General features: G+C 61.6%; 53 protein-coding genes (1 of these 53 cut by a window edge). 21 read left to right on the top strand and 32 right to left on the bottom strand.

What is annotated here, in order from left to right; all coding sequences use genetic code 11:
- Positions 1–276, bottom strand: partial view of a Ppx/GppA family phosphatase gene (locus J5M57_RS00265; RefSeq protein WP_207849745.1) — the 5' end (the start) only. The gene continues 660 nt to the left of window position 1, outside the view; the window shows 276 of its 936 coding nt (coding positions 1–276); it begins with the start codon at positions 274–276; the stop codon falls past the left edge of the window.
- A 295-nt stretch (positions 277–571) separates the two neighbouring features.
- Here J5M57_RS00265 and J5M57_RS00260 point away from each other — a divergent pair, with 295 nt between their 5' ends.
- Both J5M57_RS00260 and map read left to right on the top strand, forming a co-directional pair.
- Positions 572–799 (top strand): ParD-like family protein, encoded by a 228-nt coding sequence (locus J5M57_RS00260; RefSeq protein WP_003225727.1) that lies wholly within the window; start codon positions 572–574, stop codon positions 797–799.
- Entirely contained in the window at positions 796–1587 is a 792-nt protein-coding gene (map, locus tag J5M57_RS00255) for a type I methionyl aminopeptidase (protein ID WP_207849744.1), read from the top strand. The genes J5M57_RS00260 and map overlap by 4 nt, the downstream gene beginning before the upstream one ends.
- Positions 1588–1707: 120 nt before the next feature.
- Here map and J5M57_RS00250 read toward each other — a convergent pair whose 3' ends face one another.
- The 5 genes from J5M57_RS00250 to ribBA form a co-directional block, all read right to left on the bottom strand.
- Complete coding sequence (locus J5M57_RS00250; protein ID WP_207849743.1) at positions 1708–2862, bottom strand: ABC transporter ATP-binding protein; 1155 nt, start codon at positions 2860–2862, stop codon at positions 1708–1710.
- 17 nt (positions 2863–2879) lie between these two features.
- On the bottom strand, positions 2880–3689 hold the full coding sequence (locus J5M57_RS00245) for an ABC transporter permease (RefSeq protein ID WP_207849742.1): 810 nt from the start codon (positions 3687–3689) through the stop codon (positions 2880–2882).
- A gap of 6 nt (positions 3690–3695) precedes the next feature.
- The gene (locus J5M57_RS00240; RefSeq protein WP_064587883.1) at positions 3696–4640 is read right to left on the bottom strand and encodes an ABC transporter permease; all 945 of its coding nucleotides are present in this window, start codon (positions 4638–4640) and stop codon (positions 3696–3698) included.
- Positions 4637–5662: an ABC transporter substrate-binding protein gene (locus tag J5M57_RS00235; protein ID WP_003225720.1), complete on the bottom strand. Its 1026-nt coding sequence runs from the start codon at positions 5660–5662 to the stop codon at positions 4637–4639. Before J5M57_RS00235 ends, J5M57_RS00240 begins: the two co-directional genes overlap by 4 nt.
- A gap of 329 nt (positions 5663–5991) precedes the next feature.
- Complete coding sequence (ribBA, locus tag J5M57_RS00230; RefSeq protein WP_207849741.1) at positions 5992–7101, bottom strand: bifunctional 3,4-dihydroxy-2-butanone-4-phosphate synthase/GTP cyclohydrolase II; 1110 nt, start codon at positions 7099–7101, stop codon at positions 5992–5994.
- 69 nt (positions 7102–7170) lie between these two features.
- On the opposite strand from ribBA, the gene J5M57_RS00225 reads away from it, so the two are divergent.
- Positions 7171–7467, top strand: coding sequence for a DUF1330 domain-containing protein (locus tag J5M57_RS00225; protein WP_207849740.1), 297 nt, complete (start codon positions 7171–7173; stop codon positions 7465–7467).
- Between the two features lie 123 nt (positions 7468–7590).
- Here J5M57_RS00225 and J5M57_RS00220 read toward each other — a convergent pair whose 3' ends face one another.
- The 7 genes from J5M57_RS00220 to J5M57_RS00190 form a co-directional block, all read right to left on the bottom strand.
- Positions 7591–8154: an NUDIX hydrolase gene (locus J5M57_RS00220; RefSeq protein WP_207849739.1), complete on the bottom strand. Its 564-nt coding sequence runs from the start codon at positions 8152–8154 to the stop codon at positions 7591–7593.
- A gap of 1 nt (position 8155) precedes the next feature.
- Positions 8156–8908 carry a GntR family transcriptional regulator gene (locus tag J5M57_RS00215; RefSeq protein WP_007968636.1) on the bottom strand — a complete coding sequence of 251 codons (753 nt, stop codon included), beginning with the start codon at positions 8906–8908 and terminating at the stop codon, positions 8156–8158.
- Between the two features lie 58 nt (positions 8909–8966).
- Positions 8967–9356, bottom strand: coding sequence for a carboxymuconolactone decarboxylase family protein (locus J5M57_RS00210; protein ID WP_007968634.1), 390 nt, complete (start codon positions 9354–9356; stop codon positions 8967–8969).
- A gap of 131 nt (positions 9357–9487) precedes the next feature.
- On the bottom strand, positions 9488–9973 hold the full coding sequence (locus tag J5M57_RS00205; protein WP_064587879.1) for a flavin reductase family protein: 486 nt from the start codon (positions 9971–9973) through the stop codon (positions 9488–9490).
- Positions 9974–9985: 12 nt separating this feature from the next.
- Positions 9986–11467 (bottom strand): aldehyde dehydrogenase, encoded by a 1482-nt coding sequence (locus J5M57_RS00200; RefSeq protein ID WP_083368864.1) that lies wholly within the window; start codon positions 11465–11467, stop codon positions 9986–9988.
- On the bottom strand, positions 11464–12297 hold the full coding sequence (locus J5M57_RS00195) for an alpha/beta fold hydrolase (RefSeq protein WP_207849738.1): 834 nt from the start codon (positions 12295–12297) through the stop codon (positions 11464–11466). The genes J5M57_RS00200 and J5M57_RS00195 overlap by 4 nt, the downstream gene beginning before the upstream one ends.
- 31 nt (positions 12298–12328) lie before the next feature.
- Positions 12329–12919 carry an amino acid synthesis family protein gene (locus J5M57_RS00190; protein WP_025111640.1) on the bottom strand — a complete coding sequence of 197 codons (591 nt, stop codon included), beginning with the start codon at positions 12917–12919 and terminating at the stop codon, positions 12329–12331.
- A gap of 438 nt (positions 12920–13357) precedes the next feature.
- Between J5M57_RS00190 and J5M57_RS00185 the strand changes: the two genes are divergently transcribed.
- Both J5M57_RS00185 and J5M57_RS00180 read left to right on the top strand, forming a co-directional pair.
- Positions 13358–14401, top strand: coding sequence for a YCF48-related protein (locus J5M57_RS00185; protein WP_207849737.1), 1044 nt, complete (start codon positions 13358–13360; stop codon positions 14399–14401).
- A complete protein-coding gene (locus tag J5M57_RS00180; RefSeq protein WP_064587875.1) occupies positions 14398–16782 on the top strand; it encodes an RND family transporter in 2385 nt (794 codons plus the stop codon). Before J5M57_RS00185 ends, J5M57_RS00180 begins: the two co-directional genes overlap by 4 nt.
- A 182-nt stretch (positions 16783–16964) precedes the next feature.
- On the opposite strand, the gene J5M57_RS00175 is transcribed toward J5M57_RS00180, so the two are convergent.
- Positions 16965–17684 carry a FadR/GntR family transcriptional regulator gene (locus J5M57_RS00175; protein WP_064587874.1) on the bottom strand — a complete coding sequence of 240 codons (720 nt, stop codon included), beginning with the start codon at positions 17682–17684 and terminating at the stop codon, positions 16965–16967.
- Positions 17685–17936: 252 nt separating this feature from the next.
- Entirely contained in the window at positions 17937–19673 is a 1737-nt protein-coding gene (locus tag J5M57_RS00170) for an IlvD/Edd family dehydratase (RefSeq protein ID WP_064587873.1), read from the bottom strand.
- Between the two features lie 194 nt (positions 19674–19867).
- Here J5M57_RS00170 and J5M57_RS00165 point away from each other — a divergent pair, with 194 nt between their 5' ends.
- The 8 genes from J5M57_RS00165 to J5M57_RS00130 all read left to right on the top strand — a co-directional run bounded on the left by J5M57_RS00165 (position 19868) and on the right by J5M57_RS00130 (position 26633).
- On the top strand, positions 19868–21190 hold the full coding sequence (locus tag J5M57_RS00165; RefSeq protein WP_207849736.1) for an MFS transporter: 1323 nt from the start codon (positions 19868–19870) through the stop codon (positions 21188–21190).
- Between the two features lie 145 nt (positions 21191–21335).
- Positions 21336–22328 (top strand): AraD1 family protein, encoded by a 993-nt coding sequence (gene araD1 / locus J5M57_RS00160; protein WP_207849735.1) that lies wholly within the window; start codon positions 21336–21338, stop codon positions 22326–22328.
- Positions 22329–22337: 9 nt separating this feature from the next.
- Entirely contained in the window at positions 22338–23918 is a 1581-nt protein-coding gene (locus J5M57_RS00155) for an aldehyde dehydrogenase (NADP(+)) (RefSeq protein ID WP_207849734.1), read from the top strand.
- A 168-nt stretch (positions 23919–24086) separates the two neighbouring features.
- On the top strand, positions 24087–24395 hold the full coding sequence (locus J5M57_RS00150) for a DUF5629 family protein (RefSeq protein WP_207849733.1): 309 nt from the start codon (positions 24087–24089) through the stop codon (positions 24393–24395).
- Positions 24382–25557 carry a lactonase family protein gene (locus J5M57_RS00145; protein ID WP_207849732.1) on the top strand — a complete coding sequence of 392 codons (1176 nt, stop codon included), beginning with the start codon at positions 24382–24384 and terminating at the stop codon, positions 25555–25557. The genes J5M57_RS00150 and J5M57_RS00145 overlap by 14 nt, the downstream gene beginning before the upstream one ends.
- A 157-nt stretch (positions 25558–25714) precedes the next feature.
- A complete protein-coding gene (locus J5M57_RS00140) occupies positions 25715–25894 on the top strand; it encodes a hypothetical protein (protein ID WP_007917967.1) in 180 nt (59 codons plus the stop codon).
- A 272-nt stretch (positions 25895–26166) separates the two neighbouring features.
- Entirely contained in the window at positions 26167–26379 is a 213-nt protein-coding gene (locus J5M57_RS00135) for a hypothetical protein (RefSeq protein WP_207849731.1), read from the top strand.
- Entirely contained in the window at positions 26376–26633 is a 258-nt protein-coding gene (locus J5M57_RS00130) for a hypothetical protein (RefSeq protein ID WP_083368875.1), read from the top strand. The genes J5M57_RS00135 and J5M57_RS00130 overlap by 4 nt, the downstream gene beginning before the upstream one ends.
- 169 nt (positions 26634–26802) lie before the next feature.
- Here J5M57_RS00130 and J5M57_RS00125 read toward each other — a convergent pair whose 3' ends face one another.
- The 3 genes from J5M57_RS00125 to J5M57_RS00115 are packed head-to-tail and all read right to left on the bottom strand — an operon-like array spanning position 26803 to position 32266.
- The gene (locus tag J5M57_RS00125) at positions 26803–27387 is read right to left on the bottom strand and encodes a glutathione S-transferase (RefSeq protein ID WP_064587865.1); all 585 of its coding nucleotides are present in this window, start codon (positions 27385–27387) and stop codon (positions 26803–26805) included.
- Entirely contained in the window at positions 27384–31025 is a 3642-nt protein-coding gene (locus J5M57_RS00120; RefSeq protein WP_207849730.1) for an AAA family ATPase, read from the bottom strand. The genes J5M57_RS00125 and J5M57_RS00120 overlap by 4 nt, the downstream gene beginning before the upstream one ends.
- Positions 31022–32266, bottom strand: coding sequence for an exonuclease SbcCD subunit D C-terminal domain-containing protein (locus J5M57_RS00115; RefSeq protein WP_207849729.1), 1245 nt, complete (start codon positions 32264–32266; stop codon positions 31022–31024). The genes J5M57_RS00120 and J5M57_RS00115 overlap by 4 nt, the downstream gene beginning before the upstream one ends.
- Positions 32267–33033: 767 nt before the next feature.
- Between J5M57_RS00115 and J5M57_RS00110 the strand changes: the two genes are divergently transcribed.
- Positions 33034–33336: a hypothetical protein gene (locus J5M57_RS00110; RefSeq protein ID WP_064587862.1), complete on the top strand. Its 303-nt coding sequence runs from the start codon at positions 33034–33036 to the stop codon at positions 33334–33336.
- A gap of 112 nt (positions 33337–33448) precedes the next feature.
- On the opposite strand, the gene J5M57_RS00105 is transcribed toward J5M57_RS00110, so the two are convergent.
- From J5M57_RS00105 to J5M57_RS00075, 7 genes are all read right to left on the bottom strand, one after another.
- The gene (locus J5M57_RS00105; RefSeq protein WP_207849728.1) at positions 33449–35086 is read right to left on the bottom strand and encodes a BatD family protein; all 1638 of its coding nucleotides are present in this window, start codon (positions 35084–35086) and stop codon (positions 33449–33451) included.
- Positions 35083–36819, bottom strand: coding sequence for a tetratricopeptide repeat protein (locus tag J5M57_RS00100; RefSeq protein WP_207849727.1), 1737 nt, complete (start codon positions 36817–36819; stop codon positions 35083–35085). Before J5M57_RS00100 ends, J5M57_RS00105 begins: the two co-directional genes overlap by 4 nt.
- The gene (locus J5M57_RS00095) at positions 36816–37895 is read right to left on the bottom strand and encodes a VWA domain-containing protein (protein ID WP_207849726.1); all 1080 of its coding nucleotides are present in this window, start codon (positions 37893–37895) and stop codon (positions 36816–36818) included. Before J5M57_RS00095 ends, J5M57_RS00100 begins: the two co-directional genes overlap by 4 nt.
- Positions 37888–38385 (bottom strand): DUF4381 domain-containing protein, encoded by a 498-nt coding sequence (locus tag J5M57_RS00090; RefSeq protein WP_207849725.1) that lies wholly within the window; start codon positions 38383–38385, stop codon positions 37888–37890. Before J5M57_RS00090 ends, J5M57_RS00095 begins: the two co-directional genes overlap by 8 nt.
- Positions 38382–39326, bottom strand: coding sequence for a DUF58 domain-containing protein (locus tag J5M57_RS00085; protein WP_207849724.1), 945 nt, complete (start codon positions 39324–39326; stop codon positions 38382–38384). The genes J5M57_RS00090 and J5M57_RS00085 overlap by 4 nt, the downstream gene beginning before the upstream one ends.
- Positions 39327–39331: 5 nt before the next feature.
- Entirely contained in the window at positions 39332–40291 is a 960-nt protein-coding gene (locus tag J5M57_RS00080) for a MoxR family ATPase (protein WP_003218556.1), read from the bottom strand.
- Positions 40292–40560: 269 nt separating this feature from the next.
- On the bottom strand, positions 40561–40914 hold the full coding sequence (locus J5M57_RS00075; RefSeq protein ID WP_169841473.1) for a hypothetical protein: 354 nt from the start codon (positions 40912–40914) through the stop codon (positions 40561–40563).
- 325 nt (positions 40915–41239) lie between these two features.
- Between J5M57_RS00075 and J5M57_RS00070 the strand changes: the two genes are divergently transcribed.
- Both J5M57_RS00070 and J5M57_RS00065 read left to right on the top strand, forming a co-directional pair.
- Positions 41240–42631 carry a hypothetical protein gene (locus tag J5M57_RS00070; RefSeq protein ID WP_207849723.1) on the top strand — a complete coding sequence of 464 codons (1392 nt, stop codon included), beginning with the start codon at positions 41240–41242 and terminating at the stop codon, positions 42629–42631.
- A 479-nt stretch (positions 42632–43110) separates the two neighbouring features.
- Complete coding sequence (locus tag J5M57_RS00065; RefSeq protein ID WP_083368882.1) at positions 43111–48006, top strand: NAD-glutamate dehydrogenase; 4896 nt, start codon at positions 43111–43113, stop codon at positions 48004–48006.
- Between the two features lie 165 nt (positions 48007–48171).
- Here J5M57_RS00065 and J5M57_RS00060 read toward each other — a convergent pair whose 3' ends face one another.
- From J5M57_RS00060 to J5M57_RS00045, 4 genes are all read right to left on the bottom strand, one after another.
- Positions 48172–48885 (bottom strand): ATPase, encoded by a 714-nt coding sequence (locus tag J5M57_RS00060; protein ID WP_207849722.1) that lies wholly within the window; start codon positions 48883–48885, stop codon positions 48172–48174.
- 241 nt (positions 48886–49126) lie between these two features.
- A complete protein-coding gene (locus J5M57_RS00055) occupies positions 49127–49528 on the bottom strand; it encodes a cupin domain-containing protein (protein WP_064587853.1) in 402 nt (133 codons plus the stop codon).
- Positions 49529–49783: 255 nt separating this feature from the next.
- On the bottom strand, positions 49784–50077 hold the full coding sequence (locus J5M57_RS00050) for a putative quinol monooxygenase (protein ID WP_064587852.1): 294 nt from the start codon (positions 50075–50077) through the stop codon (positions 49784–49786).
- A gap of 123 nt (positions 50078–50200) precedes the next feature.
- Complete coding sequence (locus J5M57_RS00045) at positions 50201–51634, bottom strand: PLP-dependent aminotransferase family protein (RefSeq protein WP_064587851.1); 1434 nt, start codon at positions 51632–51634, stop codon at positions 50201–50203.
- 310 nt (positions 51635–51944) lie between these two features.
- Here J5M57_RS00045 and J5M57_RS00040 point away from each other — a divergent pair, with 310 nt between their 5' ends.
- Positions 51945–52385, top strand: a complete 441-nt coding sequence (locus tag J5M57_RS00040; protein WP_207850152.1) for a carboxymuconolactone decarboxylase family protein — start codon at positions 51945–51947, stop codon at positions 52383–52385.
- Between the two features lie 293 nt (positions 52386–52678).
- On the opposite strand, the gene J5M57_RS00035 is transcribed toward J5M57_RS00040, so the two are convergent.
- A complete protein-coding gene (locus tag J5M57_RS00035; RefSeq protein WP_207850153.1) occupies positions 52679–52993 on the bottom strand; it encodes a hypothetical protein in 315 nt (104 codons plus the stop codon).
- A gap of 207 nt (positions 52994–53200) precedes the next feature.
- On the opposite strand from J5M57_RS00035, the gene J5M57_RS00030 reads away from it, so the two are divergent.
- From J5M57_RS00030 to J5M57_RS00020, 3 genes are read left to right on the top strand one after another with little or no spacing between them, the layout of a single operon-like run.
- Complete coding sequence (locus tag J5M57_RS00030; protein ID WP_243435306.1) at positions 53201–53866, top strand: secretin and TonB N-terminal domain-containing protein; 666 nt, start codon at positions 53201–53203, stop codon at positions 53864–53866.
- Complete coding sequence (locus J5M57_RS00025; protein WP_064587847.1) at positions 53863–54414, top strand: RNA polymerase sigma factor; 552 nt, start codon at positions 53863–53865, stop codon at positions 54412–54414. Before J5M57_RS00030 ends, J5M57_RS00025 begins: the two co-directional genes overlap by 4 nt.
- Before the next feature lie 44 nt (positions 54415–54458).
- Entirely contained in the window at positions 54459–55397 is a 939-nt protein-coding gene (locus tag J5M57_RS00020; RefSeq protein WP_207850155.1) for a DUF4880 domain-containing protein, read from the top strand.
- Between the two features lie 173 nt (positions 55398–55570).
- Here J5M57_RS00020 and J5M57_RS00015 read toward each other — a convergent pair whose 3' ends face one another.
- Together J5M57_RS00015 and gspH are read right to left on the bottom strand one after the other, a co-directional pair.
- Positions 55571–56179, bottom strand: coding sequence for a prepilin-type N-terminal cleavage/methylation domain-containing protein (locus tag J5M57_RS00015; RefSeq protein WP_207850156.1), 609 nt, complete (start codon positions 56177–56179; stop codon positions 55571–55573).
- On the bottom strand, positions 56176–56628 hold the full coding sequence (gene gspH, locus J5M57_RS00010; RefSeq protein ID WP_207850157.1) for a type II secretion system minor pseudopilin GspH: 453 nt from the start codon (positions 56626–56628) through the stop codon (positions 56176–56178). The genes J5M57_RS00015 and gspH overlap by 4 nt, the downstream gene beginning before the upstream one ends.
- 133 nt (positions 56629–56761) lie before the next feature.
- Here gspH and J5M57_RS00005 point away from each other — a divergent pair.
- On the top strand, positions 56762–57079 hold a 318-nt coding region (locus J5M57_RS00005), incomplete at its 3' end, for a general secretion pathway protein GspC (RefSeq protein WP_207871942.1).

The raw sequence follows: 57079 nt of genomic DNA, 5'->3' as shown, positions 1-57079 counted from the left end.
CTCGCGCACGGCGCTGGTCGCCACCGCACGAACCCGACCGGCTTCAAACCCGCGCAGTTTTTTACCAAAGCGTGCCAGCGCCTGCCAGCCGCGATCCAGGGCCATCGTATCCAGCGCGCCACCGTCCAAGCCCTCGGCCAGCCGCACCGGTTCACGCAGGGTTTTGACCTCCTGAATCATGAAGCCCCTTCGGCTGCGAACCGACTGGCCGATCATCATGCGAAACGCATTCGAACCCAGATCGATGGCGGCAAACAGCGAGGCGTCTTCTTTCATGGCAATCCTTAACGCATCCGTCGAAGGCTCAAGACGGTTTGCGAGGATTCTGCCGCTGACTTGATGACACCCTGATGACGGGGCAGGGGCGGTTCAATGAATGTGCAGCTGTCATGACACTGTCATTATCCGGCGACTATGCTGAGCCCAATACATCGCGTGTTCTTAAAGTTTTTGCTGCCTCTTTTGGCAGCTTTTTTTTGCCTGCGATTTGGCAATTCGTGCGCAAGGTTTGCAATCGTGGGCGTCGCTTGGCTAATATACGGTCCATATACATTTCGTATCGGATTCGCATATGGGCATCGTAAAGATTTCAGAGGACATGCACGAGAACCTGCGCATCTCCAGCAATGCACTCAGCCGCTCGATCAACGCGCAGGCCGAGCACTGGATGCGCATCGGCATGCTCGCTGAACTGCACCCCAACCTCGACCACAGCGCCATTTGCCGCTTGCTGATCCGCGCCGAACAGAACGGCGGGCTGGATCTGCATCAACTGACTCAGGAAGCCGTCAGCGCATGAGAAACCAGATCAAGATCAACACCCCCGCCGAGATCGCCCAGTCGCGCGCTGCCGGCAAACTCGCCGCTGAAGTGCTGGCGATGCTGGTGCCGCACGTCAAGGCCGGCGTGACCACCGATGAGCTGGATCGGTTGTGCAACGACTACATCGTCAACGTGCAGAAAGCTATTCCGGCCAACGTCGGTTACCACGGCTTCCCGAAAACCGTCTGCGCCTCGGTCAACGACGTGGTGTGCCACGGCATTCCCTCGGGCACACCACTGAAAGACGGCGACATCCTCAACCTCGACATCGCGGTGATCAAGGACGGCTGGTTCGGCGATACCAGCCGCATGTACGTGGTCGGTGAGGCAACGCCTGAGGCGCAGCATCTGATCAAGACCACTTACGAGGCGATGTGCGCGGGTATTCGGATGGTAAAGCCGGGCGCGACCTTGGGCGATATCGGCCATGCGATCCAGAGCCTGGCGGAGAAGGAAGGCTTCAGCGTGGTGCGCGAGTACTGCGGGCATGGCATCGGCAAGGTCTACCACGATGAACCGCAGATTTTGCATTACGGTTTTCCGAATCAGGGCATGAAGCTCAAGGCGGGGATGATCTTCACCGTTGAACCGATGCTCAATGCCGGCAAGCGCCATGTGAAGAACATGCCTGACGGCTGGACTGTGCTGACCAAGGATGGCTCGTTGTCGGCGCAGTGGGAGCACATGGTGGCGGTGACAGAGACGGGGTTTGAGATTCTGACGGCGTGGCCGGATGAAATTGAAGGGTTCACCCCGATCGTCTGAGCACCGCTCCCACAATTGAAATGCAATCTCATGTAGGAGCTGCCGAAGGCTGCGATCTTTTGATCTTAAAAAACAAAGTCAAAAGATCGCAGCCTTCGGCAACTCCTACATTGGGCGTTTTTAATGAGAACCGGCCGCTTTGTTGAGGTCGCTGTCGGTCCACTCGGTATACACGCAAGCATCCGCCGTAGCCCAGCGCACCCGCACCGAATCCCCGGCCTTGAGCGGCATGCCCGCCGCCGACAGCGCCTTCACCGTCATCGACGTCCCACCCGAGGTGACCACGCTGCAAGTCTGGCTCTCACCGAGAAACAGCACTTCCACGACCTGCGCCGAAACCTCATTCCAACCCGCCGCCAACGGCTCATCGGTCGCCTGCTGCGCGCTGAGCGCCAAGGCTTTTTCCGGGCGCACCATCAGCAGCACATCCTGATCGGTGTGCAACCCGGCGGTCAGTCGAATCGACAGCGACTGCCCCTCGAAACTCGCCGCCGCGTTGCTCTGGGCCTTGATTTTGAGGAAGTTCGAGTTGCCGAGGAACGACGCGACAAACGCATTCGGCGGGTTCTGGTACAGGTCATATCCGCTGCCCAGGCCGACAATCTTGCCGTGACTGAAAATCGCGATGCGTTGTGACAAACGCATGGCTTCTTCCTGGTCGTGGGTCACGTAGACGATGGTAATGCCCAGGCGCCGATGCAGCTGGCGCAGTTCATCCTGCAAGTCTTCACGCAGTTTTTTATCCAGCGCACCCAGCGGTTCGTCCATCAGCAGAATGCGCGGCTCGTAGACCAGCGCCCGGGCAATGGCGACCCGTTGCTGTTGGCCACCAGAGAGTTGCGAAGGGCGGCGATGGGCGAACGGTTCGAGCTGCACCAGTTTCAGCATCGCGTCGACACGCTTGTCACGTTCGGCGGCGGCGAGTTTGCGGATCGCCAGCGGGAAGGCGATGTTGTCGCGCACCGACAGATGCGGGAACAGCGAGTAGCGCTGGAACACCATGCCGATGTCGCGCTTGTGCGGCGGCACGTTGACCAGTGACTGGCCGTTAACCAGGATCTCGCCGCTGCTCGGCGTTTCGAACCCGGCGAGCATCGACAGCGTGGTGCTTTTGCCCGAGCCGCTGGAGCCGAGGAAGGTCAGGAACTCGCCGTCCTTGATGTCCAGCGAGATGTTGTCGACGGCGGCAAAGTCGCCGTAATGCTTGTTCAGGTTGCGCAGGCTGACCAGGGGTTTGTCGTTCTGCTGGGATGCGTCTTTGATCACGGCACTCATGTCGTACTCCTGGGCGCTCAGGCGCTGATTTCGTTGCGCCGGCGCAGTGCGGCGGCGATCACCATGACCAACACCGACAGGCCGATCAGCAGCGTCGAAGCGACGGCGATCACCGGGGTCAGGTCCTGGCGCAGGGTGGTCCACATTTTTACGGGAAGGGTTTGCAGGGTCGGGCTGGCCATCATCACGCTGAGCACCACTTCGTCCCACGAAACCAGAAAGGCGAAGAGGGCGCCGGCGACCATGCCCGGACGGATCGCCGGGAAGGTCACCTTGAACACCGCTTGCAGGCGCGAGGCACCGCAGATCACTGCCGCGTCTTCAATCGACTGATCGAACAGCTTCAGCGAGTTGATGATCGAGATGATGGTGAACGGCAATGCGACGATCACATGGCTGACCACGAACGCAAACATCGTCCCGGTGTAGCCAAGCCTGAGAAACAGCGCGTACACCGCCACGGCGATGATCACCAGCGGCACGATCATCGGCAGGGTGAACAGGCCGTAGAGCATTTCCCGCCCGGGAAAACGTCCGCGCACCAGCGCGAACGCGGTCGGCAGGCCCAGGGCCACGGCGCAGATCGTGGTCAGCACGGCAACCTTGAGGCTGGCCGCAGCAGCGTTCATCCAGTCGGGATTGGAGAAAAACTGGCCGTACCATTTCAGCGTCCAGCCCGGCGGCGGGAACACCAGCCATTGCGACGAACCGAACGACAGCAGGACGATGAACACGATCGGCAACAGCAGGAACAGACCGATCAGCCCGGTGGTGGCGTAGAGGCCGAAGCGCATCCGCCGGCTCATGGCATTGGGAGTCAGGAGCATCTCGGCTTACCTCGCGTTACTGGCGCCAACCGGGGAGTCCGGTTGAAGCTTCAGGTAGAAGTAGAACAGCACCAGGGTGATGGCGATCAGCAACGCGGCGCCGGCACTGGCCAGGCCCCAGTTGAGGAACGATTGCACCTGCTGAATGATGAACTCCGGCAGCATCATGTTCTGCGCCCCACCGAGCAGCGCCGGGGTAACGTAGTAACCGAGCGACATCACGAACACCATCAACCCGCCGGATGCCAGACCCGGCCGGCACAGCGGCAGGAACACCCGGAAGAAGTTGGTCCACGGGCTGGCGCCGCAAATCGAGCCGGCCTGCAGGATCATCGGGTCGATGGCCTGCATGGTCGCCTGCAACGGCAGGACGATGAACGGGATCATGATGTAGCTCATGCCAATCACCACGCCGGTCAGGTTGTGCACCATTTCCAGCGGCTGATCGATGATGCCCAGCGCCATCAAGGCCTTGTTGATCACCCCCGAGGCTTGCAGCAGCACCAGCCACGAATAGGTACGGGCGAGCAGGCTGGTCCACATCGACAGCAGCACGATGTTGAGAATCCAGCGACCCCAGCCGCGCGGGACCAAGGTAATCGCCCACGCCAGCGGAAAGCCCAGCAGCAGGCTGAACACCGTCACCAGCCCGGCCACCGAGAAGGTGTTGAGCAGCACTCGCGCATACGCCGAGTTGGCGAACAGTTGTTCATAGTTGCCAAGGCCAGGCACAGGTTCCAGCACGCCGCGCAACAGCAGGCCAATCAACGGCGCCAGAAAGAACAGGCCGAGGAACAGCAGCGCCGGCAGCAGGTTGCCGGCGCCACGCCAACGTTGTTTGAAGGACGGGGCTTGCGCCATTGCACTGGCCTTGCCGAGAGCCGGGCCGGCAGCGCTCGCGGCGCTCCCGGTGGCAGTGGAGGGACGGGACGCAGTGGCCGCCATTTTCATTTGACCAGCCATTCGTTCCACCGTGTCGCGATGGCTTGACCGTTCTTGGCCCAGTACGCGAAATCAAGAGTGATCTGATCCTTAGCGTAGGCAGTCGGCAGGTTCGGGGCCAGCACCGAGTCCAGGCGCGCCACGCTGTCGACGTTGACCGGGGCGTAGGCGGTCAGGTTGGAGAAGTCGGCCTGGCCTTTGGCACTGCTGGCGTTGGCCAGAAACTTCATCGCCGCGTCCTTGTTTTTCGAACCTTTCGGGATCACCAGAATGTCGGCCATGACCAGGTTCTGCTTCCAGCTCACGCCCACCGGCGCGCCGTCTTCCTGCAGGGCGTGAATGCGGCCGTTCCAGAACTGGCCCATGCTCGCTTCACCAGAGGCCAGCAGTTGCTGCGACTGCGCACCGCCGCCCCACCAGACGATGTCTTTCTTGATGGTGTCGAGTTTCTTGAAGGCGCGATCGAGGTCCAGCGGATAGAGCTTGTCGGCAGGCACGCCGTCGGCCAGCAGCGCCAGTTCGAGCACGCCGGGGCTTGGCCATTTGTACAGGGCGCGTTTGCCGGGGTAGGTCTTGGTGTCGAACAGTGCCGTCCAGTCTTGCGGCTTGGCAGCGCCGAGCTTGCCCTCGTTGTAGCCGAGGACGAAGGAGAAGAAGAATGAGCCGACGCCGTAGTCGCTGACGAAGCGTGGGTCGATCTTGTCGCGCTGGATGACTTTGAAATCGAGGGGTTCGAGCAGGCCTTCAGCCGCGGCGCGCAAGGCGAAGTCGGCTTCGACATCGACCACGTCCCACTGCACGTTGCCGCTTTCGACCATGGCCTTGAGTTTGCCGTAGTCGGTCGGGCCGTCCTGCACCACGGTGATGCCGCTGGCCTTGCTGAACGGATCGGCCCAGGCCTGTTTCTGTGCATCCTGGGTGCTACCGCCCCAGCTGACGAAGTTCACGCTTTCGGCGGCCATTGCAGCCTGGCCGGTCACGCTCAGCAGTCCCGCAAAAAGGATTGCGGTTGCAGCTTTGTTCAACACCATTTTTACGCCCTCATTGTTGTGTTTTTGAGCGGGCTTGCGTTGTTGCCCGCCTGTCGGGAGCAGTAGCTGGACGGTTTTTCAGGTCGTCCGGTCTATGGAATATCATATTATGGTATTCCAAACTTTGTGCAAGCACTTTGCCTTACCGGTTATCTGGCGAATCTGTTTTTTGACCGCTAAAGGATGTTCGATAAATGAGAAATTGTGGCGAGGGAGCTTGCTCCCGCCGGGTTGCGAAGCGGCCCTCGTTTCTCTAAAAAGCTTGGGCCTGCTGCGCAGTCCAGCGGGAGCAAGCTCCCTCGCCACGGGGGATCTTCGATAACTGAGCGTTATTCGGTGAAGGGAATGCTCTCGACCACTTCCAGGTCATACCCGGTCAACCCCGCATACTTCAGCGGCGGCCCAAGATGCCGCAGCTTGCCCACCCCCAGGTTCTGCAGAATCTGCGCCCCGGTGCCCACCTCCGAATAGATCCGCGATTGCGAGCGACTGAACTGCCGCGGCGGCTGGGTCAGTTGCGGCACGCGTTCCAGCAACGCCTGCGATGACTCGTGATTAGCCAGCACCACCACCACCCCATGACCCTCAGCCGCGACCCGCTGCAGTGCTGCCCACAGCGTCCAGTTGCTCGGCCCGCTGTACTCGGCGCCGACCAGATCGCGCAGCGGATCGATCACATGCACGCGCACCAGCGTCGGTGCTTCGCGGCGCAGATCGCCCATGACCATCGCCATGTGCACACCGCCCTCGATGCGGTCCTCAAAGGTGATCAAGCGGAACGTGCCGTGCACCGTCGGCAGTTCACGTTCGCCAATGCGTTCGATGGTGTGCTCGGTGCTCAGGCGATAGTGGATCAGGTCGGCGATGGTGCCGATCTTGATCCCGTGCTTGCGCGCGAACACTTCAAGATCCGGACGGCGGGCCATGGTGCCGTCGTCGTTCATCACCTCGACGATCACCGAGGCCGGGGTGAAGCCGGCGAGGCGTGCCAGGTCGCAACCGGCTTCGGTGTGGCCGGCGCGGGTCAGCACGCCGCCTTCCTTGGCGCGCAGCGGGAAGATATGGCCGGGCTGCACCAGGTCTTCGGCGCGGGCGTCTTTGGCCACGGCGGCCGCGACCGTACGCGCGCGGTCAGCGGCAGAGATGCCGGTGGTCACGCCGACGGCCGCTTCGATCGACACGGTGAACGCGGTGCTGAACACGCTGCCATTGCTCGGCACCATCTGTTCCAGGCCCAGGAGTTGGCAGTGTTCATCGGTCAGCGTCAGGCAGATCAGCCCACGCGCCTCACGGGCCATGAAGCTGATCGCCTCGGGCGTGCAGCAGTCGGCGGCCAGCAGCAGGTCGCCTTCGTTTTCCCGATCTTCGTCATCGACCAGCAGGACCATTTTGCCGAGGCGATAATCTTCGATGATTTCTTCGATGCTGTTGAAGGCCATGCTGGACTCTCAGGGTTTATTGGAAATAATATTGGTATACCATAATACAAAATCAACAAAGAGGTCACTATGAAGGCGTACTGGATTGCCCACGTGGATGTCGCGGATGCCGAGCACTACAGCCAATACACCCAGCGCGCGCCGAAGGCGTTCGCCGAGTTCGGCGCAAAGTTTCTGGCCAGAGGCGGGCGCAGCGAGGCGCTGGAGGGCAGGGCTACACCTCAGCGTAGCGTGGTGATCGAGTTCGAGAGCTACGAGCAGGCGCTGGCGTGCTACCACTCGGCGGCGTATCAGGAGGCGAAACGGTATCGTGAGGAATGGGCGAGGGCGGAAATCATCATCGTCGAGGGCATCGCCCCGCTCTAAGGCTCACCGCAAAACACTTGTAGGAGTGAGCCTGCTCGCGATAGCGGTCTGCCAGTTGATAACGATGTTGACTGACACACTGCTATCGCGAGCAGGCTCACTCCTACAAAAAGCGAAACGTTGTCAGCGGATAAAGTGGATCTTCCCGCTGTCATCATTGCCCATGTAAATCCCATACACCCCGGCCTGACGCTCCTCGATATAACGCTCGAGGATCTGCCGGATCGCCGGGTAGTAGATCTGCTCCCACGGGATGTCTTCAGGGGCGAAGAACTTGTAGTCCAGGGTCTCGGGGCCATATTGCCCGGTGATCTCCAGCGCGATGGCGCGGAAGATGATGTACACCTCGCTGATCTGCGGCACGCTGAAAATCGAGTACGGCGAGACGATTTCCGCACGCACGCCGCTTTCTTCCCAGACTTCGCGCAGCGCCGCCTGCTCGGTGGTCTCGCCGCTTTCCATGAAGCCGGCCGGCAGCGTCCAGGTGCCCGGGCGCGGTGGGATCGCCCGTTGGCACAAGAGGTATTTGCCGTCCTGCTCGATGATGCAGCCGGCGATGATCTTCGGATTGACGTAGTGGATGTAGCCGCAGCTGCGGCACATCAGGCGCTCGTGCGTATCGCCCGGCGGCACCTGCTGACCGAGGTCAGGGCCGCCGCATTTCGGGCAAAAGCTCGGGCTGAACATGTCAGTGACCTATGCGCGGTTCTTTCAGCGCGATGGGCAGGGTGATGTTCGGCGTGGCGCCGGTCTCTTCCTGTTTGCGCTTGAGGTAATCGAGGGCCACGGCGGCTGCGGCGCGCACGTGGTCGACACAAGCCTGATGCGCCGCCAGCGGATCACCGCTCTTGATCGCCTCGACCATTTTTTCCATTTCGTGGTTACTCGCGCCGCGACGGTTTTCCTGGGACACCGAGGTCGCGCGCAGATAGCTGATGCGCGCCTGCAGCTGGCGCAGTTGCGTGGCCGCCACATGGTTGCCCGAGCCTTCAAGCAACACGTCGTAGAAGCCCTGCACCGAGTCGATCACCTGTTGCAGTTCGCCGTCCTTGAGGGCCTTGCGGTTCTCGTCGAGGGCTTTTTCCAGGGCCTTGATGTCCTTGGCCTTGGCGCGCAGGGTGAACAACTGGACGATCAGGCCTTCGAGCACGCAACGCAGCTCATAGATGTCGACCGCGTCGGCGAGGGTGATGATCGCCACGCGTGGGCCCTTGGCGTCGGCGAACTCGACCAGGCCTTCGGATTCGAGGTGACGCAAGGCTTCGCGCACCGACGTACGGCTGACACCCAGGCGATCGCACAGATCGCGCTCGACCAGACGATCCCCTGGCATGAGCTGGAAATTCATGATCGCGCTACGCAGTTTATCCAGCACGATTTCGCGCAGGGTAACGGGGTTGCGATTGACCTTGAAGCTGTCGTCGAGTGGCTGGCGTTTCATGGGGTCCGCTCTTTACTGTGGCTGTCCATGCCAGACGGGCATCAAAACAGCCGAGGGGTTAACTGGAGGCCTCGGCGTCGGCTTCGGCGAAGGCTTCACGGGCGAGCCGGAAACTGTCCACGGCTGCCGGGACGCCGCAATAAATACCGACCTGAAGCAGAATTTCGCGTATTTGCTCACGACTCAGGCCGTTACGCAAGGCGCCGCGCACATGCAGCTTGAGTTCATGCGGACGGTTGAGCGCCGAGATCATTGCCAGGTTGATCATGCTGCGCTCCTTGAGCGACAAACCCTCACGCCCCCAGACATGGCCCCAGCAGTATTCAGTGACCATTTCCTGCAGCGGACGGGTGAAGTCGTCGGCGTTCTCTATGGAACGTTGCACGTAGGCTTCGCCCAGCACCTGGGTGCGGATTTTCAGGCCTTTTTCGTACTTTTCGTTACTCATGAATCCTCCAGTCACCACCGATCTCTTGTGTAGGAGCTGCCGAAGGCTGCGATCTTTTGATCTTGCTCTTGAGAATCAAAGACAAAAGATCGCAGCCTGCGGCAGCTCCTACAGGGGATTGTGTGTATCCATCAGGTCAATGTCGGCAACGGCCCCAACTTGCCCTTGTGATAAATCATCGGCGTCACTGGCTGTTCGGGCAGGATCAGGTGCTTCACCGCGCCAACAATGATCGCGTGATCACCGCCGTCGTATTCCCGCCACAACTCGCACTCGATGATCGCCGTGGCCTTGGCGAGGATCGGGTTGCCGAGTTCGCTCAAATGCCACTCGATGTCTTTGGCCTTGTCCTTGCCTTTACCGGCGAAGGCGTAGGCCTCAGCCGTCTGGTCGGCGGACAGCAAGTGGATCGCGAACTTCTTGCTGTCGCGCAGCACCGGGTAGGTGTCGGAGGCGTAGTTGGGGCAGAACAGCACCAGTGCCGGGTCAATCGACAGCGCGCTGAAAGCGCTGGCGGTGATGCCGACGATGCCGCCGTCCGGGTCGAGGGTGGTGACCACCGTGACGCCAGACGGAAACGAGCTCATCACATCTTTGTAAATGCCGGGTTCGATCATGTCGCAGGACTCCTAGCGCATCACAAACGGATCAGGCATGGGGGCCTGAGAGAGATTGATCCACACCGTTTTCAGTTCGGTGTAGGCCAGCACCGAATCGATGCCGCTTTCGCGTCCATAGCCACTGTTCTTGAAGCCGCCGATCGGCGCCATCGCCGACACCGCGCGGTAGGTGTTGACCCAGATGATCCCCGAGCGCACATCGCGCGCCAGGCGATGGGCGCGGCCCAGATCGCGGGTCCAGATGCCGGCGGCGAGGCCGAACTGCGAGTCGTTGGCAATCGCCAGCGCCTCAGCTTCATCTTTGAAGCGAATCACCGAAGCCACCGGGCCGAAGACTTCTTCCTGCATGATCTTCATCGAGTTGCGGTCGCACTCGAATAGCGTCGGCTCGTAGAACCAGCCGTCGCCAAGATCTGCCGGGCGCTTGCCGCCGGTACGCAAACGCGCACCTTCTGCGATGGCATCAGCCACAAGACCTTCGACCACTGCCAGTTGCTGCGCGGTGGCCATCGGGCCCATTTCGCTGTGGTCTTCCTGCGGGTTGCCGATGCGGATGCGCTGGGCGCGCTCGACCAGTCGATTGACGAACTCGTCGTAGATTTCGTCCTGCACCAACAGGCGCGAACCCGACACGCAACTCTGACCGGAAGCCGCGTAGATCCCGGCAATCGCGCCGTTGATCGCGCTGTCCAGATCGGCGTCGGCGAAGATGATGTTCGGCGACTTGCCGCCCAATTCCAGCGACAGCTTGGCGAAGTTCTCGGCACTGCTGCGCACCACATGCCGGGCCGTGGCCGCGCCGCCGGTGAAGGCGATCTTGCGGATCAGCGGATGGCGGGTGAGGGCGGCGCCGGTGCTCGGGCCATAACCGGTGACGACGTTGACCACGCCCGGCGGAATCCCGGCTTCGAGGGCCAGACGTGCCAGCTCAAGAATGGTCGCCGAAGCGTGCTCGGACGGCTTGATCACAATGGTGTTGCCAGCGGCGAGGGCCGGCGCCAGTTTGATCGCGGTCAGATAAAGCGGGCTGTTCCAAGGAATGATCGCGGCGACCACACCCATCGCTTCGTGCACGGTGTAGGCAAACAGGTCGGGCTTGTCCAGCGGCAGGGTGCCGCCTTCGAGCTTGTCGGCCAGGCCTGCGGTGTAGTGGAAGAACTCCGGCAGATAACCGACCTGACCCCGGGTTTCACGGATCAGCTTGCCGTTATCGCGGCTTTCCAGCTGCGCCAGTTGTTCCTTGTTTTCCGCGATTAGGTCACCCAGACGGCGCAGCAGTTTGCCGCGTGCGGTGGCGGTCAGGCCGCGCCAGGCCGGGCTGTCGAAAGCGGTCTGCGCCGCTTGCACCGCGCGTTCGACGTCGGCTTCATCGGCGTCAGGCAGTTCGGCCCAGGCCTGCGCGCAAGCCGGGTTGAGGCTTTCGAAGGTCTTGCCGGAGAGGGCGTCGACCCATTCTCCGCCGATGCACATCTGGAAGCGTGCGAGTGTCATGCAACGATCCCCTTTATATGGTTTTGTCGGGAGTGTGCGTATTCGAGGAATTCCAGCAGCGTCTGGTTGACCAGACGCGGCGACTCTACCGGCATCATATGCCGTTGCTCGGGCAGCACCGCAACCTTCGCCCCCGGGATGCGCCGGGCCAGTTGCTCGGCCATTTCCGGGGTTGAACCGGGGTCGAGTTCGCCGGTAGCGATCAGCGTCGGCGCCTGAATGCTGCCGAGGTCGTCGGCGCGGTACATGTCCTGGGTGGCAAACAATTCGTAAGTGGTCAGGTAACCCTGCGGGTCATTGCCGGCCAGGGTCTGGCGAATCGCAGCGATCTGCGCCGGGTTGGCCGCCTGATATTCACGGCTGAACCAGCGTGACAGCGCCGCTTCGGCGTTGGCATCCGGGCCGTGTTCGGCCGCCTGCGTGGTGCGGGCGATGACGCCGGCACGCTGTTCTTCGCTGCGGTTGAATACGCTGTTGAGCACCACCAGACTTTGCAGGCGCTCGGGGTAGTGCAGGGCAAACGCCCGCGCCACCAGCCCGCCCATGGAGAAGCCGATCACCGCGGCCTGGGGCAGGTTCAGGTGGTCGAGCAGCTCCAGCAACTGATCGGCGTACCCGAGCAGCGCGGTGCCGCTGGCCGGTCGCGGGCTGGCGCCGTGGCCGAGCATGTCGTAGGCGATCACCCGATACTGGCCGGCGAGGCCAACGATCTGGCCACCCCACATTTCTTTGTTCAGGCCCACGCCGTGGATCAAGACCACGGGCTGGCCTTGGCCGGTCGCCAGGTAACTGGTGCCAGCCGGGGTGAGTTCAGCGGTGAGCCGAATCATGGAGCGCTCCTGCAATGCCTTTTTATTGTGATTACTGGGCTTTTTCGGCGGCCAGTTCTTCCAGATCGATGTAACGGTTGCCGATGCGCGGGTGCAGGCGACCACCGTCGGCGCAACCGAGCACCACGACGATTTCGTCGGCACGCGGCGCGTCTTCGATCTGCATTTCCAAGGTGATGTAGTGCGAACGCTGCCCTTCGTCGTCCTTGTGCATCATCGGAATCTGGATCGACGTGCCCGGACCACCGCGCTTGTTGGTGAAGCTCAGGTAGCTCTTGGCCTTGACCGCTTCGCGGTAGTGATTGCCGAAGCGCAGGGTGTGGATCACCGCCGAGGCGTGTTCGATCTCGCCGTCGGCACCGACCACTGCAGCCTTGCCGTAGGCCTCGATCTTCTCGGCGCCGCCGATGATGCCCACCAGACGCTCGACCATCATCGCGCCGAGGTCGGAGCAGTTGGCGCGGATCTGCGGTTTCAGATCCTCAACGAAGCCGTTGCCCACCCAAGGGTTCTTCATCACCACGGCCAGACCGACCATGGTCACTGGCTTGTCAGTGGCCTTGCCGCCTTCAATGAAGGTTTCTTCGACATAGCTGACGATCTTGCGAATTTCGAAACTCATGAGCTGCTCCGTAGGGGGATTGAGAGTGTCTGTGCGTCTGATGGTATACCATAATACCGATCGTGCAAGTCCCCCCGATAACTTTTGCCGCATCACTCCGGCGAATGGTCATGTATTCAAATCCGACAACCACCACCAACCCCTGTAGGAGTGAGCCTGCTCGCGATAGCGGTGTGTCAGTCGGGAATTTCTAACCTGATCCACCGCTATCGCGAGCAGGCTCACTCCTACAGGTGAAATCACCTGCCGATTTGGTTAACAAAAGATAACGTGGCGCCGATTGTCAGACGTTTCCAAAGCCCGATAGGATGAGCCAGCTTCCCAAGGCGCTCTGGACTGCGGGTTTCACGGCTATGCTTGTGACCCATCAGTCACCACGAGCACCCTTGCGGCGCCCTAAGGCCGAATGGCCTAACAATAATAAATAGGGGAAGGTCTATGAGTCGTTGCCGCCCGCCGGCGTTACGCAACACCGCGTTGCTGGCCACAGCACTCACTTTGCTGGGCTGTGTTGCCTTGTCGGCACCCGCGCTGGCCGCCGAAGCGCCAGCCGCCGGGGTGTATTCCACCGAATCGGCCAAAGCCGCAAAAAGCCTGATACTCGATGTCGTCCACGCCGGCACCCGGTTGGTGGCGGTCGGTGATCGCGGGCACATTCTCTATTCCGACGACCAGGGCAAGACCTGGACCCAGGCCAAGGTGCCGACCCGGCAACTGCTGACGGCGGTGTACTTTGTCGATGACAAGCACGGCTGGGCCGTGGGCCACGACGCACAGATCCTCGCCAGCGAAGACGGCGGCCTGACCTGGAGCAAACAATTCGAAGACCTCAAGCGCGAAGCGCCGCTGCTCGACGTCTGGTTCCAGGACGTCAATCACGGCATCGCCGTGGGTGCTTACGGGGCTCTGCTGGAAACCACCGATGGCGGCAAGAGCTGGCAGGACGTCAGCGACAGCCTCGACAACCAGGACCAGTTCCACCTCAACGCCATCGCGGCGGTCAAGGACGCCGGGCTGTTCATCGTCGGCGAACAGGGCAGCATGTTCCGCTCTCCCGACTGGGGCCTGACCTGGGAAAAACTCCAGGGCCCGTATCAAGGCTCGCTGTTCGGCGTGATCGGCACCGCCCAGGCGCAAACCCTGTTGGCCTACGGCCTGCGCGGCAACCTCTATCGCTCCACCGACTTCGGCAGCACCTGGCAACAGGTCGAACTCAAAGCGGCGCGCGGTGCGCTGGAGTTCGGTCTGTCCGGCGCCACGCTGCTCGCGGACGGCTCGATCGTGATCGTCGGCAACGGCGGCTCGGTGATCAGCAGCAGCGACAACGGCGAAACCTTCAGCGTCTTCAACCGCCCGGACCGCATTTCGCTGTCCTCGGTGACGGCGGCGGGCGACGGCAATCTGATTCTGACCGGGCAGGGTGGCGTTCACACCACGCAGCCCAACGGCGCCGAAATCAATAACAAGAAGGCGGGGCTATGACTTCCTTGATCACTCCTCAGCAGGAAAAAGCGACGCTTCTCGAACGTCTGATTTTCAACAACCGCCCGGCCGTGATCCTGATCTGCCTGGTGGTGAGTATTTTTCTGTTCTGGCAGGCGACGCTGATCCGGCCGTCCACCAGTTTCGAAAAAATGATCCCGCTCAAGCATCCGTTCATCGAGAAGATGATGGAGCACCGCAACGATCTGGCGAACCTGGGCAACACTGTACGGATTTCGGTGGAAGCCAAAGACGGCGACATCTTCTCCAAGGAATACATGGAGACCCTGCGCCAGATCAACGACGAGGTGTTCTACATCTCCGGCGTCGACCGCTCGGGCCTGAAATCGCTGTGGAGTCCAAGCGTGCGCTGGACCGAAGTGACCGAAGAAGGCTTTGCTGGCGGTGAAGTGATTCCGCAGAGCTACGACGGCTCGCCAGACAGCCTCGACATGCTGCGCAATAACGTCCTCAAGTCGGGGCAGGTCGGGCGGCTGGTGTCCAACGACTTCAAGTCGAGCATCGTCGACATTCCGCTGCTGGAGTCCTACCCGGACCCGCAGGACCAGGGCAAGCTGCTGGCGCTGGACTATCGCCAGTTCTCCCATGAACTGGAAGACAAGATCCGCAACAAGTTCGAAGCGCAGAACCCCAACGTCAAGATCCATATCGTCGGCTTCGCCAAGAAGGTCGGTGACCTGATCGACGGTCTGGTGATGGTGGTGATGTTCTTCGGCATCGCGTTCGTCATCACCCTGATCCTGTTGCTGTGGTTCACCAACTGCCTGCGCAGCACCATTGCGGTGTTGAGCACCACGCTGGTGGCAGTGGTCTGGCAACTGGGGCTGATGCACTTCTTCGGTTTCGGGCTGGATCCGTATTCGATGCTGGTGCCGTTCTTGATCTTCGCCATCGGCATTTCCCACGGCGTGCAGAAGATCAACGGCATCGCCCTGCAGTCGAGTGAGGCGGACAACGCCCTGACCGCCGCGCGGCGCACGTTCCGGCAACTGTTCCTGCCGGGGATGATCGCGATTCTCGCGGATGCGGTGGGTTTCATCACCCTGCTGATCATCGACATCGGAGTGATCCGCGAGCTGGCGATCGGCGCGTCCATCGGCGTGGCGGTGATCGTGTTCACCAACCTGATTCTGCTGCCGGTGGCGATTTCCTATGTCGGCATCAGCAAGCGTGCGATTGCCAAGAGCAAGAAGGACGCGAATCGCGAACACCCGTTCTGGCGCCTGCTGTCGAACTTCGCCAGCCCGAAAGTCGCGCCGATTTCCATTGCCCTGGCGCTGGTCGCTTTCGGCGGCGGCCTCTGGTACAGCCAGAACCTGAAGATCGGTGACCTCGACCAGGGCGCGCCAGAGCTGCGTCCGGACTCGCGCTACAACAAGGACAACAACTTCATCATCAACAACTATTCCACCAGTTCCGATGTGCTGGTGGTGATGGTCAAGACCGCCACCGAAGGCTGCTCGCGCTACGAAGCGATGGCGCCCATCGATGAGCTGATGTGGAAGATGCAGAACACCGAGGGCGTGCAGTCGGCGATCTCGCTGGTGACCGTGTCCAAGCAGATGATCAAGGGCATGAACGAGGGCAACCTGAAATGGGAAACCCTTTCGCGTAACCCGGACGTGCTGAACAACTCGATCGCCCGCGCCGACGGCCTGTACAACAACAGCTGCTCGCTGGCGCCGGTGTTGATCTTCCTTAATGACCACAAGGCCGAAACCCTCGACCGTGCCGTGCACGCGGTGCAGGAATTCGCCAAGGCCAACAACAAGGACGGTCTGGAATTCATCCTCGCTGCCGGCAACGCCGGGATTGAGGCGGCCACCAACGAGGTGATCAAACAGGCCGAACTGACCATTCTGATCCTGGTGTACATCTGCGTGGCGGTGATGTGCATGATCACCTTCCGCTCGTGGGCGGCGACCCTGTGCATCGTCCTGCCGCTGGTGCTGACTTCGGTGCTGGGCAACGCACTGATGGCGTTCATGGGCATCGGCGTCAAGGTCGCGACCCTGCCGGTGGTGGCGCTGGGCGTGGGGATTGGCGTGGACTACGGCATCTACATCTACAGCCGCCTGGAAAGTTTCCTGCGGGCCGGGCTGCCGTTGCAGGAAGCCTATTACCAGACCCTGAAATCCACCGGTAAAGCGGTGCTGTTCACCGGTCTGTGCCTGGCCATCGGCGTGTGCACCTGGATCTTCTCGGCGATCAAGTTCCAGGCCGACATGGGCCTGATGCTGACCTTCATGCTGCTGTGGAACATGTTCGGTGCGCTGTGGCTGCTGCCGGCCCTGGCGAAGTTCCTGATCAAACCGGAGAAAATGGCAGGGCAGAAGGGCAATTCGCTGTTCTCCCACTGATCCGGAGGCCTGAAACGACAAAGCCGCAACCTCAGGGTTGCGGCTTTTTTTATCCCGTGAAAATCACACCATTCATTGTAGGAGTGAGCCTGCTCGCGATAGCGGTGTGTCAGTCAATGATTCTCTACCTGATAGACCGCTATCGCGAGCAGGCTCACTCCTACAAGGGGAATTGTGGTGTGTCAGGAGCGTTCGGCACCAAGCACAGCACTCAACGCGCTGCGCGCATCATCCAGCTGCACCAACGTCGCATGCCGAGCGCCGAGCGCATCACGATTCTCGATTGCGGTGAGAATCGCCTTGTGCCGTGGCAGCGCCAGCTCATGCAGGTTCGGCCGCTGATTCGAATGCTTCAACGCCTCGGCAATCGCCACCGAGAGCATGTTGCAAAGGTTCGCCAGCAAATCATTGTGCGTCGCGTCGGCGATGCGGCTGTGGAAGTCCAGGTCCGGTTGCAGCAAGGCTTCCGGCGTCGGTGCCGCTTCCATGCGCTGGTAAGCTTCGCCAATGGCGGCGATGTCGGCCTCGGTCGCGTGCTGGGCGGCGAGGGCGGCAGCGGCCGGTTCGATGATGCTGCGCACGCTGGTCAGCACATTGAAAAATTCATTCTGCGGGCTGCTTTGCATCAGCCAGTGCAACACGTCCGGATCAAGCATGTGCCATTCACGGCGCGCCTTGACCACCGTGCCGACCCGCGGTCTGGAATACACCAGCCCCTTGGCCACCAGCACCCGCGTGGCTTCGCGCAACACCGGCCGGCTGACCGCGTATTCCTCGCACAACAGCGCTTCGGCGGGCAGCTTGTCGTCGGGCAAAAAGCGTCCGGAGACGATCTGCATGCCCAGTTCCTGGACAATGCGCGAGTGCATGCTTTTGCGGTCGGAAGGTTTGCGGTAATCCATGGGGAACGGCGCGATCCTGAGCGATGGAGATGCCGCGCATCATAGCAGGCACGGCACGCCTTCATCAGACCTGAAATCTGCGAATACCCTGTGGCGAGGGAGCTTGCTCCCGCTGGGCTGCGGAGCGGCCCCCAAACCGGTGAATGCGCTTGTCCAGTGATACCGCTCATGCTGATTTGCGACTGCTGCGCAGCCGAGCGGGAGCAAGCTCCCTCGCCACAGTGGTTGATTCAGGCCTGAAAGATGTTGGTGTTAATGGGAATGGCGCGGGACTTCCGCACCTCGGCAACCGACCAGGAAGTCAAAGTCACAACCCTGATCCGCTTGCAGCACATGGTCGATGTACAGCTGACGATAACCACCCACCAGCAACTGCTGCGGCGGTTGCAGATCGGCCATGCGCGCCGCCAGTTCCGCATCCGGAATATCCAGGTGCAAGCGCCCGCTGGCGCAGTCGAGTTCGATCCAGTCACCTTCCTGCACCACCGCCAACGGCCCGCCAGCCGCGGCTTCGGGGGCCACGTGCAAAACCACGGTGCCATACGCAGTGCCACTCATTCGCGCGTCAGAAATGCGCACCATGTCGGTCACACCCTGGGCCAACAGCTTGGCCGGCAGCCCCATGTTGCCCACCTCGGCCATGCCTGGATAACCCTTCGGCCCGCAGTTCTTCATCACCAGAATCGAATCTTTATCGACATCCAGCTCCGGATCGTTGATCCGCGCCTTGTACATGTCGAAGTTCTCGAACACCACCGCACGGCCACGATGCTGCATCAGTTCCGGGGTCGCGGCGGACGGCTTGAGCACCGCACCGAGTGGCGCCAGGTTGCCGCGCAATACGCAGATGCCACCGTCGGCGCGGATTGGGTTGTCGAGGGTGCGGATGACCTCATCTTCGCCATAAATCGGCGCGTCCTGGGTGTTCTCGCGCAGGGTTTTGCCGTTGACGGTCAGCGCATTCGGATTAGGGATCAGATTGGCCTCACCGAGGCGGCGCAGCACCGCCGGCAGACCGCCGGCGTAGTAAAACTCTTCCATCAGGAAACGCCCGGACGGTTGCAGGTCGACGATGGTCGGCATGCCGCGCCCGATGCGCGTCCAGTCGTCCAGATCCAGTTCGACGCCGATGCGTCCGGCGATGGCTTTCAGGTGAATCACCGCGTTGGTGGAACCACCAATGGCGGCGTTGACCCGAATGGCGTTTTCAAAGGCTTCCTTGGTCAGGATCTTCGACAGGCGCAAGTCTTCGCGCACCATCTCCACCGCGCGCATGCCGGACATGTGCGCCAACACATAACGCCGTGCATCCACCGCCGGAATCGCCGCGTTGTGCGGCAAAGAGGTGCCCAGCGCTTCGGCCATGCAGGCCATGGTCGACGCCGTGCCCATGGTGTTGCAGGTGCCCGCCGAACGCGACATGCCGCCTTCGGCCGCAAGGAAGTCGTCAATGGTGATGGTGCCGGCCTTGACCTGTTCGCTGAGCTGCCAGACTACGGTGCCGGAGCCGATGTCCTTGCCCTTGTGCTTGCCGTTGAGCATTGGCCCGCCGGTTACGACGATGGCCGGCACGTCGCAACTGGCCGCGCCCATCAGCAACGCCGGGGTGGTTTTGTCGCAACCAGTCAGCAGCACCACGCCGTCAATCGGGTTACCGCGAATCGCCTCTTCGACGTCCATGCTCGCCAGGTTGCGGGTGAGCATGGCGGTGGGGCGCAGGTTCGATTCGCCGTTGGAGAACACCGGGAATTCCACCGGGAACCCGCCAGCCTCGATCACCCCGCGTTTGACGTGCTCCGCGATTTGGCGGAAGTGCGCGTTGCACGGGGTCAGTTCCGACCAGGTGTTGCAGATGCCGATGATCGGCTTGCCGTGAAACTGGTGGTCGGCGATGCCCTGATTCTTCATCCAGCTGCGGTACATGAAGCCGTTCTTGTCGGCAGTGCCAAACCATTGGGCCGAGCGCAGGGTGGGTTTCTTCTCAGACATGATCGATTCTCTTATTGTAAGACTATTGTTTGCGAGTTACGGCTAAACATAAGCTCAAAATCGACGGTTTGGAAGTGTTGTTGGGTAATTAGTATTACTATATAGTCGTTTTCGACGGAGGGATTGGCCCTGGCGGTGTTCCGCGAGAGGCGTCCCCCGAGGTTCTATAAAAACAACAATCGGAGACCGACCCCATGAGCCAGGAATTGCGGCTAATCCGCCGCATCACGCTGAAACTGATTCCCTTCCTGATCCTGCTGTACCTGATCGCCTATGTGGATCGCTCCGCCGTCGGCTTCGCCAAACTGCACATGGGCGCCGACATCGGCATCGGTGATGCGGCTTATGGCCTGGGCGCCGGGCTGTTTTTCATTGGCTACTTCCTGCTGGAAATCCCCAGCAACCTGATGCTCGAACGCTTCGGTGCACGGCGCTGGTTCGCGCGGATCATGATCACCTGGGGCGCGATCACCATCGGCATGGCATTCGTCCAGGGCCCGCACAGTTTCTACGTCATGCGCTTTCTGCTCGGCGCGGCGGAGGCGGGGTTCTTTCCCGGCGTACTGTACTACATCACCCAATGGTTCCCGGTGCGCCATCGCGGCAAGATCCTCGGCCTGTTCATCCTCTCCCAACCGATCGCAATGATGATCACCGGCCCGGTGTCCGGCGGCCTGCTGGGCATGGACGGCATCCTCGGCCTGCACGGCTGGCAGTGGCTGTTCATCGTCATCGGCACCCCGGCGATCCTCCTGACCTGGCCGGTGCTGCGCTGGCTCCCGGACGGCCCGCTGCAGGTGCAATGGATGGATCAGGCGGAGAAAGACTGGCTGACCGGCGAACTGAAAAAAGACCTGCAGGCGTACGGTCAGACCCGACACGGCAACCCGCTGCATGCGCTCAAAGACAAACGCGTGTTGCTGCTGGCGCTGTTTTATCTGCCGGTGACCCTGAGCATCTATGGTCTCGGTTTGTGGCTGCCGACGCTGATCAAACAGTTCCGCGGCAGCGATCTGGTCACCGGTTTCGTCTCGTCGGTGCCGTACATCTTCGGGATCATCGGTTTGCTGATCGTGCCGCGCAGTTCCGACCGCCTGAACGATCGCTACGGCCATCTGGCGGTGCTGTATGTGCTGGGCGCGATCGGCCTGTTCCTGAGTGCCTGGCTGTCGCTGCCGGTGGCGCAACTGGCGGCGCTGTGCCTGGTGGCGTTTGCGCTGTTTTCCTGCACCGCAGTGTTCTGGACCTTACCGGGGCGGTTCTTCGCCGGTGCCAGTGCGGCGGCGGGGATTGCGCTGATCAACTCGGTGGGCAATCTGGGTGGCTACATCGGGCCGTTCGTGATTGGTGCGCTGAAGGAGTACACCGGGAATCTGGGGTCGGGGTTGTACTTCCTGTCCGGGGTGATGGTGTTTGGCCTGATTCTCACGGGAATCGTCTACCGCGTGCTGGAGCGCAAACACGTGCTTCCGGTTGAGCAATTTGCCGCCAGCGCCCGTGGCGCTACCCGGACCTGACTGACCAACACTGGCCCTTGTAGGAGTGAGCCTGCTCGCGATAGCGGTGTATCAGCTACCAACAATGTTGAATGTGCCGACGCTATCGCGAGCAGGCTCACTCCTACAGGGATCTGCGGTGTTCCGAATAACACAGGAGAAAATCATGCATCTGGTTCAATTCGAATTGATTAACGGCGAACGCCGCGTCGGCGTGGTCGACAACGGTCTGATCCGCGAAGTGCAGGACGCTCGCAGCGTGCGCGACCTGGCGCTGGCCGCCATCGAAGCCGGCGGCACGCTGGCGCAGCACGTACAAAGCCTCGGCTTCGGCATCAGCCATGACTACGCCGAGCTGCTGAGCACCCGGCGCATCCTGCCGCCACTGGACCATCCCGATCCTGCGCACCTGCTGGTCAGCGGCACCGGCCTCACGCACCTGGGCAGCGCCTCGGCCCGGGACAAGATGCACCAGCAGGCCGGTGACGAAGCGGCGATGACCGACACCATGCGCATTTTCAAATGGGGCGTGGAGGGTGGCAAACCGGCGGCGGGGCAGGCCGGTGTGCAACCCGAATGGTTCTACAAAGGCGACGGCAGCATCGTCGTGCGTCCGGGCGAAGCGTTCCCGCTGCCGCCGTTCGCCGAGGACGCTGGCGAGGAGCCGGAAATGGCCGGCCTCTACGTCATCGGCCATGACGGCAAACCGTATCGCCTTGGTTTCGCAGTGGGCAACGAGTTCTCCGATCACGTCATGGAGCGCAAGAATTACCTTTATCTGGCCCACTCGAAACTGCGCAGTTGCAGCTATGGCCCGGAGCTGCGCACCGGTGAATTGCCGCAACATCTGGCCGGCAGCAGCCGCATCCTGCGCGACGGCCAAGTGCTGTGGCAGAACGAATTCCTCAGCGGCGAGGCGAACATGTGCCACAGCCTCGCCAACCTCGAATATCACCACTTCAAATACCGCCAGTTCCTGCGCCCGGGCGATGTGCACATTCACTTCTTCGGCACCGCGACCCTGTCGTTCGCCGATGGCATTCGCACCCAGCCGGGCGACGTGTTCGAGATCAGCCAGGCCGAATTCGGCGCACCGCTGATCAACGGCATCGCCCCGGCAGCAGCGGCTTTTCAACCGGACAGCATCGGCACCCTTTAAGGAGCTCCCATGACTCAGATTCTCGGCCACAACTACATCGGCGGTCAGCGCAGTGCGGCGGGCGACGTGAAACTGCACAGCGTCGACGCCACCACCGGCGAACAGCTGCCTTACGCTTTCATCCAGGCCACGCAGCAGGAAGTCGAGGCCGCCGCCCAGGCGGCTGCCGCTGCGTACCCGGCGTATCGCAGCCTCAGCGCCGAACGCCGCGCGCAGTTTCTCGATGCGATTGCCGATGAACTGGATGCGCTGGGTGACGATTTCGTCGCCGTGGTCTGCCGCGAAACCGCGCTGCCGGCGGGGCGCATTCAGGGTGAGCGCGGGCGCACCAGCGGGCAGATGCGTTTGTTCGCCAAAGTCTTGCGCCGTGGTGATTTCTACGGCGCGCGGATCGACCTAGCGCTGCTGGATCGTCAGCCATTGCCGCGACCGGATCTGCGCCAATATCGCATCGGTCTCGGCCCGGTGGCGGTGTTCGGTGCAAGCAACTTTCCGCTGGCGTTTTCCACGGCGGGCGGTGATACGGCTTCGGCGCTGGCCGCCGGGTGCCCGGTGGTGTTCAAGGCGCACAGCGGTCACATGGCTACAGCAGAACTGGTCGCCGATGCACTGATTCGCGCCGCCGAAAAAACCGCGATGCCGGCTGGCGTGTTCAACATGATCTACGGCGGTGGCGTCGGCGAATGGCTGGTCAAGCATCCGGCGATTCAGGCGGTCGGCTTCACCGGTTCGCTCAGGGGCGGACGGGCGCTGTGCGACATGGCCGCAGCGCGGCCGCAACCGATTCCGGTGTTCGCCGAGATGTCGAGCATCAACCCGGTGATCGTCCTGCCACAGGCGCTGGCCGCGCGTTCGGAATCGATCGCCCGCGACCTGACTGCGTCGGTGGTGCAGGGCTGCGGTCAGTTTTGCACCAATCCCGGTCTGGTCATTGGTATTCGCTCGGCGCAATTCAGCGCCTTCGTGCAGCAAGTCGCCGGGTTGATCGGCGATCAACCGGCGCAGACCATGCTCAACGCCGGCACCCTCGGCAGCTACGGCAAAGGCGTGCAGAAGCTGTTGGCGCATCCCGGCATCGAACATCTGGCGGGTAACCCTCAGCAAGGCAATCAGGCCCAACCGCAACTGTTCAAGGCGGATGTCAGCCTGTTGATCGGTGGTGATGAAGTGCTGCAGGAAGAGGTATTCGGCCCGACCACGGTGATTGTCGAGGTGGCGGACAAGGCCGAGCTCAGCGCGGCGTTGCAGGGCCTGCATGGGCAACTGACGGCGACGATTATCGGCGAGCAGGCGGACTTCGAACGCTTCCCGGAACTGACGCCGTTGCTCGAGCAGAAGGTCGGACGGATTCTGCTCAATGGTTACCCGACCGGTGTCGAAGTGTGCGATTCGATGGTGCACGGTGGGCCGTATCCGGCGACGTCCGATGCGCGCGGAACGTCGGTGGGGACCCTGGCGATCGATCGTTTCCTGCGCCCGGTGTGCTTCCAGAACTACCCGGACAGCTTGCTGCCGGAGCCGCTGAAGAATGGCAATCCATTGCGCATCCAGCGTCTGGTCGACGGCAAGCCCTCGCGCGACGCGCTCTAAGCCCACCCCGATCCCCTGTAGGAGTGAGCCTGCTCGCGATAGCGGTTTCACATTCAACATCTTGGTTGGATGACACACCGCCATCGCGAGCAGGCTCACTCCTACAAGGGCCGGGCACGACAATGAGCTATCATTGGCCCTTTCCCCCCCTAAGAAAGACTGTTTGCCATGACTGCCCAAACCCTTCTCAACGCCCTCGAACATTGCGGCATGGTCGAAATCGATGGCCTGCATGCCTTCGAATTCGCCCTCGACGAAGACGACAACCTGCACATCGAATGCATCGACGGCCGAGCAGCCAAGCATTGGGAATTCACCCCGGCTGAGGTTGCGGCGGCGACGTTTGATGAAGACCTGCAGAGCTGGCTGATCATTGGTTATGCCAGCGACACCAAAACTACCGGCGAACACCGCTTGGTCTGCCTCGATGCCTTCGGCGGCAGCGACGACGAGGACGAAACCGATGAACATGCGTAAATTCTGGCCGCTGCTGATGGCCGGCAGCGTCGGTGCGATGGGCCTTTCCACGGCCTCTGCCGATAGCTTCCAGTTGTTGGTGGGCTCCTACACTGCGGGTACCAGCCAGGGCATCTATCGAATGAATTTCGACAGCGCCACCGGGCAGATCGACGCCAAGCCGCTGCAAGTGGTGAAAAGCGAAAATCCGTCGTGGCTGACCCTGTCCAAAGACCAACATCGGCTGTTCGTGGTCAACGAAAACGGCCCCGGCCAGAAGGACCCGGTCGGTCGCGTCAGCAGCTATTCGATTGATCCCAAGACCCACGCCCTGACCCTGATCAATCAGGTGCAGAGCCTGGGCAACGAGCCGACCCATTCGAGCCTGAGCGGCGATGCCAGCCATCTGTTCGTCAGCAACTATTCGGTGGTGGAAGATCCGGGCGGCACCCTCGCGGTGTTGCCGGTTGGTGCTGACGGCAAGCTCAAACCGGTGGTGCAGATGAGTGCGCATCCGGCGAGCCGGGTCAATCCCGAGCGTCAGGCATCCAACCACGTGCATTCGACGGTGTCTTCGCCGGACGGTCGCTACGTGTTCTCCAACGACCTCGGGGCGGACAAGGTCTTCATCTACCAGTTCGACCCGAAGGCCAACCCGGACCTGCCGCTGACCCCGGCGAAAACCGCTTCGGTATCGTTGCCGGCCGGCAGCGGTCCGCGTCATCTGTTGTTCAGTGCTGACGGCAAGCATGCCTGGCTGACCATGGAAATGAGCGCGCAGGTTGCGGTGTTCGACTACCACGATGGCGTGCTGACCCAGACGCAAATGGTCGATCTGGCGGCGGGTCAGCCAACATCGGACAAAGCCGCCGCCGCGCTGCATGCGTCGGCCGATGGCAAGTTCCTCTACGTCAGCAACCGTGGCACTGCCAATCAGATGCTGGTGTTCAGCATCGATCCGGCGACCGGCCAGCTCAAAGAGCTGCAAAAGCGTTCGGTAGAGGGCGATCACCCGCGTGAGTTCAGCCTCGATCCGAGTGGCAAATTCATGCTGATCGCCAACCAGAAGAGCAATGAAATTGTCGTCGTCGAGCGCGATGCCAAGACCGGTCTGCTCGGCAAAACCGTGCAAAAACTGCCGATGGACGCCCCCAGCGACCTGAAGTTTCTAGTGCGACAATAAGCCACAGGCCCCGGTTTACGGGGCCTGTCTCTTTGTATTAATCGCGCTGATATCCGGTAATGCTACAAAGCATTTCAAGCGATCAACCCTCGAGCGTTAAGTTTGCTTCACGGCCCAACCGGGCAAAGCAAGCCAACCGAACACGAGGGTTTCCGCCATGAACTTCAATCTCTTCTCCGTCATCGCCGCTTCCGCCATCTCCGCCACCGTAGTTCTGCCAGCCAGCGCCAACGTTGAAATCAACAGCAAAAAATCCCACACCCAGAGCTACACCCAGAAATACCTGCAACAGAGCGCCAACTTCTACGCCGCGCTGGATCACAAAGCCCAACACTGAAATACCCGACTTGCGCGACTCCCTGTAGGAGCTGCCGAAGGCTGCGATCTTTTGATCTTGTTTTGAAAAGCAAAATCAAAAGATCGCAGCCTTCGGCAGCTCCTACACGTAGGCGTGATCGAAAAATCTCTGCTCGATAGGTTTTCTCCAGCGCTGAGATAGACCGGCTAAATAATCAACCAAGCTGATGTTCACTATGGAAAACCCTGAGTGGTTGCTTCGGCTTTTTTGATCGATCCTGACGGCACTGAAACATGCCCACGGAGAACATCATGGCCAGTTCCATCATTACCTCAGCCAAGCGCGGCGCCTACCTGGCCATCGGTCTTTACCTGGCCCTGGTGTTGTTCGTCAGCATCGCCGCGCAGACTCAACACCACTTCGACGCGCCGATCCAGGTCGCACACCCCGGTATCCAGTTCGAACACCGCGCAGACAGCGTGCTGGTCGATCGGGCGGAACTCGCAGGGGTAGGCGGAGCATGAAAGGCTACAGACTCTGGGTCATCGCCGGTCTGGCACTGATGACCAATGGCGCTGCGTTACTCGGCTTCGGTCAGGGTTCGGTCGGCGCACTGGCACGGGCCATAGAGGCCAATCACACCATCGCGCACAACATCGAACGCGCAAATACCCTGGGGCTGATGGCCGGCAACCCACCGGTAAAAGTCTCGGCCGATTTTCTCGGCCCCTTCGAAGTGGATTGCATGGCACTCGGCATGTGCAACGCACTCGCCTAGACAACACGAACCTGTGGCGAGGGAGCTTGCTCCCGCTGGGTTGCGAAGCAGCCCCAAATCCTGCAGCCCCGATATTTCTGGTGTACCGAGTCTGAGGGGTTGCGACTGCTGCGCAGTCAGCGGGAGCAAGCTCCCTCGCCACGGGTGCTGTGTGAAGCGGGATTCAGAGTTACTTCTTCATGATCGCCGTAAACAGCTCGGATTCGAGCAAGCGCTGCAACCACGCCTGCAACCGCAGATAAGGCGTCTGCGCAAACCACTCGCGATCCACATGCGCAAACTGCCGCACGAACGGCAGCAACGCCACATCCGCCAGACTCAAGTGATCGGTCAGCAAGTAATCACGATCGGTCAGCAACTCCTCCAGCCGCTGCAAAAACAACGCCCCTTCAGCCCGATAAACCTCCATCGGCTGCTCGGGATAACGTTCGGCGTATTTGTAGCGATTCAAATGCACCTTGAATGCCTGATCGTTGGCTTCGATCAACTCGGCAATCCGTGGATCACCCCCCAGTAACCAACCCTGCGGATCATGCTGTGCCAACGCCCAGCGCATGATCTCCAGGCTCTCGTCGATCACCCGGCCATTCGCATCCAGCACCGGCACTGTGCCCTTGGGCGAGATCGCCAGCATCTCGGCGGGTTTGGCCTTGAGGCTGACTTCGACGATCTCCACCGGCACGCCCGAATAGCGCAGGGCCATCCGCGCCCGCATCGCATACGGGCAGCGGCGGAAGGAATACAGCGTGTTCATTTCACCTCCAGCGTGCTCAAGCCGTTGCCCTGGCGTTGTACCTGAATCTGCACCGGAATCCGTTCGTGCATTTCCTGCACGTGGGAAATCACCGCGACCTTGCGCCCCTGCGCCTGCAAGCCGTCGAGGGCGTCCATCGCCAGTTGCAGGGATTCCGGATCGAGGCTGCCGAAGCCTTCGTCGATAAACAGCGATTCGATCTTCAGCGTGCTCGAAGCCATCGATGCCAGTCCCAGCGCCAGCGCCAGCGACACCAGGAACGTTTCGCCGCCGGACAGCGAATGCACCGAGCGCAATTCATCGCCCATCTCGGTGTCCATCACCAGCAGGCCGAGCATGCTGCCACCGCGTTTCAGGCGATAACGTTTGACCAGTTGGCGCAACTGCACGTTGGCGTGATGCACCAGCAGGTCGAGGTTGTAGGCCTGGGCAATCTTGCGGAAGGTGTCGCCGGTGGCCGAGCCGATCAACGCATTCAGCCGCGCCCAGCGCTGATACTCGGCATAGGCGTCGGCGATCTGCTGCGCCAGCGCCTGATTGGCGTTTTGCCGACGCTGATCTTCAGCCTGTTCAGCGCGCAGTTCGGCGCATTGCTGCTCGCTGAGGTTGAACTGGTGTTGCAGCTCGGCGAGGGCGCTGGCCAGTTGCTCGGCGTCGAGATTGCCATTGTGCTGCGCCTGATGTTCGGCCAGACGCTGGTCACGCTCCTGCAGCAGCACCTTGGCCTGTTCAATGGTTTTTTCGTTGTGCTGCAAGCGCTGGCGCAGTTCGCTGACCTGCGCGTCATCGACGCGCAGCAGGTCTTCGAGGCCGCCGTCATCCAGCTCCGGATGACGCGCGCGCCAGTCGGCAATCTTCTGCGTCAACTCGTGGTCTTCGCTGTGCAGCGCCTGCAAGCGTTCTTGCTGCGCCTTGAGTTCGGCGCCAATCTGCACCCGTTGCGTACGCACGTCCTGCAGTTCCTGCGCCGTGCTGGTTTCGGCGTTGCGCGCCTGCTCCACGGCCTGTTCCAGTTGCTGCTGCCAGTGCTCAGCGCTGTGGTGCTCGCCCAGCAGTTGCGCGAGTTGTGCCTGGCAAGCCTGTTGCTGCTCGGCCAGCGCGCTGAACTGCTGCTCGGCGCTTTGCAGCTGCTGGACGCGGCTGAGCTGGCGGTCCTGTTCTTTCTCCAGTGTCTGCTGGCGTTGTTGCTGTTCGGCCAATTCTTCCTTTTGCTGCTCGACCTGCGCCAGGCGCTCGGCAATCTGCCGATCCAGCTGCATGAAGGTCGCTGCCGGTTCGATGCGCAAGGCTTCCAGGGTCTCGGCCGGCAGCAGGCTGGCGAACGCGGTGAGTTCTTCGTCGAGGCGCTGACGGTCGCTGCTCAGTTCGCGTTGTTGGTTGCTCAGGTGCTGCGCCGCTTGCTGATGTGCGGTTTCGGCATTGCGCAGTTGCTGGGTCAGGCGCGCTGCGTCCTGTTGCAGGGTGAGCAGGGCGCTCTGACGTTGTTCGTCCTGAGTGATGCTCTGGTTCAACTGATCGTTGTGTCGGGTCAGCCAGGCGTCGCGCTTGTCGGCGTCCTGATTGAGTAACTGAGCGGCCAGTGGATGCGCCTGCAGGCTCGGCGCCAGTGCCTGGAGCTGAGCATTCAATTGTTCCTGCTGTTGCAGCAGCTCCTTCTGCCGGGCGATCACGCCACCGACTTCGGCGCGCAGCTCGGTGAGTTTTTCCTTGAGCTGATCCACCGCTTGCTGGGCGCGGGCCTGCTCGGATTCATCATGACGACCAAGGCTTTGCAGCAGCGCTTCCGGCTGATGATACGGATGCTCGTTGCTGCCGCAGACCGGGCATGGCTGATCGTCCTGTAACTGTGCGCGCAGTTCTTCGACACTGGCGCTGCGGGCCAGACGCTGGCGTTCGAGCAGTTCGCGGGTGACGTTGAGGGTTTGTTCGGCGACGCTGAGCTCGGCTTTGCTTTTCACCCCGTCCTGCGTCAGGCGTTCGCGTTCCTGTTGCGCATCGAGCAAGCGTTGTTGCAACTCGGCGCCGCGTTTTTCCAGCTCTTGCTGGCTGGCCCAGAGCCGCGTCAGGTCTTCGATGGCGCGCAGCTGTTTGCGATTGTCCTGCAGCAGATTGCCGAGGATCCCGATCTGCTCGGCGACCGCATCCGGCTCGGCGCCGGCCTCTTTGAACAGCACTTCCAGTTGCTGCTTTTGCGTGGCCAGCGCTTCGGCGCTGTGCGCGGCGTGCTGTTCGAGGCTGGCGAGTTCGGCCTGCCCTTTGCTCAAGCGATTGCCGATCAGCATCAACTGTTGCAGGCGATCGCGGTAGGCATTCCACGCATCGCTCAGCGGCGCCAGATCGGCGCTCTGTTCCAGCTCGGCGGCGATTTTCTGCAGGCGTTCAGCGACTTCGGCCTGTTTCGCCTGCAACGCTTGAATGGCGCTCTGGCCTTGGGTGCACGCCTGTTCGGCAGACTGTCGGGCCTCGGCGCTGAGGGCGGTGTCCTTGGCGAGGCGGGCGAGGGTGCTTTGCTCCTCGAAAGCCTGACGCAGCAACGGCGCACTTTCGCTGTGCCGCTGCTGGGCGTCGCTCAGGGCGACTTTCGCCGCATCGAGCGCCTGTTCCAGTTGCGTCTGGCGTTCGCCGAGTTCGCCGTGTTGCTGGGTGTGCGCGGCAATCTGCGCCGCCAGCGGCGTCAGTTGCGCGTCGAGTTCAGACTTGCGCGCGAACTGATGACGTTGCGGCGCGAGTTGTTCCAGGCGCGTCAGCTTCAGGCGTTCGCCGGCCAGCGCTTCCCACTGTTGCTGCGCACTGTGCAGTTGTTCGGCAGCCGCTTGTTGCGCGTCCTGCAACTGGCGCAAATCCTTGAGCCAGCTGTGCTGCTGCTCCAGTTGCTTGAGCTGCGCCTGCTGCAACTTCAACTGTTGCTGGGCGGTATTGAAACGTTCGTCCAGTTCGGCCCGCGCCTCGGGCGCCAGCGGAGTGACGCCGGTGGCCTGATCCTGCAGCAGCTTGTGCGCTTCGCGGGCCTCTTTGGTCTTGTCGAACGCGCGGCGGCCGAGGCGGGTGTAGAGCGCGGTGTCGGTGAGTTTTTCCAGCAGTTCGCTGCGGTCGTTGTCGTCAGCCTTGAGAAACGCACTGAACTCGCTCTGGGCCAGCAGCACGGCGCGGGTGAACTGTTCGAAGTTCAGGCCCAGCGCGGCTTCCAACTGAGTCTTGTACTCACCTTTCTGGCTGGCGAGCAGCTGATCCTGATCGATATCGCGCAGGCTCTGCCGGCTGGCCTGCAACTTGCCGCCCGCCTTCTCGCGGGCGCGGTTGGCTTCCCAGCGCGCGCGATAACGCCGGCCATCGACGCCGACAAAATCTACCTCGGCATAACCTTCGCCGGTGCCACGGCGCAGCAAGGTGCGTGGGTCGCCGGTGGCGATTTCGCCGTCGGCGTCCGGGACCTTGGCGTCGCGACCGGTGTTGTTCAGACGCGGCACCGCGCCGAACAAAGCCAAGCACAAAGCGTCGAGCAGGGTGCTTTTGCCGGCCCCGGTCGGGCCAGTGATCGCAAACAGGCCAGCGCTGGCCAACGGCTCAGCGGTGAAATCAATTTCGAACGGCCCGGCCAGCGAGGCGAGGTTTTTCAGGCGAATGGCGAGAATCTTCATGGCTGCTCGCCCTCCAGTTGTACGTCCTGCAGCAGTTCGGCGAAGTCCTTGAGCGTCTGTTCGTCGACCTCGTTGCCGTAGTTGTCGAGCCAGGCGCGGCTGAACAATTCCTGTGGGGTGAGTTGGTCGAGTTCGATCAGCGCGGTGCCGTCCTCCACGCCGTCAGCGCCCCGGTTGCCGGCGTACTCGGCGGCGATCCGCACCAGGCGCACGGCTTTGCCTTGCAGGGCGCTTTCCACTTGGTGGCGCAGGTCGGGCTGCGGCTCGTCGAGGGTCACGCGAACTTCAAGCCACGGCTGGCGCTGGGTTTCGGCGAGCAGATCGATGTTTGGCAGGTCCGCCAGTTGCAGCAGGATCTCCGCCAGCGGCGCCGGACCGATCCGTTGCAGGTTGACCGAGCGCGGGATCAGTTTCGGCTCGACGCTGACCAGGGTTTCGCCGTCGAGGGTGATGTCGAGAATCTGGTGCTGATAACCGATCTCCGAGAACGACAACGGAATCGGCGAGCCGCTGTAGCGGATGCGTTCTTCACCGTTGACCTTCTGCGGCTTGTGCAAATGGCCGAGGGCAACATAGCTGATGCTAGGCCCGAACAGGCTGGCGGGCAGGGCTTCGGCATTGCCGATAATCAGGCTGCGCTCGGAGTCTTCCGACACCGAACCTCCGGCCATGTGCGCGTGGCTGATGGCGACCAGCGCCTGACCCGGTTGGCGCTTGGCATTGGCGGCTTCGATCAGCCATTCATGCACCTGACCGATGCCACGCAAATAATTGTCGCCCAGATGTGCACCGGTCACCTCTGCCGGGCGCAGGAACGGCAGCGCCAGGCACCACGCGGCGATTTCGCCCTGTGCGTTCGGCAGAGGCAGCAGCAGACGTTCGGCATCGAGCTGGCCGTCATCCAGCCACAACACCCGACCCAGCGCATGGGTGCGCAAACGGCGCATCAACGGCGCCGGCAGTTCGATGCGCGAGCCGGAATCGTGGTTGCCGGCGATCATCACGATGGTCAGCAATGGCTGCTGCTCGTGAGCGCTGACGATGAAGTCGTAGAGGCGTTCCTGGGCTTTGACCGGCGGATTGACCGTGTCGAAGATGTCCCCGGCAATCAGCAGCACATCCGGCTGCGCCAGTTGCATTTGGCGCAGCAGCCATTCGAGAAAGCACGCATGCTCGAAATCGCGCTCCTGGCCGTGCAGGTTTTGCCCAAGGTGCCAGTCGGAGGTGTGGAACAGACGCAAGGTGGACTCCGCTACATATAAAGAGGTGATGGCCGCGTGGAAATGAGCGGCGGCGAAAGAGGGGAGAGTTTACAGATAATTGCGGCGGGAGGGCTGGTCGGGGTATGGCGCGGCTGGGCATTACGGTGACGCCTGACAGCGGTTATCTGGTATTTGGCCATCATATTGATATCATTGGCGATAGATGCGGTACGCTTCCGCGTTTTAGAAAATTACCAACAGTTTCCGATGAGGCTGTGCTTCTAAAATGGCCATAAGACAAAGCTTGAACAGAAAAGGACGCTTCAGTAGTCATGCCAAAATTTGCTTGTGTCTGCGGTCATGTAATCAACCTGTCTTCGGGGACGTCCGATTTTGAGTTGTCTTTAGTCGCTGAGCAGAAGATAGATGAAATTGGCTGTGCGCTATCAAATCGTTGGCTGTCTGAAGACGAGTTCTACGAAACGATAGACCAAGGGGCTGTGACGGTTTATCGATGCCAGCCGTGCGGGCGGCTGCATGTGGATCAAGGTGGTGGACAGTTTTCTTCCTATATAAAGGAAGTAAGTTAGTCGTTTGAGTCTGGATGCTCGCAGTGAGCATTGTGGTTTTTTATGGGTGCTATGTTGTTTTTAGCTCGATATTAGATTCCCCAACAGGCTGTTTTAGAACGGTTGATCAAATGTGAACACGCTGTAATTGGCAAGTAATGTAACCAGTTTGGTTAGAGCAGTAATGTGGATGGCTCTGAGGAGACTCCGCATTTTCCCAGTCCCGAGGGTTGAAGAGTGATTACTGAAGATATCAAAATCGTCGAGGAAATTTTCCAGGTGGTCGAAGCAGGCATCGTCCATGGCTATGACGCGTTCCGATATGGTGTGGAGCTGGGAGAGGGTTATATAGAAACGGAGTTGGCCGTCGAGAAAGACGGGGTTGAGGACTGGAATGTTGAAACCGACATAAACGTGGCGAAAATTCTTCGTCTGGTGGACCAGTTACAGGCAAACGCCGTCAGCCGCGGTGAGCCCTGGAAATCTTTCGTTCTCTCCTATCGCGAAGGCGAACAAGTGAAAACGAAATTCAACTATTGATTCCGAATGTCTTCAGCCTTTTTTACCTAAAGCAAAATCAAGAGATCGCAGCCTGCGGCAGCTCCTACAGAGATATGTGTAGGAGCTGCCGCAGGCTGCGATCTTTTGCTTTTTACTTCGGATAAAGCGGCGGCAACCCACTGTCACCCACCGGGTCCTGCACCCGCTCTGCCGCCGGAATCGTGCGGATCGCCCGCCACAGATCTTCACCCTGCCAATGCTGTCCGGTCTCGCTGTAGAGCGCGCCGTTGAGGCCGTCGAGGGCGTCGGAAAGCGGCACAAACCGCGCCGCCATATCCGCCAGCGTCTCCGGCTGCTGCCGCGCCCACGCATCCAGTGCTTGCCGCGTCGCTTGCGGGTCATTCGCCTGGCTCGCCCGTTTGATGTCGTCCAGCAACGTGCGTGGGCTCGGGCCGGTTTGTGCGGCGCGGTGGATTGCCGGTTGCCAGCGCGCACGCCACCACAGGCCGAAGCCGAGCAGGGTGGTGCAGGCGAGGATCAGGGTGCTGAGTTTCCACCACCACAGCACATCGTTATCGACGGCGCTCGGTTGCAGGTTGCCGGCCGGGGTGTCGACCTGCAGGCTCGGGTTGTTCGCCACTTGCAGGGTGCGCGCCGGCAGGCTGGTGTGTTCCAGGTGATCTTCGAAGGTGTTCCACCAGACCACGTCGACGGTTGGCAACTCGATACTGCCGCTGCGGCTGGGCACCAGCGCTTCGCGTTCTTCACGGCTGCCGATCAGCCCGCGCTCGCCGCTCTGGTTGCTCAGCACCGGTTGATCCGGGTAGCGACGCAGGCCGGTGACCTCGGTGGCGGGCAGGGCGGGCAATTGTGAGCTGGCCAGGCCTTCGACTTTCAGGGTCAGGCTGCGGGTCAGGGAGTCGCCGACCTGGGTGTGATCCGGCTCCGGGTTCCAGCTTTCGCTCAGGCTCAGGCTGCGCGCGGGCAGCCACGGCGCATCGGCCGGGTAGGTCAGTGGTTTCGGTTTGACCGTCAGCGGGATTTCGGCGGAGTTGACGTGCAGCAGCTTGCCCGGTTTCGGCCCCTGGGCAGCGGCGTCCTGGCTGGGCTGGGTGTCGACCAGCGTGGCGCTGAAGGTTTGCGGGGCGATGGTCAGCAGGCCGCTGTGCTGCGGATAGATCGCGTAGCGCATCTCGATCACGCCATGGCGCACGCCGTTGATGTCTTTCTCGTAGGTGCGTGTGTCGCCCAGTTGCTCGATCCGCGCATCGTTGATTTGCAACGGGGTCAGGCTGCTGTCGTCGTACAGCGAGACGGAGTGGTAGATGCGCAGGGTCAGGATCGCCTGCGCCTGCACGTACACGCTGGTCTGGTCGAGGCTGGCCTCGATGAACACCGGGGCCGGGTTGTTTTTCTCTTCGCGGGTGTCGCTCTCGACCACTTGCAAGGTGATCGGCTGGCTCTGCACATCACCCAGTTGCAGCGCCGGGATGACCACGCTGCCGTTCTCTTTCGGCAGCAGGGTGATGATCCAGCGCGTGGTGGCGCGGTTGTCGCCACTGAGGGTGTTCAACTGGTTGACCTGGCGGGTACCGCGCACCTCGAACAAAGGGTCCAGCGGGGTCAGGTCGGGTTTGCCGAACTGCGTGACGTCGTTGGTTTCGAGGGTGAGTTCGACCGTCTCGCCGGAGTTCAGGCGACTGCGATCCACGCTGGCCGTCAGCTCGGCCGCGTGGGCGGTGGCCGTGCAGATCAGCAGGGGCAGCAACAGAGCGGTGAAACGGGTCATCGAGTTTTTTCCTGATCCTGATGTTGTTGCTGTTCGTACCAGAATTTGCGTCGCAGCAATTCCCCGGGATTGTCCGGAATCTTGCCCAGCCATTGTTCCAGTGCCTGACGTTGCTCGCCTTCGAGGTTGTCTTCGCTCGGGCGCAGCGTCGGCACGGTGTCCGTTTCTTCCGCCTCATCAATGCCCGGCACTTCGTTGGGGCCTGGCTGCGGCGGGGTGGTCGGCGGCGGTTCGCTGGCCGACTCGGCCGGTTGCGCCTCGCTCTGGGTTTCACTGTTGGCCGTCGGTGGCGGTGCGGTCGCGGGCGGCGGTTCATCGCCGGGCAGGCTCTGTCCGCTGGGCTTGCTTTCCGGCTCGGCGGGCGGCGGGGTGTTTTTCTGCTTCAGCAGGTTTTCCACCAGGGCCTTGTTGGTCAGCGCCGGGCGCAGGTCCGGTTGCAGTTCCAGCGCCTGTTCATAGGCATCAATGGCCGCTTCCAGCTCACCGCTTTTCGCCAGGGCGTTGCCACGATTGTAGTGAGCGCGGGCGTCGCTGCCCTCGGCAAAACGCTGAGCGGCGCCACTGTAATCGCCGGCCTCGTACAACGCCACCCCTTGCCACTGGTGATCTGCGAAGTGTTGGGCCGCTTCGGCCGGGCGTTTCTGCTTGAGCAAGTGCAGGCCCTGTTGGTCAGGGCGCAGCCACAGGTCTTCGAAGTCAAAAGCGTAGCTCGGCTGCGGCAGGCACAGCAGCAGCGGCAGGCAGAACAACCAGCCACGCCGTCCGGCGCAGGCAGCCAGCAGCAACAGCGGCAACAATAGCCAGTAACCCTGATCGGCCCAGGTGTCGAGGCGCACGGTCTGGCCATCGTCGCGCAGGCTGCGCGGGCCGTCGAGCAGGCCGAGCGCACGCAGGTCGGTTTCGTCCAGCCGCGCGCTGTGGTATTCGCCGCCGACGCTGGCGAGAAACGCGCCGAGGCTCGGGCTGTCGAGTTGCGGCACGCGGATCGCGCCTTGTTCGTCCTTGAGGAAACTGCCGTCCTCCTGGGCAATCGGCGCACCTTCGGCGGTGCCGACGCCGAGCATCAGCAGTTGCGCCGATTGCTGACCGAGGGCGCGGCGAATGCCTTGGCGTTCTTCTTCCGTCAGCGACGAACCGATCAGCAGAATCCGCCCCTGACCGAGCGCGCCTTGCTTGAGCAACGCCAGCGCCTTGCTCACGCCGAGGTCGGCGCGGTGGCCGCTTTCCGGCATCAGCGACGGCTTGAGGGCGTCGAGCAGATTGCGACTGGTCGCCAGGTCATCCGACAGCGGCACCAGCGTGTGCGCGCTGCCGGCGTAGACGACGATCGCTGTCTGCGCATCGCTGCGTGCCTGCAACAGGTCGAACAGCTTGCGCCGGGCCTGTTCCAGTCGGGTGGGCGGTGAGTCGGTGGCGAGCATTTCCGGGGTCAGCTCCAGCACCACCACCAACGGGTCGGCAGGTTTCTGGCTGGTCTGTTCGACGCGCTCCCAGCTCGGCCCGAGCAGCGCGACGAGGGTCAGCAGCCAGGCGACGCCGAGGGCGACCCACGGCAGCTTGCTGTCGCGGCCGTTGCCGCCGCTGAGCAGCGTTGCGTGGAACGCCGGCGGCAGAATCATCTGCCAGCGCCCGGCGCGTTTCTGTCGGTGCCAGAGCTGCCAGAGCAGCCAGCCCATCAGCGGCAGCAACAACAGCCACCACGGGCGGAACCAGTGCGGCCAGAGCGCGATCATCGGCGCCTCCGCAGACGCAGGCGTTTGAGACGCTCACGCCAGTCAGGCAGCGGACTTTGCAGATACAGCTCCTTGGTGAACAGGCGTTGCAGCGGGTTGTCCGGCCACAATTCGCGGACGACCAGCAACAGGCTCAGCAACAAGGCCAACGCCAGCGGCCACTGATACAAGGCTTGCGCCGGGCGCGCCTGGGTCGGTTGCTGGGTCACCGGTTCGAGTTGATCGAGGGTGTCCTTGATCGCTTGCAGCTCCTTGCCGTCGTGAGCACGGAAATATTGACCGCCGGTGGCAGCCGCAATCGCCTTGAGTGCCGGTTCGTCGAGGTCAAGGCTCGGATTGACCCCAAGCAGGCCGGTGCTGCCGCTGTCTTCCGGGTCGGCACCGATGCCGATCGGGTAGATTTTCACCCCTTCGCTGGCCGCGAGTCGGGCTGCAGTCAGCGGATCGATTTCGCCGCCGTTGTTGGCGCCGTCGGTGACCAGAATCAACACCCGGCTTTGTGCCGGACGCATGCGCAGGCGTTTCAGTGCGAGGCCGATTGCATCGCCAATCGCGGTGTTTTTGCCGGCGATGCCGATGCGCGCTTCATCGAGCCAGACGCGCACGGTGTGGCGGTCGAATGTCAGCGGTGCCTGCAGATAGGCCTGACTGCCGAACAGGATCAAACCTACCCGGTCGCCGTCGCGGCTTTCAAGAAAGTCGCCGAGCAGGTGCTGGACCAGCGACAAGCGGCTGACGTCCTCGTCCTGCCACTGCATGTCGGGGAAATCCATCGAGCCGGACACGTCCACTGCCACCAGCAGATCACGCCCGCTGGCGGCAATCGGCAGTGGTTCGCCGAGCCATTGCGGGCGTGCGGCGGCGCTCAACAGCAACAGCCACAGCAACAGGAACGGTGCTTGCTGACGCCACGCCGGCAAGTTGGCCCGGGCGCGTCGACGAGCAAGGCCTTCAAGGTCGGAAAGGAAACTCACGCGTAACGCCGGCTCGCCGCTGTCGGCCACCGGCAGCGCCAGGCGCATCAGCCATGGCAGCGGCAGCAGGACAAAGATCCACGGCCAGGCGAACTCAAACATGTTTGCGAATCCAGGTTTCAACGGCTTGGGTCAGGCCGGCGATGGCTTTGTCGTCGAGTTTGCATTCGGGCTTGTAGGCGCCTTCGACCAGCACCATCCAGCGCGTCAGGCCGGCGGCCGGGCAACGGTTGTCGAGAAACGCCAGCCATTTGCGGCCATTGAGTGTGTGGCTCTGGCTGTAGGGGTAATGGTTGCGACACAGGCGCTTGAGCAGGCCGTTGAGCTGCTGCAGCCAGGCCCCGGCCGGTGCGCCGTCGTAGGGCTTGGGCATTTGTGCCAGTTCGGCCAGCGCAGCGATGCGCACCGGGTCCAGCGGCTGTTCGGCGCGCATGATCGGGCGTTTGCGGGTCGGAATGAAGCGGCGCAAACGCCACGCGGCGAAGCAGAGCAGCGGCAGCAATAACAGCAGCAGCCACCAACCCGGCGCCGGTGGCCAGAAATCGATTGGCGGCGGGGAGATCAGCGGTTGCAGTTGCTCGAGGCCGTTCATCGGCTGCTCCCCGGGCGCTGCGGATTGAGGAACTCGCGCATCTGCTCGACCATTTCACTTTGCGTGCTCAATGGCATCAGCAGCACCCGCAGTTTTTGCGCGAGCAATTCCCAGTGGGCGATACGGGCTTCCGCCTGAGCGCGATAGGTCTGGCGCAGGTCGAAATTCAGCGTGTCGAGTTCCAGTTGGGCGCCGCGTTCCGCAAACCTCAAAAGTCCGGCGGCAGGCAGCGCGTGATCCAGCGGATCGGACAGCGGCAACAGCAACAGATCGCAATGACGCGACAGCAGGCTCAGTTGCTGCTCGGCGCTGTCGGTCAGCGCCCGCTCATCGCAGATCACGATGACCAGACTGCCCGGGCGCAAAACTTCCCGCGCCCGGCGCAGGGCCGCGCCGAGGGCGTCACGGTCCGGCTCGCGTTCGCTGTGCAGCGACTGATTGACCTTCACCAGACGGTTGAGCAACTGCAACAGGCTCTGTTTGCTGCGGCGCGGTTTGATTTCGTAATGCTCGTTGTCGCCGAACACCAGCCCGCCAACGCGGTCGTTATGGCCGAGCGCGGCCCAACCGATCAGCGCCGCCGCTTGCGCCGCCAGCACCGATTTGAACATCAGCCCGGAGCCGAAAAACAGCCGCGTGCTTTGCTCGACCATGATGAAAATCGGCCGTTCGCGTTCTTCATGGAACAGCTTGGTGTGCGGCTCCTGGGTGCGCGCGGTCACGCGCCAGTCGATGGTGCGCACGTCGTCGCCGGCCTGATAGACCCGCACCTGATCGAAGTCGACCCCGCGCCCGCGAAATTTCGAGTGATGCAGGCCGATCAGCGGGCTGCGCTGGCTCGGTGTGGAAAACAGCTGCACTTCGCGCACACGGTGGCGCATCTCGATCAGGTCGGTGAGGCTGATGCGGATGCCCGGTTCGGACGGCAGGGGGGCGTTCATGGGGGTCAAGCGACGGCTACGACGTCGAGAATCCGCTGCACCACCCGGTCCTGATCGATGCCGGCCGCTTCGGCTTCAAACGACAGAATGATGCGGTGACGCAACACGTCAAACAGCACCGCCTGAATGTCTTCGGGGCTGACGAAGTCGCGTCCGGCCAGCCAGGCGTGGGCACGGGCGCAGCGGTCGAGGGCGATGGAGCCGCGCGGGCTGGCGCCATAGGCGATCCACTCGGCCATTTCCGGGTCGAACTTGGCCGGCGTGCGCGTGGCCATGACCAGTTGCACCAGGTATTCCTCCACGGCGTCGGCCATGTACAGACCGAGGATTTCCTTGCGTGCGGCGAAGATTGCCTGCTGGCTGACCCGGCGCTCGGGCTTGGTCTCGCCATTCAGCGCTTCGCCACGCGCCTGCTGGAGGATGCGGCGTTCGACGGCGGCGTCCGGGAAACCGATTTTGACGTGCATCAGGAAGCGGTCGAGCTGCGCTTCCGGCAGCGGATAGGTGCCTTCCTGCTCGATCGGGTTCTGCGTGGCCATTACCAGAAATAGCGGCGACAACTCATAGGTGCTGCGCCCGACGCTGACCTGACGTTCGGCCATGGCTTCGAGCAGCGCCGATTGCACCTTGGCCGGGGCACGGTTGATTTCGTCCGCCAGCACCAGGTTGTGGAAGATCGGGCCTTGCTGGAACACGAAACTGCCGGTTTCCGGGCGATAGATCTCGGTGCCGGTGATGTCGGCGGGCAGCAGGTCCGGGGTGAACTGGATGCGATGGAACTGGGCTTCGATGCCCTCGGCGAGTTCTTTGATCGCTTTGGTCTTGGCCAGACCCGGAGCGCCCTCGACCAGCATATGGCCGTCGGCGAGCAGGGCGATGAGCAGGCGCTCGATGAGTTTTTCCTGGCCGAGAATCTGCGTTGAAAGAAAGGTTCGCAGCGCCAGCAGCGCTTCACGATGTTCCATCGGTGACTGTTCCTGGAAAGGGTGGCCGCAAGCGTTCGGATAACGCCGGGGCTGGGGGCGTTACTTTAATCCATCGAGGGGGGTGGCGACTAACGGCATTTTGCGCAAAGTGCGGGAAATGACTGGGGGATTTGTTGGAATTTTGTAGCCGGGGGAGTGATTGGTTGCTTGTGCTGGCCCCATCGCGAGCAGGCTCACTCCTACAATGGATCGTCGTACACCGACCTGTAGGAGTGAGCCTGCTCGCGATAGAGCCAGTCCGGACACCATCAAACTTCGTTAATGAAGGTACCCGTCCCGTCGAGGATATTCGTCAAGGTCTCGACAACCTCATCCATATCCACCATATCCGGATTGAAGCTGATCTCCAGCACATCATCCCCATTCAGCGCATCGGCATCCGTCGCGGCAATCTCGATCTTCAGCAGGGTCTTGCTCAGGGTGACTTTCACCCCGTCGAGGGTCGAAGGCTCGCCGTCCAGGGTGATCTCCAGCTCATCCTCGTCCGGGTAGCGGGTCATCAGGAACATATCGCCCTTGTCGCTGTGGCAGCAGAGCATGGCCATGTTGTCTTCTTCGTCGTCGCACGGGTTGACGATCAGTAGGGCGGTGGTCATTTGCATGGGGAATTCCTGCCTCGACGGGCGTGTTGGTCGCAATTGGGCGCGATTCTGCCAGCCCGGGACGATTTCCGCTGCTACATCTTGGCAACCTGAGGTTGGAGGTTAAATGCGCATTATTGAAATGGTGAATGAAGCAGGAGTATTCCGAGGGTGTTTTCTGCTTGATGTGTCTGAAAGATCCGACGCCATGGTAAGGAAAAAGTCGTGGTAGACGTTTTTTGGGTTTTTACGGAAATTCGCTTGTTTTCGCGTCATTTTTGCCACTATGTTTACATTCGAACGCAAAGGAGTGCGCAGACCAAAACTGAGAAAAAGGAACGTTGAATTGAATCAATATTTCGAGTGGGCCGAGGAAGTGCGGCATCTGTCCGAAGAGCAGATCGAGCAGATTTACGAGCGCTATCTGAACGGCGAGAAAAGTGCCGAATTGATGGCCGAGTTCCAGATCCCCGCCACTGTTCGCAGTTTGCTGAAGGTGTTGCCGCCGATTGTCAGTCGGGAGCTGACCTGCCCCTACTGCGACCTGCCGATGTGGGTTCGTCGACACGCAAAGGGGACGCCGGTCTCACTACGCAAACCGTTTCAATGCATCAGTTGCGAGCATCAGCATCTCCCGCCCGGTCCGGGGCGGCGCGCACCTTGTACCTGCAGAGAGTGCAGGAAAGTCCGTCAGCAGCAAATAGCCGCTCAGGCCGAGCGGGACCGTATCGAGCTTGAGTTGCGATACGGCGCGCCTTGTCCTCCGGTGCCTTATGCATCACTGAAGTTTGTTCAGAAACTGACATTGCTGGCCTTGCTTGATGACGGCACAGCGGCGAATGTGGAATGGATTGCGCCCGTCGGCGCCGCCTCACGCAGTGAGTTCCTCGCGCCAACCAGCGAACTGTGTGAGCAATGGGTCAAAGAGCTCCATGAGGCAAGGGTCTTGCGAGTCGAAACGGATTCGGACATCAAGGCGTTCGACAGGGCTGACGGCTGCCGAATCATCGATTACGCGGCCGTGCATTGGCTCCCCAACGTGGCACTGCAGCCCGGCCAGCGCTGCTCGCGCGCCAACCTGTACCTTGCGCTGTACCAAGAGTTGTCCGACGGCGTACAGCCAGCGTGGAAAAGCGAGCTATACACGCTGATCTTCGACATGGCCCGGGAGGAGTCGATCCAATACGTTCGCATCCTGGCCAATGAAGTGAGTTTTACCTTCACCGCCGAGTCTCGTGCCGAAACCATTGTCGGTCAGCTGTTGCAGGACTTCTCCGTGAGCCAGATCTTTTACTTCGCCAGGCTGGCGGTGAAGAACGCGGCACATTTTTTCGCCACCGGTCAGTCAAAAGGGCGCAATCATGCGGCCAACACCATTCCAGGCAACATGCTTGGTACTGCGCAGGACGCGCTGACACGCAACTGGCGCAAGAACGCACATCGCGATTCTCGAGTGCCGCAGTCGGCGCTGCATCGGCTGTTGTACGACGTGGTGCTCAAGGACAGCGGTGCGGGCTTTTCCAAGGCGCCGGGCGTCTACTGGCGCGATGAGCTGGTCCCGCAGTTCTTCTCCCGCGCAGCGCACGAGAGCGGCCTGCTCGATCTTTCGCAAATGTTCTGCCGAGAGTGCGACTCTCCAAACATTGATGCCAGCATGAACAAGCTGGTGGTGAAAACCATGTGTTACGACTGCGCCACGATCAGCAGATTCAAAGCCTACGAAGAGTTGCCGGACTGATTCGTATCAAGGCCTTGTGCTGAACCTGATGCCACGCTCCGGGTCGATAGATCGGCCAGGAGCGTTTTCGTATCTGAATATGTAACGCCACGAACGCGGCTTTTGGTACAAGGGTGCCGTAAACCGGGGATTCAAACCGCCGTTTTCCGCCATGACTGCTAGTGTTTATCGGTGCCAAATCCTTTGTTTACGTGCCAATGACCGAATATGTCGCAGCACCGCAAGCAGACACATTGTCGCACCCATTAAGCTGCGCAACGGATGAGCACCCGTAAAGGCATTGTCGGCAGCCCCGACAGTCGTTTTTGCAGATGCCCATTCAATGGAAGGTGAATGTGACCTGAGTGTCTCGTCCAGCTTCACCCACCTGTCCCCCTGTTTCCTCTGCCCGAGAATCAGGAGCAGGGCGACACAAGCCCCGAAAGGGGTGTTGCACGCGACGCTTTCCATCAATAACAAGCTTAAGCGGAGTACCACAGATGGCGTTCTTCACCGCAGCCAGCAAAGCCGACTTCCAGCACCAACTGCAAGCGGCACTGGCGCAGCACATCAGTGAACAGGCACTGCCACAAGTGGCGCTGTTCGCTGAACAATTCTTCGGCATCATTTCCCTGGACGAGCTGACCCAACGTCGCCTCTCCGACCTCGCTGGCTGTACTCTTTCCGCGTGGCGCCTGCTTGAGCGCTTCGATCACGCGCAACCGCAAGTGCGCGTCTACAACCCCGATTACGAGCGTCATGGCTGGCAGTCGACCCACACCGCGGTCGAAGTGCTGCACCATGACCTGCCGTTCCTGGTCGACTCGGTCCGCACCGAGCTGAACCGCCGCGGCTACAGCATCCACACCCTGCAGACCACCGTGCTCAGCGTACGCCGTGGCAGCAAGGGCGAGCTGCTGGAAATCCTGCCAAAAGGCAGCACCGGCGAAGGCGTGCTGCACGAGTCGCTGATGTACCTGGAAATCGACCGCTGCGCCAACGCGGCCGAACTGAATGTGCTGAGCAAAGAGCTGGAGCAGGTGCTCGGTGAAGTGCGCGTCGCGGTCGCTGATTTCGAGCCGATGAAGGCCAAGGTGCAGGAAATCCTCACCAAGCTCGATCACAGCGCATTCGCCGTCGATGCTGACGAGAAGACCGAAATCAAGAGCTTCCTGGAATGGCTGGTGGGCAACCACTTCACCTTCCTCGGCTACGAAGAGTTCACCGTTGTCGATCAGGCCGATGGCGGCCACATCGAATACGACCAGAATTCCTTCCTCGGTCTGACCAAACTGCTGCGCACCGGCCTGACCAACGAAGACCGTCACATCGAAGACTACGCGGTGAAATACCTGCGCGAACCGACCCTGCTGTCGTTCGCCAAGGCTGCGCACCCGAGCCGTGTACACCGTCCGGCCTACCCGGACTACGTGTCGATCCGTGAAATCGACGCCGACGGCAACGTCATCAAGGAACACCGTTTCATGGGCCTGTACACCTCCTCGGTGTATGGCGAGAGCGTGCGGGTCATCCCGTTCATCCGCCGCAAGGTCGAAGAAATCGAACGCCGTTCCGGCTTCCAGTCCAAGGCTCACCTGGGCAAGGAACTGGCACAGGTCCTCGAAGTGCTGCCGCGTGACGACCTGTTCCAGACCCCGGTCGACGAGCTGTTCAGCACCGTGATGTCGATCGTGCAGATCCAGGAACGCAACAAGATCCGCGTGTTCCTGCGCAAAGACCCGTACGGTCGCTTCTGCTACTGCCTGGCCTACGTGCCGCGCGACATCTATTCCACCGAAGTGCGCCAGAAGATCCAGCAAGTCCTGATGGAACGCCTGAAGGCCACCGACTGCGAGTTCTGGACCTTCTTCTCCGAGTCCGTGCTGGCCCGCGTGCAGCTGATCCTGCGCGTCGATCCGAAGAACCGCATCGACATCGACCCGCTGCTGCTGGAAAAAGAAGTCGTACAGGCCTGCCGCAGCTGGCAGGACGACTACGCCGCACTGACCGTCGAAAGCTTCGGCGAAGCCCACGGCACCAACGTGCTGGCAGACTTCCCGAAAGGCTTCCCGGCGGGCTACCGCGAGCGTTTCGCGGCGCATTCGGCCGTGGTCGACATGCAGCACCTGCTGAGCCTGAACGAAAAAAATCCGCTGGTGATGAGCTTCTATCAGCCGCTGGGCCAGGTCTCCGGCCAGCGCGAGCTGCATTGCAAGCTGTACCACGCCGACACCCCGCTGGCATTGTCCGACGTCTTGCCGATTCTGGAAAACCTCGGCCTGCGCGTACTGGGTGAATTCCCGTACCGTCTGCGTCACACCAACGGTCGCGAGTTCTGGATTCATGACTTCGCGTTCACCGCTGCCGAAGGCCTGGACCTCGACATCCAGCAGCTCAACGACACGTTACAGGACGCGTTCGTCCACATCGTCCGTGGCGATGCCGAGAACGATGCGTTCAACCGTCTGGTGCTGACCGCCGGTCTGCCATGGCGCGACGTGGCGCTGCTGCGCGCTTACGCCCGTTATCTGAAGCAGATTCGTCTGGGCTTCGACCTGGGTTACATCGCCAGCACCCTGAACAACCACACTGACATCGCTCGCGAGCTGACCCGGTTGTTCAAGACCCGTTTCTACCTGGCGCGCAAGCTGGGCAGCGAAGATCTGGAAGACAAGCAACAGCGTCTGGAACAAGCGATTCTGACCGCACTGGACGACGTTCAGGTGCTCAACGAAGACCGCATCCTGCGTCGTTACCTGGACCTGATCAAAGCCACCCTGCGCACCAACTTCTATCAGACCGATGCCAACGGCCAGAACAAGTCGTACTTCAGCTTCAAGTTCAACCCGCACGCCATTCCAGAACTGCCGAAGCCGGTACCGAAGTTCGAAATTTTCGTTTACTCGCCACGCGTCGAAGGCGTGCACCTGCGCTTCGGCAACGTCGCTCGCGGTGGTCTGCGCTGGTCCGACCGTGAAGAAGACTTCCGTACCGAAGTGCTTGGCCTGGTAAAAGCCCAGCAAGTGAAGAACTCGGTCATCGTGCCGGTGGGTGCGAAGGGCGGCTTCCTGCCGCGTCGCCTGCCACTGGGTGGCAGCCGTGACGAGATCGCGGCCGAGGGCATCGCCTGCTACCGCATCTTCATTTCGGGTCTGCTGGACATCACCGACAACCTGAAAGACGGCGCCCTGGTGCCGCCGGCCAACGTCGTGCGTCATGACGACGATGACCCGTACCTGGTGGTGGCGGCGGACAAGGGCACTGCAACCTTCTCCGACATCGCCAACGGCATCGCCATCGACTACGGCTTCTGGCTGGGTGACGCGTTTGCGTCCGGTGGTTCGGCCGGTTACGACCATAAGAAAATGGGCATCACCGCCAAGGGCGCGTGGGTCGGCGTACAGCGCCACTTCCGCGAGCGCGGCATCAATGTTCAGGAAGACAGCATCACCGTGGTCGGCGTGGGTGACATGGCCGGTGACGTGTTCGGTAACGGCCTGTTGATGTCCGACAAGCTGCAACTGGTCGCGGCCTTCAACCACATGCACATTTTCATCGACCCGAACCCGAACCCGGCGACCAGCTTCGTCGAGCGTCAGCGCATGTTCGACCTGCCGCGTTCGGCCTGGACCGACTACGACACCAGCATCATGTCCGAAGGCGGCGGTATCTTCTCGCGCAGCGCGAAGAGCATCGCCATCTCGCCGCAGATGAAAGAACGCTTCGACATCAAGGCTGACAAGCTGACCCCGACCGAACTGCTGAACGCCTTGCTCAAGGCGCCGGTGGATCTGCTGTGGAACGGCGGTATCGGTACTTACGTCAAAGCCAGCACCGAAAGCCACGCCGACGTAGGCGACAAGGCCAACGATGCACTGCGCGTGAACGGCAACGAGCTGCGCTGCAAAGTCGTGGGCGAGGGCGGTAACCTCGGCATGACCCAGCTGGGTCGTGTGGAATTCGGTCTCAATGGCGGCGGTTCCAACACCGACTTCATCGACAACGCCGGTGGCGTGGACTGCTCCGACCACGAAGTGAACATCAAGATCCTGCTGAACGAAGTGGTTCAGGCCGGCGACATGACCGACAAGCAACGCAACCAGTTGCTGGCGAGCATGACCGACGAAGTCGGTGGTCTGGTGCTGGGCAACAACTACAAGCAGACCCAGGCCCTGTCCCTGGCAGCGCGTCGTGCCTACGAGCGCATTGCCGAGTACAAGCGTCTGATGAGCGATCTGGAAGGCCGTGGCAAGCTGGACCGTGCCATCGAGTTCCTGCCGACCGAAGAGCAGATCAACGAGCGCGTTGCGGCGGGCCATGGCCTGACCCGTCCCGAGCTGTCGGTACTGATCTCGTACAGCAAGATCGACCTCAAGGAACAGCTGCTGGGTTCGCTGGTGCCGGACGACGATTACCTGACCCGCGACATGGAAACGGCGTTCCCGCCGACCCTGGTCAGCAAGTTCTCCGAAGCCATGCGTCGTCACCGCCTGAAGCGCGAGATCGTCAGCACCCAGATCGCCAACGACCTGGTCAACCACATGGGCATCACCTTCGTTCAGCGACTCAAAGAGTCCACCGGCATGAGCCCGGCGAACGTGGCCGGCGCTTACGTGATCGTGCGTGACATCTTCCACCTCCCGCACTGGTTCCGTCAGATCGAAGCGCTGGACTACCAGGTCTCCGCTGACGTGCAACTGGAGCTGATGGACGAGCTGATGCGTCTAGGCCGCCGCGCTACGCGCTGGTTCCTGCGTGCCCGCCGCAACGAGCAGAACGCTGCCCGTGACGTCGCGCACTTCGGTCCTCACCTGAAAGAGCTGGGTCTGAAGCTGGACGAACTGCTGAGCGGCGAAATCCGTGAAAACTGGCAGGCGCGTTATCAGGCTTACGTCGCGGCCGGTGTGCCGGAGTTGCTGGCGCGTATGGTGGCGGGTACCTCGCACCTGTACACCCTGCTGCCGATCATCGAAGCGTCCGACGTGACTGGCCAGGATCCGGCCGAAGTGGCCAAGGCCTACTTCGCCGTGGGCAGTGCGCTGGACATCACCTGGTACCTGCAACAGATCAGCGCGCTGCCGGTTGAAAACAACTGGCAGGCTCTGGCCCGTGAAGCGTTCCGCGATGACGTCGACTGGCAGCAACGTGCGATCACCATCTCCGTCCTGCAACAGGGCGACGGCACTCAGGACGTGGAAGCACGCCTGGCGCTGTGGATGGCACAGCACGAAGGCATGATCGAGCGCTGGCGCGCCATGCTGGTGGAAATCCGTGCTGCGAGCGGTACGGACTACGCCATGTATGCGGTTGCCAACCGCGAACTGCTCGACCTCGCGTTGAGCGGGCAAGCGGTGGTGCCTGCGGCTGCTGCGAATGCCGAGCTTGAGCTGGCCTGAGTAGTGGTTGAATGAGAAAGCCCCGGTGTCGTGAGATGCCGGGGCTTTTTTGTGCCTGAAGGTTTTTTCGTGCCTGATGCGGCGCCATCGCGAGCAGGCTCACTCCTACAAGGGGAACGCATTCCAACTGTAGGAGTGAGCCTGCTCGCGATGGCGTCCTTTATATCAATACAACTTCTGATCTTGTTTACTATCCAGCATCGACACTTTGTCCGCCGGTCTGGCCACTAAATTGTTGAGCGACTGATCAAACTTCTGCAACGCCCGAACTTGCACATCCTGCTGCTGATTAATATCCGCCACGATCTCTTCCGAACGTTTGAAGTCCGCCCACACCGGCGTCAGTTCTTTCGCCTCGGAACCCTTCGCCGTCCCGATGTAGTTCAACTTCGCATCATAAAAGTCCGCACTGACATCGGCCTTGATGTCGGAGCTGCGCGAGGTGATCAACTGGCTGTGGGTGTCGACGATTGCCACCACGTCGGGGTGTGCCGCACGCAGGCTCTGAATGTCCGGGTAGACCGTGACCGAGCCGAACTGCCGCTGCAGCGAGGCTTTGACCCAATCCACCGCCATGTCCGGTTTCGAGGTGTTGACGTAGGCATCGTGGATCGGCTGCACCAGCAGGCTCTGGCCGAAACCGGTGCCGGCGTTGGCCTGGTAGTTGCGCAGGTATTCGCGGTTGGTCTGGGTGCTGGGGCTGTAGACCACGCCCAGCGATACGCCGGGACCGCTTTTCACCTGGGCGGCGCTACCGCGGCCGACCGGTTGGGTGAACAGCGTATCGAGGGAGGAAACCGCCTGCGGTGCGGTGGGCACCGAGCAGGCGGACAGGGCTAAAACCGATACCGCCAACGTACTGGCAAACGCAAGTTTCATGGTGAGTCTCCCGTGAAGCCACTTCAGTCGGAAAGTCTGAGTTGTCGCGGCGCTGTGTACCGGGCGCACGACAGTTAATTCAGACTAAACCCGCCAAGCTGTAAATAAGCTGACAATTTTCCTGGTTAAGGCGATGCAATAGTTTTATTTGCTGTAAGGCCAATCGGTTAATGACCACGGGAAATAAAAAGGCGCAAAACATGGTTTTGCGCCTTTTTATTTATGGCTGTGCAAACAACCATCAGTTTTTCAAGGGGATCAGCACTTGCTCGTCCGGCGCCAGCACCATGAACACCAACAACTTCGCCGGTTTGGTTTTGCTGGCGTTTTTTGACACCAGATGTTCCGAGCCGGCCGGTTCGTACCAGAACTGGCCTTTCTTGTAGGTGATCGCCTGTTCGCCCTTCACCTGGGAAATCACCTCGCCCTCCAGCACGTAGGCCATGGCGGTGCCGTCGTGTTTGTGGGCGATCGAGGACTGCCCGGGTTTGTAGTCGACTTCGATCATCATGGCTTTTTTGCCGGGTGCGTTTTTCAGCATCTGGTCTTGCAGGACCGTGACTTTTTCCGATGGGTCATGGGCCAGCGCAGCGGCGGACATGGACAGGGCGAGAGCGGCGGTGAAGAGGTGCAGGGCTTTCATGGCGGATCACCAGTTGGGGGAGGGGGTGGTGACCACAGTAGTCTGCGGGGCGGGGCGTGCAAACGGCCAATATTCGGGAAGATCGGGTGACCAATTCAGGCCGGTCGAGAAACAACTGTGGCGAGGGAGCTTGCTCCCGCCGGGTGCGAAGCGCCCCCAGAATCTGCCTGCTGATTTCTTCAGACGAATCGCATTGGCCGGTTGGCGACTGCTGCGCAGCCGAGCGGGAGCAAGCTCCCTCGCCACATGGAAAGGTCAGACGATAGGGAAACTGTTGAAATCCACACTATTGGCCAGGCGGCTATCGATCAGGTCAATAAACCCCTGCGCCTCAGGCCGATTGAAGTGCGCTTGCATCGCCGCTTCCGACTGCCAGCGTGCGCTCACCATCCAGCGGTGGCTGTCTTCGGGGCAGCGGTCGACCATGTAGGCGTCGCAGCCCGGTGTTTCGCGCAGGGTGTCGACGATCTTCTGCAACTGCCGGCCGAGCTCTTCCGAGCGGCCGGCGGCGGCGCGCAACTCGACGGTGTTGATCACTTCGTTGGACATTGCTCACACTCCTGAATCAGGCCGGACGAATCCTGCTCATTGAGGGATAACGCCTGTGCAGAATAGGCCTGACCCCCTTGAACACCAATAACCAATCGGCGGCTAATCGCCCAGACCAATTATTCAGGCAACGTGTTGCAGGATGTCGCGCAGGCGATCCAGGGCGATGTCGATGTCCAGCGTCTCGATGGCGCCAAAGCCGAAATACAGGCCGCTCTTCACCGGTTGCTGGTAATGGAAGGTGTCGATGGCATACAGCCCGACCTCGACCTTTCTCGCCAGCTCGATGACCAGCGGCAGGTCGATCGGCACCTTGCACAGCGCCGCCATGTGGAAGCCTGCGGCGGCCGGCACCACCTCAAACCAGGGCGACAGGTCGCCGGCCATGCGCGCCAGAATCCGCTCGCGGCGCTGGGCGTAAATCCCGTGGCAGCGGCGTATGTGCTTGAGCAGGCAACCTTCGGCGATGAATTTGGCCAGCGCCCATTGCGGCAGGGTCGAGGCGTGCAGATCGGTGAGCTGTTTGGCGCGAATCACCGCTTCGAGAATAGCTGGCGGCAGGATCGCGTAACCCAGGCGCAGCTCTGGCAGCAGGGTCTTAGAGAACGTGCCGATGTAGGCAACGATGCCGCGCTGATCGAGCTTGTGCAGTGAATCGGTGGGACGTCCTTCGTAGCGGAATTCGCTGTCATAGTCGTCCTCGATGATGATTGCGCCCAGTTCATAAGCCCGGGCCAGCAAGGCCTCGCGACGCGCGTGGCTCATCGGCATGCCCAACGGGAACTGGTGCGACGGCGTGACATAAATCAGCCGCGTGCCCTCCGGGATTTGCTCAACCACGATGCCTTCGGCGTCTACCGGCACGCCGACCACTTCGGCGCCGTGGGTGCCAAACAGCAGGCGCGCCGGCGGGTAGCCCGGGTCTTCCATCGCTACTCGGCTGCCGGGGCTGATCAGCACACGGGTGATCAGGTCCAGCGCCTGTTGCGCGCCGTTGCACACCACGATGTCTTCGTCCTGGCAGTTGATCCCGCGGGAGAACGCGATGTGCCCGGCAATCGCATGGCGCAGGGCCGGCAGGCCTTCGGGCACGCTGTAGAAGCCTTTCGACCCGGCCATCTGACGCATCGCATGGGAGACGCAGCGGCGCCAGTCGTCATGGGGGAACTGGCCCTTGCTGGTGGCGCCGCCGATAAAGTCGTAGCGCAGCGAGCCGTCCAGCGTCGGATGCCGGAGAAACACTGGCAGGTTGCGCCAACGCTCGATGAGCTCGGCACTGGCCAGTTCGGTGTGGCTTTGCTTGCGCTGAACCTGCGCCGGGCGGGCGTTGACGTAAGTGCCTTTGCCGATCACTCCGGTGAGGAAGTTTTCGTAGGTCAGCTGCGCGTAGGTGTCGGAAATGGTCTTGCGCGAGATCCCCAGTTGCTCGGCCAGCAGGCGACTCGGTGGCAGCTGCGTCCCCGCCGCCAGACGCCCGGACTCGATGGCGCCGCGCAGCTGGTTGTACAACTGACCGGCCAGGTCCTTGCGGCCATTGATCACGACGTGAAGTTCCATACCGACGCGGCTCCGGGGGTGATTGAAGTGTCGGTCAGATTAACGCTGTTGTTTGATTGGCAATAGTTGCCTACCCGAAAAACCCGAAATTGGCCTCAATCCCCTGTAGGAGTGAGCCTGCTCGCGATGACGGTGGCATATCCGACAGCAATGTTGCCTGACACACCGCTATCGCGAGCAGGCTCACTCCTACAGGGATTTGTGCTCGGCTGATGGTTATTGGTGTAGCGATATTCCGTGCAATTGGGGCTGTAATGCATCGCTGTCGGCGTTTACGGTGAAGTCATTATTCCGTCTACCGAGAACCGCCATGTCCCCGCGTCTGGATTACTACAACGCCTCGCCCAAGGCGATGAAAGCCATGCTCGCCATGGAAGCGTTGACCCGCGACCTGAGCATCGAGGCGCCGCTGTTGCAACTGATCAGGATCCGCGCCTCGCAGCTCAACGGCTGCGCGTTCTGCACCGACATGCACTCGGTGGACGCGCGGCGGGCCGGGGAGAGTGAGCGGCGCTTGTATGCGCTTGCGGTGTGGCGCGACAGCGGCTTTTTCAACCCCCGCGAGCGGGCCGCGCTGGGCTGGGCCGAGGCGGTGACGCTGTTGGCTGAAAGCCATGTGCCGGACGATGTCTACCAACAGGCCAAGGCGCAATTCAGCGAGGCCGAACTGGTGGATTTGACCATGGCCGTGAGCGCCATCAACAGCTGGAACCGGTTGGCGGTGAGCTTCCGCCAGACACCGAGCGAATGAGCAACGCCTAAACCTGTGGCGAGGGAGCTTGCTCCCGCTCGGCTGCGCAGCAGTCGCAAAACCTTTGCATGCGGTCTGTCAGTTAAAATCGGTTCGGCAGGTTTAGGGGCGCTGCGCACCCCAGCGGGAGCAAGCTCCCTCGCCACAAAGCTTGCTCTGCGGTTCGGTGGGCGGTGAGCTTTCGCCAGGCCCAAAACGACTGAAGATCAAAAGATCGCAGCCTTCGGCAGCTCCTACATGGGATCGAATGTAGGAGCTGCCGAAGGCTGCGATCTTTTGACTTTGATGTTTGCCTAATTCGCTGGGCGTTGCGGTTTCACCGACGTCCCGAAGGTATTGCCCATCCGCGTACCGGTCGCCGCCGGCGTCGCCAGCCCGACCTGATTCGGTGGCCGCTTGTTCACCGGCACATTCAGCGCTTCCTGGTTTTTCTTGGCGGCGGCAGCGCCTTCGGGGTTGTTGCCCATCTGCTGGCTCAGGCAGTCGTAATTCGGCGCCTTGTAGCCGCCCACGGTGACGTCCACGCAGCCCAGCGGTTGCTCGGCTTGGGCATTTACGAATGCACTCAACAACAGCCCGCCAAGGGCGATTTTCCACAGTGATTTCATGCAGGCCTCCTGGCCGGCCCGAAGGGGCCGTTCTACGCAAAGAGTCTAGTGCAAGCCCCGCGCAAATCCCGTGATGGTTTTTTTGCACCGCCCGTCACACCAGATTCATAAACAGCCATCAGGATGACGGTTTTCAGGGGTACGTCAGCCGTGCAGCGAGGCAGTTCCAGGGACGGTCTTCAGCGTTCAGCGACTCTTGTGCACCGGCTGGGTCTGGGGCTGCTGCTTGGCTGGTTGAGCGGCGGCGTGACAGCCGGACCGGTGCCGGCGGACTTGCGCATGACGCTGCACATTCCGGCGCAGGACCTGGCCCGAGCGCTGGATCAATACAGCCACGCCACCGGGGTGGCGGTGCTGGTCGACAGTCAGTTGAGTCGCGGCCGACGCTCATTGGCGGTCGATGGCGAATACACCGCCGCCGATGCCTTGCGCCGTTTACTCGGCGGCAGCGGGCTGATGGCGCGCTACGCCCGCGACGATGCGTTCACCTTGCAGGTGGCGCAGGTCGAGGACGTGCCGTCGGCCGTGGACAAACCCACGCCGGCCAGCGCCGCCGTGAGTCGCAGCTACGCCACCGCCGTGCAAGCGGCGATCGAGCGCAACCTGTGCCGCTCGCCGCTGACCCGTCCGGGCAGTTATCGCGCGGTGTTGCAGGTCTGGGTCGGGCGGGACGGCGTGGTGCAGCACAACCGGTTGGTCACCACCACCGGTGATGAACGGCGCGATACGGCGCTGGTGGAGAGCTTTCGCAATCTCAGGATCGACCGGCCGACGCCCAGCGCGTTGCGTCAGCCGGTCACGTTGCTGTTGTTACCGGAGTCGTCAGGGAAACGCATGGAATGCACCAAATGGGAAGGAGTTTCCGGGGGATGAAAGACACCGGACAAGGTTCAATGGTCCAACTGTTCCTGACGTCCTACGAGGACTTTCGGGTGCGCTTGCGACGCCGTCTCGGCTCGGAAGACCTGGCCAACGACGTGCTGCACGAAACCTACCTGCGGGTCGACCGCATGGAAACGCCGCCGAACCTGCTGCGGCCCAATGCCTACCTGTATCGCATGGCGCTGAACATTGCCGCCGACCGACGTCAGGCCGATGCGCGCCTGCTCACCGGCAGCGAAGTCGAAGAGCTGCTGCAAATCGGCGACGAGGCTCTGGACCCGGCGCGAGTCGTGGGTGGGCAAAAGGAAATCCAGTCACTGCTCAGCGCCTTGTACGAACTGCCGGCACGCCGTCGGCGGATCTTCATCGCGGCGCGTCTGGAGGAGGCGCCGCACCTGGAAATCTCCCAGCGTTTCGGCATCTCCACACGCATGGTCGAGAAGGAAATCAAAGCCGCGTTGGGCCACTGCGCAGCGAAACTGGAAAGAAAAGTGTTTCAGCGGTTCGGTCGCGGGGCCGGAAAACCGTCTTGTGAATGAAGCTGGGTAAAAAGTCCCGATTAATCCGTTGAGAATCTGCGCGTTTGAACATCTTTCGTCTGACACCTGCCGAGCCTTCAGCCGCCGAGCGTCTGCACAGCGAGGCCCGCGACTGGTTGATCTTGCTGACCTCGGGCCGCGCCACCGTCGCCGACGCCCGCGCACTGCGCGAGTGGTGCGCACACAGCCCCGAGCACGCCCGCGCGTTCGAAGACGCCAAGCGCTTGTGGCATCAACTGCAACCAGCGGCGGAGCAATTGCAGGCACCGCGGCGCTTCGGTCGTCGGGCCTTTCTTGGCGGTGCCATCGCGGCATCGGCAGCCTTCCTGCTGGTGCGCGGCACGATTCCCGGTGGCTTCGAAGGGCTCGGCGCCGATTACATCACCGAAGTCGGCCAGCAGCGGCGCTTCGAACCGGTGGATGGCGTGAGCCTGGAACTCAACACACAAACCCGCATCAACCAGCGCTCTGGCGACGACGGTGTGCAGGGGTTTGAACTGGTCAGCGGCGAAGTCGAAGTGCAGACCGCGCGCCTGCCATTGGCGATGCAGGCCGGGGGCGGGTGGTTGCTCGCGAGCCAGGCGCGGTTCAATTTGCGCAACACCGATCAACAGGTGTGCGTGACCTGCCTTGAAGGTTCGGTGGACGTCAACGTCGATGGCCGAAGTCTGCGTTTGCAGCCGGGTGAGCAATTGACCTATGACGGGCGGCAGGTCGGGGCGGTGCAAAGCGTCGACACGGCGGCGGTGATGAACTGGCGCCAGCAAGTGCTGGTGTTCAACGGCGCGACCCTGAGCCAGATGATCGACGAGATCAACCGCTACCGCCCCGGCATGTTGCTGCTGCTCAACCGCGAACTCGGCCAACGCCGCGTCCAGGCCCGCTTCAGCCTCGACCAACTCGCCGGCGTCGCACTGCTGATCCGCGATGCCTACGGCGTCAAATGCACCGAACTACCGGGCGGCGTGGTCGTCCTCAGCTAACCCAACACCATCAACCCCTGTGGGAGCTGGCTTGCCAGCGATGACGCCCTAACAGCCAACCACCCCAAAACTGACCAAACCCAATCCCAATGTAGGAGCTGCCGAAGGCTGCGATCTTTTGATTTTGCCTTTAAGGATCAAAAGATCGCAGTCTTCAGCAATTCCTGCACGTATCACTCCAACGGCCCCATCACCTGCCGATACCGCTCCACCCCCTGCGCCGTCTCCCGCGTCAACCGAACCTCCAACCCCAACGGATCCTCCCGCCGATTCCCACTCAACTGCCGCCAACCCTCATCCACCTCCCAAACCCGCACCTGCACATCACTCACACCTTCCAACACCGCGACCCCAGCCCCCGGCGCCGGCAACGGATACCGACTCCGCGCCGCCGCCACCGCCCGAAACAACGTGTCGCCCTTAACCCACCAACGCACCCGCTGCAACGCCCCAGGCTGATCCGCCGCACTGCGAATAATATCCAGCCGAAACCCTTTGCTATCACTGCTACGCACAGTAATCGCCGGCGGCGCACTCAGCGGCTCATCATCCACGCCCACCTTCTTCGGCTCGGTCAACTCAATCCCCGCGCGCATCTCCACATCGCGCTGCAACTGATTCACCGTCCGCAACAAACGGTCACTCTGCTCACTGCTCGCCTGCAAATGACTGTCCGCCCGCGTCACACTGTCCAGCCCGCGCCACGCAATCAAACTGACCACCGCCATCAGCAGAATCGCGACCATCACCTCGATCAGGGTAAAGCCCCGTTGATCGTTCATTGCACACTGATCCTTCCGCTGGCATCACGCAGCACACTCAACCGATTGAGCCCATCAGACAGGGTCAATTGCAGCGGCGGATTGATCCACTCGGCGTTGAGCACCACCTTCTGCTTCGGCTCCACCCGCACCTCCAGCTTCGGACTCTGCCAAGTGCGCGGCCGCAACTGCGGGTCATCCTTGAAATGCTCAAAACCCCGCCCACTGTCACTGCGCCGACTGAACCGAAAGCCCTTGCCATCGCTCAGCCAAACAATCGGCCGACCATCCGCGCGCGCCTCCGCCTGCGCCACCTGCAGCAACTGCGCCACACGCTCGGCATCCTTGCGCAGCAGTTGCAGCGGATCCGGCTTGATACTCAGGCTGATCGCCGCACTGGCAATCCCGATGATCACCAACACCACCATCAACTCGATCAGCGTAAAACCCTGCTGCCTGCACCGGTTCATCGATTGCGCACTCCTTCGCGTCCAGCCCCGTCCCAAAAAAACATCCTGCACGGCCAACATGTAAGGCGTGTGAAATAAAACCGTGAGAATTGCCGCGTAGCCTGTCAGCAGGGACTAAAAGGAGATTCAGCCCATGATGCTCACCACCCGCATTTCCCCCCCGCAAACCGTCCAGGCCCTCGCACTGCTCGCCGCCCTGGTCGGCGTGGCGACCTGGTCGTCGCTGCTCCTGACCACCGCCGAATCCCACACCCCACCAGCGCCCCCACAAATGCTCGCGGCGCGCAGTGACAGCCCGGCGTTGCAGTGGTTTTCCAACCAGACGGCGCCGATGGACATCAAGGTGAGCGGGGTGATGGCGGGGAGTCGCGGGGCAGTGGCGATTTTGAGTTTGAACGATGGGCCGCCGCGGAGTTTTTTGCAGGGGGAGAGGGTGGGGCCTGGGTTGAAG

The sequence above is a fragment of the Pseudomonas sp. 86_A genome, assembly GCF_017491705.1.
In the GTDB taxonomy this organism is placed as follows: domain Bacteria; phylum Pseudomonadota; class Gammaproteobacteria; order Pseudomonadales; family Pseudomonadaceae; genus Aquipseudomonas; species Aquipseudomonas koreensis.
The sequence above is the reverse complement of the archived record's forward strand: the minus strand, read 5'-3'. Positions and strand labels throughout refer to the sequence as shown.

Coding starts and splice junctions, on each gene's coding strand:
- J5M57_RS00060 (WP_207849722.1), bottom strand. CDS start 48,885: ATGAAACTTGCGTTTGCCAGTACGTTGGCGGTATCGGTTTTAGCCCTG.
- J5M57_RS00150 (WP_207849733.1), top strand. CDS start 24,087: ATGACTGCCCAAACCCTTCTCAACGCCCTCGAACATTGCGGCATGGTC.
- J5M57_RS00125 (WP_064587865.1), bottom strand. CDS start 27,387: ATGAACACGCTGTATTCCTTCCGCCGCTGCCCGTATGCGATGCGGGCG.
- J5M57_RS00210 (WP_007968634.1), bottom strand. CDS start 9,356: ATGAGTAACGAAAAGTACGAAAAAGGCCTGAAAATCCGCACCCAGGTG.
- J5M57_RS00105 (WP_207849728.1), bottom strand. CDS start 35,086: ATGACCCGTTTCACCGCTCTGTTGCTGCCCCTGCTGATCTGCACGGCC.
- J5M57_RS00165 (WP_207849736.1), top strand. CDS start 19,868: ATGAGCCAGGAATTGCGGCTAATCCGCCGCATCACGCTGAAACTGATT.
- J5M57_RS00155 (WP_207849734.1), top strand. CDS start 22,338: ATGACTCAGATTCTCGGCCACAACTACATCGGCGGTCAGCGCAGTGCG.
- gspH (WP_207850157.1), bottom strand. CDS start 56,628: ATGAACCGGTGCAGGCAGCAGGGTTTTACGCTGATCGAGTTGATGGTG.
- J5M57_RS00215 (WP_007968636.1), bottom strand. CDS start 8,908: ATGAAACGCCAGCCACTCGACGACAGCTTCAAGGTCAATCGCAACCCC.
- J5M57_RS00250 (WP_207849743.1), bottom strand. CDS start 2,862: ATGAGTGCCGTGATCAAAGACGCATCCCAGCAGAACGACAAACCCCTG.
- J5M57_RS00240 (WP_064587883.1), bottom strand. CDS start 4,640: ATGAAAATGGCGGCCACTGCGTCCCGTCCCTCCACTGCCACCGGGAGC.
- J5M57_RS00185 (WP_207849737.1), top strand. CDS start 13,358: ATGAGTCGTTGCCGCCCGCCGGCGTTACGCAACACCGCGTTGCTGGCC.
- J5M57_RS00035 (WP_207850153.1), bottom strand. CDS start 52,993: ATGAAATCACTGTGGAAAATCGCCCTTGGCGGGCTGTTGTTGAGTGCA.
- J5M57_RS00130 (WP_083368875.1), top strand. CDS start 26,376: ATGAAAGGCTACAGACTCTGGGTCATCGCCGGTCTGGCACTGATGACC.
- J5M57_RS00195 (WP_207849738.1), bottom strand. CDS start 12,297: ATGATTCGGCTCACCGCTGAACTCACCCCGGCTGGCACCAGTTACCTG.
- J5M57_RS00145 (WP_207849732.1), top strand. CDS start 24,382: ATGAACATGCGTAAATTCTGGCCGCTGCTGATGGCCGGCAGCGTCGGT.
- map (WP_207849744.1), top strand. CDS start 796: ATGAGAAACCAGATCAAGATCAACACCCCCGCCGAGATCGCCCAGTCG.
- J5M57_RS00220 (WP_207849739.1), bottom strand. CDS start 8,154: ATGTTCAGCCCGAGCTTTTGCCCGAAATGCGGCGGCCCTGACCTCGGT.
- J5M57_RS00075 (WP_169841473.1), bottom strand. CDS start 40,914: ATGCAAATGACCACCGCCCTACTGATCGTCAACCCGTGCGACGACGAA.
- J5M57_RS00015 (WP_207850156.1), bottom strand. CDS start 56,179: ATGAACGATCAACGGGGCTTTACCCTGATCGAGGTGATGGTCGCGATT.
- J5M57_RS00135 (WP_207849731.1), top strand. CDS start 26,167: ATGGCCAGTTCCATCATTACCTCAGCCAAGCGCGGCGCCTACCTGGCC.
- J5M57_RS00025 (WP_064587847.1), top strand. CDS start 53,863: ATGAAAGACACCGGACAAGGTTCAATGGTCCAACTGTTCCTGACGTCC.
- araD1 (WP_207849735.1), top strand. CDS start 21,336: ATGCATCTGGTTCAATTCGAATTGATTAACGGCGAACGCCGCGTCGGC.
- J5M57_RS00180 (WP_064587875.1), top strand. CDS start 14,398: ATGACTTCCTTGATCACTCCTCAGCAGGAAAAAGCGACGCTTCTCGAA.
- J5M57_RS00205 (WP_064587879.1), bottom strand. CDS start 9,973: ATGATCGAACCCGGCATTTACAAAGATGTGATGAGCTCGTTTCCGTCT.
- J5M57_RS00200 (WP_083368864.1), bottom strand. CDS start 11,467: ATGACACTCGCACGCTTCCAGATGTGCATCGGCGGAGAATGGGTCGAC.
- J5M57_RS00245 (WP_207849742.1), bottom strand. CDS start 3,689: ATGCTCCTGACTCCCAATGCCATGAGCCGGCGGATGCGCTTCGGCCTC.
- J5M57_RS00085 (WP_207849724.1), bottom strand. CDS start 39,326: ATGAACGCCCCCCTGCCGTCCGAACCGGGCATCCGCATCAGCCTCACC.
- J5M57_RS00080 (WP_003218556.1), bottom strand. CDS start 40,291: ATGGAACATCGTGAAGCGCTGCTGGCGCTGCGAACCTTTCTTTCAACG.
- J5M57_RS00045 (WP_064587851.1), bottom strand. CDS start 51,634: ATGGAACTTCACGTCGTGATCAATGGCCGCAAGGACCTGGCCGGTCAG.
- J5M57_RS00140 (WP_007917967.1), top strand. CDS start 25,715: ATGAACTTCAATCTCTTCTCCGTCATCGCCGCTTCCGCCATCTCCGCC.
- J5M57_RS00120 (WP_207849730.1), bottom strand. CDS start 31,025: ATGAAGATTCTCGCCATTCGCCTGAAAAACCTCGCCTCGCTGGCCGGG.
- J5M57_RS00190 (WP_025111640.1), bottom strand. CDS start 12,919: ATGAGTTTCGAAATTCGCAAGATCGTCAGCTATGTCGAAGAAACCTTC.
- J5M57_RS00040 (WP_207850152.1), top strand. CDS start 51,945: ATGTCCCCGCGTCTGGATTACTACAACGCCTCGCCCAAGGCGATGAAA.
- J5M57_RS00260 (WP_003225727.1), top strand. CDS start 572: ATGGGCATCGTAAAGATTTCAGAGGACATGCACGAGAACCTGCGCATC.
- J5M57_RS00050 (WP_064587852.1), bottom strand. CDS start 50,077: ATGTCCAACGAAGTGATCAACACCGTCGAGTTGCGCGCCGCCGCCGGC.
- J5M57_RS00225 (WP_207849740.1), top strand. CDS start 7,171: ATGAAGGCGTACTGGATTGCCCACGTGGATGTCGCGGATGCCGAGCAC.
- ribBA (WP_207849741.1), bottom strand. CDS start 7,101: ATGGCCTTCAACAGCATCGAAGAAATCATCGAAGATTATCGCCTCGGC.
- J5M57_RS00065 (WP_083368882.1), top strand. CDS start 43,111: ATGGCGTTCTTCACCGCAGCCAGCAAAGCCGACTTCCAGCACCAACTG.
- J5M57_RS00100 (WP_207849727.1), bottom strand. CDS start 36,819: ATGATCGCGCTCTGGCCGCACTGGTTCCGCCCGTGGTGGCTGTTGTTG.
- J5M57_RS00090 (WP_207849725.1), bottom strand. CDS start 38,385: ATGAACGGCCTCGAGCAACTGCAACCGCTGATCTCCCCGCCGCCAATC.
- J5M57_RS00235 (WP_003225720.1), bottom strand. CDS start 5,662: ATGGTGTTGAACAAAGCTGCAACCGCAATCCTTTTTGCGGGACTGCTG.
- J5M57_RS00175 (WP_064587874.1), bottom strand. CDS start 17,684: ATGGATTACCGCAAACCTTCCGACCGCAAAAGCATGCACTCGCGCATT.
- J5M57_RS00095 (WP_207849726.1), bottom strand. CDS start 37,895: ATGTTTGAGTTCGCCTGGCCGTGGATCTTTGTCCTGCTGCCGCTGCCA.
- J5M57_RS00170 (WP_064587873.1), bottom strand. CDS start 19,673: ATGTCTGAGAAGAAACCCACCCTGCGCTCGGCCCAATGGTTTGGCACT.
- J5M57_RS00055 (WP_064587853.1), bottom strand. CDS start 49,528: ATGAAAGCCCTGCACCTCTTCACCGCCGCTCTCGCCCTGTCCATGTCC.